This window comes from Chryseobacterium formosum, assembly GCF_026460885.1.
Taxonomy (GTDB): domain Bacteria; phylum Bacteroidota; class Bacteroidia; order Flavobacteriales; family Weeksellaceae; genus Chryseobacterium; species Chryseobacterium formosus.
This window is the reverse complement of sequence record NZ_JAOVZW010000009.1, coordinates 1-56,367: the sequence shown is the minus strand read 5'-3', so window position 1 is coordinate 56,367 and position 56,367 is coordinate 1. Positions and strand designations below refer to the sequence as shown.

Genomic DNA, 56,367 nt, shown 5'->3' with positions numbered 1-56,367 from the left:
GCCCAACCCCCCCCCCCCGAAACTTCAAAAAATAAAGAGGCACAGCAAAATACTGTACCTCTCAATCATATAATTTAGTTGAAATTTACCTTTCCACTAATTCTTTCACATTTTCACCATAGAAATCGGTGTGTGAAGTTTTCACTTGTAACAATTGATACCATTTTCTGAATGCTCCAGCGAAAACCACAAGCATTAAAACCATCGCTACAACAGCCAAAGTTGCCAGTAAATATTGCTGTTTTGGAATATAAATATCCATCACCTGAATATAACCTGCCCAAAAAGTAATGATGGCCATAAAAACTCCCGGAATTGCCGAGCAAAGTGCATACTTTCCACGATTTAATCGGATGAGCATTGTCGTACAGACAATCAATCCACAAGCTGCGAGTAACTGATTACTGATTCCGAAAAGTGGCCAAATGCTGCTCACATTTCCTGTGAAAACCAAATATCCCCAAGCAAATGTGAAGAGTAAACTGCTGATGATTATTCCCGGTGTCCAGTTTTTATCATTAAATTTTGGAATAACAGAACCCAACATTTCCTGTAAAAAGAATCTTCCAACTCTCGTTCCTGCATCGATTGCTGTCAAAATAAATACCGCTTCGAACATAATTGCAAAGTTGTACCAATAGGCCATCAACTGATCCATGTATGGGATTTTATTGAAAATGTGCGCCATTCCCACTGCAAGAGAAACTGCACCTCCCGTTCTTCCGTGTAAATCAATCCCTATTCTTTCTGAGAAATAATCAATATCAACACCATGTAAACCAGGATGTGTTGCCAAGAAAGCATCGTACGTATCTTTTGGAGTATTAATCGCAAAATAATCTCCGGGCATCAAAGTACAAGCTGCGATAAGTGCCATTAAAGCTACAAAACCTTCCACAAGCATCGCTCCGTAACCTACGAAAAGAATTTCTTTTTCTCTGTTCAGCATTTTTGGAGTAGTTCCGGTTGCAATTACTGCATGGAAACCTGAAATCGCCCCACAAGCAATTACAATAAAGATAAATGGTAAAACCGGACCTCCAATTACAGGACCACCACCATTGACAAATTCTGACAAAGCAGGCATTTGAATGGTTGGGTGAATCACAATCACCCCAATCGCTAACATAATAATCGTTCCAATTTTTAAATACGTTGAAAGATAATCTCTCGGAACCAAAAGTAACCAAACTGGCAATACAGAAGCCAAAAATCCATACAAAGGAATTGCGATTGATATAGTTGTGATATCCCAAGTGAACATATTATTCATCGTTTCGTTTTGCATCAAATTATGTCCACCGATAATTCCTGCAATTAAAAGAACTCCTCCCAAAATACTGGCAAACGTTACCGAATTTTTTCTGTAACGCATAATCAGTCCCATAATAATTGCAATCGGCATTGTGATTACAACTGTAAATAGTGACCAAGAAGCTTCATGCATTGCATTAATACACGCTAATGAAAGTCCGGCAAGTGTTAAAATTAAAATAAATAAAATAGCAAAACCAGCGACTGTCCCGGTAGTTTTTCCGATTTCTTTAGAAGCTATGGTTGCCAAGCTTTGTCCTTTGTGTCTCACGGATGCGAAAAGTACGACCATATCGTGAACTCCGCCTCCTAAAACGCAGCCAATCAAAATCCAGATTGCACCGGGAAGATAACCGAATTGTGCAGCAAGAACAGGTCCTACTAATGGTCCGGCTGCAGCAATTGCAGCAAAATGATGCCCGAAAAGTACATTTTTGTTGGTAGCAACATAATCTTTTCCGTCGGCAAATTCTACGGCGGGAGTCGTATTTTTGTCATTCAGGCGCAATACTTTATTCGCCAGGAAAATTCCGTAAAAACGGTAAGCAATCGCAAAAATCAGTAGTGAAGTGAATACTAGCGTTAATGCATTAATTCCATTTAGAAATTCCATATTGATTTTGTTTTATATGAATAAATAATTAAGGTTTTTGCTTGTTTTATTATTAATAATATAAGCATTCGGCCAAGGTACTTATTTTCTATAAAAAATTGTTCAATATGTATATCAATTTAGCAAATTTATGAAATTTGAGTAATAATTTTAAACTTAATTATCTGATTAATAATGTGATATTTATTGCTTCTTTTTGAATAAATTCTTAATAAATATATAACTGATGTGATAAACAATAAGATTTATTTTGTTTGAGAAATAATAAAATTTACCATTTCATTATTCAGTTCATTTTGGTAAGATTTATCTATAGTATAAAAACCATGATTCCCTTTTTTAACGATGATAAATTGAGGATTTGCATTTTGCTTTTTCAGCATTTTGTTTAATCTTTTAGAATGTCTTATTGGGGCAATTTTATCTTTATTTCCATGAAGAATTAAAGTAGGAACGGTATTTTGAGTGTAAGTTAGCGGTGAAATGGTTTTACAGAATTCTACGACTTCTTTTTTGTTTTCCTTGATATCTAACCCTGTAATTCCCTTAATCAGTTTTCCTCTTAAATCAATTATTTTTTTTGAAATTAATCCCACCGTCAACAAAAGTGGTTTTGGAGCTCTTGTATGCAGCAGTCTGTTCATATCAACCGGCCCGAAATTATCAACAACATAATTTACTTTAGCCGAATATTGCGAAAGTTGCGTGTCACCCACAAAATCTTTGTCTTCTGTATAGGCACTCAAAAGCGAAAGATGTGCTCCCGCAGAAACTCCCCACATTCCGATATTGTTTTCATCTAAATTGTATTGCTCTGCATTTTTACGAACCCATCGCACCGCATCTTTTGTATCTTGAATCGGAGCCGGAAAGTGAACAGTTTCGCTTACGAGACGGTAATTGATACTGATGACTGCATAGTTTTTTTCTAAAAGTTTTAAAATGGTACTTTCCACATAATTATCAGCAAAAATCACTTTATCACCTTCCACCCAAGCTCCGCCATGAACATACATCACAACGGGAAGTTTTTTGTCTTCTGAATTTTTCGGACGGTAAATATCCAGTTTGATTTCCTTTCCGCTTTCTTCGGTTTTGTAAACAATATTTTCTGAAACATTTGCATGCTCAAAAAGAATTGTGCTTTTCTGTTTTTGTGAAAATCCAAGTGTGGAAATTGTTAATAAGAATAAAAAAAATAGGTTCTTTAAAAACCTATCATTCGTTGTATTTGAGTTTAATAATCTCATAAAATATTGTTTGGTTTGCTACTTTACCAATTCTTCAAAAAGTTTACCAAAAGTCAGCTCCAGATTTTTAGATTTCCCCGGATGAGGTCTTGAAGTTTGTACAACAGCACTTCTCACCGCCGTCAACCAACGGAATCTGTCTGGGATTTCAAGTTGAGCAATCGGGCCACCTTCTTTTTTTCCTTCTGCGATATTTTTAAAACTTTCAAGATTTTTAATGACATCTTCGTAATCCAATTTGCTGTGCATCAGCTTAAATTTATCCGGACAAAGATAAAATTCAACTTTAATAAATTTTTCTCTTTTCGAAAACATCACCAAGCCGATATTGAAAAATTCTTCTCTCTCAACCTTTGGTACCAAGCGTATTACGGCATATTCGTATATTTTATCCTCTTGCATTTTTGGCTTCGTTTACAAAGATTTGAGAATTTTCTAATCGCGTTTTCAGGAAATTAAAATAAACTTCACGAATTTCATCCGGATTTTCTTCAGCATCGTTCCAATGCAACCAATCCTGTGGAATTAAATTCACAATTTCTCTGAAAAGATTTTCATTTAAAACCTCATGCGCAAACTGATCAGCTTCATCCAATTTTGTTGCTTGCGGAAGCAATACATGGTCTTTCACATACTTAAACGGAGTTTTTGCTGCTGTATCAAAATTCTGCCATGAATGATGGAAATAAAATGATGCTCCATTGTCAATCACCCACAATTCTTTATGCCACATTAAGAGATTGGTATTCTTGAAAGTACGGTCGATGTTAGTGATAAAAGCGTCCAACCAAACAATTTTTGATGCTAAAAGTGAATCAACTTTCACGCTGGAATCAAATGCAATTGATTCTGAAAGATAATGAAGTCCCAAATTTAAACCTTCAGAATTCTTCAGTAAATCCTGAATTTCTTCATCAGCTTCAGTTCTCCCAAAATCTACATCCAAATTTGCAAAAACCAGCTCTGGAATTGGTAAACCTAAAGCCTCTGTGATTTTTCCACCCAACAATTCGGAAATCAACATTTTTACACCGTGACCTGCACCGCGAAATTTCAAAACATATTTAAAATCGTCATCCGCCTCTGCCAAAGCCGGGAGAGAACCTCCTTCGCGAAGTGGCAAAATATAGCGCATGACCGTTACCGTTCGTAAATCCAACATAACGCAAAAATAAGGTTTTCCTTTGTTTTTAAATCTATTTGTGCTGTTTTAAATTATTAAATGTGCTGTTTTACAATTTTAGAAAAGTGAAATTTCCATACTTAAAAATCTTTTGCTAATTGGTCAGTATTTATATTTAAGTATCAAATGTTTAATTGTCAAAAAATATGAAATATTAATTTTACTATCTTTGCAACTCATAATACCCAAAATACCAGGATGTAGGATACAATTTCTTTCAGATTTAATAGCGATAACAGAAAATGTTATTGCATGTTTAATTTAACTAAAAGAAAGAAATTATGCTTTTTCTACAAAATATATCCTTTGGGTTTCCAGCGGGAAATCTGCTATTTAATTCTATCAACTTAACTATACAAACTCGTACAAACTCGGCTTTGGTCGGAAGTAACGGTATGGGGAAATCTACTTTGCTGAAAATTATTGCGAACGAAATTGAACCTTTAGAAGGAAACGTCAATATTCAGGGTGATATTTTCTATGTTCCGCAGATGTTCGGAAATTTTAATGATCTCACAATTGCACAATGTTTAAAAATTGACAAAAAATTAGAAGCTCTTCAGAAAATCACGAGTGGGGAAGTAGATGAAATGTATTTTGAAATTTTAAATGACGATTGGGACATCGAAGAACGCTGTCAAAATGCCTTGCAATATTGGAAACTTGAAGATTTAGATTTAAACCAAACTTTGGAAAGTTTGAGTGGCGGACAAAAAACAAAAGTTTTTCTTGCAGGAATTCAGATCAACCAGCCTGAAATTATTTTGTTGGACGAACCAACGAATCATCTTGATTTGGAAGGTAGAAATCTATTGTATGATTTTATTGAAAAGACGAATTCGACGGTTGTGATTGTCAGTCATGATCGTACTTTACTGAATTTGGTCGATACAATTTTTGAATTGAGCAATCAGGGAATTTCGACTTACGGTGGAAATTATGATTTTTATGTCGAACAAAAAGAAATTGAAAATGAAGCCCTGCAAAACGATATTCATTCCAAAGAAAGAGCACTGAAAAAGGCAAAAGAAAAGGAAAGAGAAACAATCGAACGAAAGCAAAAACTCGATGCACGAGGAAAAGGAAAGCAGGAAAAATCAGGTGTGGCGAGAATTATGATGAATACGCTGCGAAATAATGCCGAGAAAAATTCTTCGAAATTAAAGTCTGTTCATGCCGAGAAAATCAATGATATTTCGGGAGATTTGCGGGATTTGCGTTCGTCGGTGAGAAATACGGATCAGATGAAAGTGAATTTTAATGATTCGAATCTGCATTCAGGAAAAATTTTGATTTCGGCGGAGGAAATTAATTTTATATATGACGAAGAAAATCTTTGGAAAGAAAATCTCAATCTTGAAATCCGAAGTGGTGACAGAATTTCGATTAAAGGTTCGAACGGTTCAGGAAAAACGACTTTGATTAAGCTGTTGTTGGGAAATTTACAACCTTCTGTCGGAACAATTTCGAGGTCGGATTTTCAGACGATTTATATTGATCAGGAATATTCTTTGATTGATAAACAGGCGACAGTTTATGATTTTGCCCAACAGTTCAACGATAATGCAATGCAGGAATCTGAAGTGAAAACCTTATTGTCAAGATTTTTGTTCGGAAAGGAAAGTTGGGACAAAAAGTGCGATGTTCTGAGTGGAGGAGAACGTCTACGACTTCTTCTGTGCGGACTTTCCATCAGCAATAAAGCTCCCGATATGATTATTCTCGATGAACCGACCAATAATTTAGATCTTCAAAATGTGGAAATTCTGACAAATTCTATTAAGGATTATCATGGAACTTTGGTGATGATTTCGCATGATGGGGTGTTTTTGGAGGAGATTGGGGTGAGGAGTGAGGTTTTGCTCTGAAAATTTAAATAGTTTTAAGTTGTCATTCTGAACGAAATGGAATGGAGTGAAGAATCTCATCGTTTTTAGATTCTTCATTTCGCTTTGCTACATTCAGAATGAGTCTTTTAAGTTTAATTTAAAGTATTCTCCTCTCACTCTTTTTTCTTTATATTTTCTATGTAATTCAGTTTCCACAGAACGTTGTGCTTTCCAACAAGCAATTCTAAAAATTTCCGGTTCTTTGGATTGTAAAGTTTTTTCTCTAAAAATTGGCTGTTTGCTAAAGCCGATCTTTATTAAAGAGGTTTCTTTATTTACCATTAAATAAATGTATTCACTTTTGTGTTCTTCATTAAAAATATTATAATTGTTGTTGAAAATTGATCTTAAAAATTCAACTTTCGGAATCATTTCGATTACTTTAATTGATTTGTAAAATGTGTTTATGATGGTTCCCTCTTTTCCATCTTCCATCCACTCTTTCAATTCAAGATTTGTTATAGTGAAATGTTTGTCCTTTTCTAATACCGTTCTTAAATACTTTTGAAAGGTGTTAAAAGTGTCTATTTCTTTAATGAGTTTGTGTTTCATTTCTAAAATTGAACAGAATCTCAGTAAAATTAAAGCGTAAAATTTGCTATTGAGATTTATCCTAATAAGATCTCCTTCTGGTTTTTGGTTATAAGTTATATAAAATAATTCGATGATAATATCTTCTTCTTCAAATAATCTTACACCAAAACATTCCTGATTAATTCCAATAAGTACATTATTGATGCTTCCATTTAAATCGTCTTGGTTAAGTAAATGAATTAATTCTTCATTTAGTTCAAAATAGCCATTATTAAATTCATCATTAATTACATTTAATTCTTCCATATTTTTATTTTTTTAAATTTAAAAATAAATCAGATAAGTTATTAAATGTTGTTTTCAACCACATGATTTCCACCCACCCAAAAATAAAATCCCCCTCAAATTTGCCCACCCAATTTTTTAAAAGTAATTTTGCATGAATCTAAAATAAAAGTAAAATATGTCAACTTACGTAGTTGTAGGTCTTCAGTATGGAGATGAAGGTAAAGGAAAAATCACGGATGTTTTATCGGCAAAATCGGATTACGTTGTACGTTTCCAGGGAGGGGACAACGCTGGTCATACGGTTTATGTAGGCGATGAAAAATTCGTTTTGCACCTTCTTCCATCGGGAGTTCTTCAGTGCAAAGGGAAGTGTATCATTGCCAATGGTGTAGTGGTAAATCCTAAATCTTTCATTAAGGAGGTGAATCAGATCGAAAGCAAAAACATGAGAACTGATCACATTTTCATCAGCAGAAGAGCGCATGTTATCATGCCTTACCACATTCTTTTGGATACTTACCGTGAAGAAGAGCACGGAGGAACGCAGATCGGAACGACGAAAAAAGGGATCGGACCTTGCTATGAAGACAAAATTGCAAGAGTTGGTATCAGAATGATCGACCTTCTGAATCCTGAGATTTTAAGAGACAAAATCGAGAAAAACTTAAAAATTAAGAATTCTCTTTTCGAAAAATATTACGGAAAACCGACATTAGACGTTGAAGAAATTTACAACGAATATTTAGAAATCGGAAAACAGCTTCAAGACAGAATCGTTGATACGGAATTGGAATTAAACGAAGCTATCAGAGATGGTAAAAATGTTTTATTTGAAGGAGCACAAGCTTTAATGTTGGACATCGATTTCGGAACTTATCCATACGTAACTTCTTCTTCTCCATCTACAGGAGGAGTTTGTACAGGAGCAGGAGTTCCGCCAACATCCCTTCAAAACCTTATCGGTGTTGCAAAAGCATACTGTACAAGAGTTGGAAACGGACCTTTCCCTTCTGAATTAGACAATGAATTAGGAGAAAGCATCAGACAAATTGGTGGTGAATTCGGAGCTACGACAGGTAGACCAAGAAGAACAGGTTGGTTAGATCTAGTTTCTTTGAAACATGCTTGTATGATTAACGGTATCAATAACTTGGTAATTACAAAATTAGACGTTCTTACAGGAATTGAAAACCTGAAAATCGTTACCCATTACAAAACGGAGGACGGAAAAATCATCGATTATTTCACTTCTTCAACAGAAAAATTATACAACTACGAGCCAATCTACCAAGATTTACCGGGTTGGAAAGAAGATCTTACCAAAGTAAGAAGCTATGACGAACTTCCTGATACGGCTCAGAAATACATCGAGTTTATCGAAAAGTATTTAGGAATCAATGTTTATTTGGTTTCTGTAGGTCCTGAAAGAAGTCAGAACATTATCAGAAAAGAATTATTCTAAGGAATATTTTTTAAATAAATAGAAAGAGACCATCATAAATTGATGGTCTCTTTTTTCTTGTTGCATTCGGTTATTAAAAATACAAATAACCAAAAAATAGTGTTGCAATTATTGTAAGATATATTCGTAATTATATTTTACAAAACTAGCACCACTTGTAGTTTTTCCAATAACTTGAACAGGTAATTGAGCGCTGTTGTACTGAATTTCATAAATAACCTGTTGATTCTGTATCCAATTACCAGAGCTGTCTTTGTAGCTCATTTTTTCTGAAGCATAATTGTTCTTACTTAAAGCATACGCTCCGCCCATCATTATTCTGAAATATTTGTTGGTGTAGGTGTAAGGATTCAGCTGGTTGTCATATAAATATTCACTTTTATTGGAGAACGAAATAGTTCCACCCGTTACAGAAGTTTCTACCGTGATATTGTCACCATTGTAAGAATATGAAGATATACTTGGATTGCTGCAGTCTGCTGTTTGACAAAGAGTAGAGGTAACAACTTTACCATTATTGTATGTATAATTTATGTTCTGTTAAAATCAGAATTACTGTAGATTGCTTTAACGTTTTGAAGCTGTTCACCATTATAAGTATAAAGTGAATAATATTCTAAAGTTCCGTCAGTTTTATAATAATTCGTTTTTATAGGTTTTCCGGCTGTATCATATTCGTTGAATGAATTTCTTCCGGCAGTAGAGGTTTTTGTTAATTGTCCTTGGTTGTTATATTCTAGAGTTGATACGGTTGTTTGAGGACTTGCTGGATTGTCATAATAAACTGTAGTGACTTTGCTTAACAATATTCTTTGTTCTACAGGATCAGTTATCATTTCATTTTCATCTGTAGAGCTATTGCAGCTGTTAAAAATAACAACAGAACTCATTAAGCTTAGAAAAAAATACTTTTTCATTTTTAAATTTTAATTGTTCAAAAATAAGAATTCCTTATTGAGATTGAAAAGAATTAGCAATAAAAAATCCCACTATTTAGAATAATGGGATTTTGCTTTATATGAGATGCTTCGACAAGCTCAGCATGACAGTTTTTTAGTATCTGTAATATTCAGGCTTGTATGGTCCTTTCACATCTACACCGATATATTCAGCTTGTTTAGTAGAAAGTACTTCTAGCTCAACGCTTAATTTCTTAAGGTGTAAAGCCGCTACTTTTTCATCTAAATGCTTAGGCAACATATAAACTTCATTTCCATAAGCTTCAGAATTAGTCCAAAGTTCGATTTGAGCTAAAGTTTGGTTAGAGAAAGAGTTAGACATTACAAAAGATGGGTGACCAGTTGCACAACCAAGATTTACCAATCTACCTTCAGCAAGGATAATCACTTCTTTACCTTCTTCCAAAGTATAGATGTCAACTTGTGGCTTAACCTCAGATTTTGTATGACCATAGTTTTCGTTCAACCAAGCCATATCGATTTCGTTATCGAAGTGACCAATGTTACAAACGATCGCTTTATCTTTTAATTTTAAGAAATGCTCTTTTCTTACGATGTTGAAGTTACCAGTCGTAGTGATTACGATATCAGCATTATCAACAACAGTATCTAATCTTTTTACTTCAAAACCGTCCATTGCAGCTTGAAGCGCACAAATTGGATCGATTTCAGTTACAGTAACAATAGAACCAGCTCCTCTGAAAGAAGCAGCCGTACCTTTACCAACGTCACCGTATCCGCAAACTACAACTCTTTTTCCAGCCAACATGATGTCAGTTGCTCTTCTTACAGCATCTACTGCAGATTCTTTACAACCATATTTGTTGTCAAACTTAGATTTAGTAACTGAATCATTTACGTTGATTGCAGGCATTACCAAAGTTCCGTTTTTCATTCTTTCGTACAATCTGTGAACGCCTGTAGTAGTCTCTTCAGAAAGTCCTTTGATATCTTTTGTGAATTCAGGGTATCTGTCGAAAACCATGTTCGTCAAATCTCCACCATCATCCAAAATCATGTTTAATGGTTTTCTATCTTCACCGAAGAATAAAGTTTGCTCGATACACCAATCAAATTCTTCTTCGTTAAGACCTTTCCAAGCGTAAACAGGAATTCCTGCAGCGGCAATAGCAGCAGCAGCGTGATCCTGAGTAGAGAAAATATTACAAGAAGACCAAGTAACATCAGCTCCTAAAGCAACCAAAGTTTCGATCAAAACTGCAGTTTGGATGGTCATGTGAAGACATCCTGCAATTCTTGCTCCTTTCAATGGTTGAGACGGTCCGAATTCTTCACGGATTGACATCAACCCAGGCATTTCAGCTTCAGCCAAAGTAATTTCTTTTCTTCCCCATTCTGCTAGGGAAATGTCCTTAACTTTATAAGGAACGTATTGTGTTGTTGTACTCATATCTTAATGAATGATTTAAATTCAAATATTTAAAATGCAAAATTACAACATATAGTTTAGATAAAAAAACGCTTAAAAAATTTCAAATATGAGATTTTACAGTCTTAATTTTATTTGTTTTAAATCTAATTAACGTATTTTTGTGGTATAATAAATCTTAATTATGAATCATACACAAGAAGAAGCTCAAAGACAGGCAAAACCTCTTGCTCCAAAAGTAAAAGAATTAGTAGAAAGAACGAAAAGCATCATTTTAGCAACAGTAGATGCGGAAGGAACGCCAAACTCTAGTTATGCACCTTTTGTACAAGTAGAAAATACATTTTATATTTTGGTTTCTTTTATGGCAAAACATACAAAGAATCTTGCAGACGGAAGAAAAACTTCTATGATGTTCATCGAAGATGAATCTGCTACAAAACAGATTTATGCAAGAGAAAGATTGACTATTGAGGCTTCAACTTCTCAGGTTGAAAGAGATTCTGAAACTTGGAATACTGTTGTTGGTCAATTAAAAGAAACTCACGGTAAAGTAGTTGATGTAATTTCTGAAATGAAAGATTTTATCTTAATCGGACTTCATCCTGTGAAAGGTGCTTATGTAAACGGTTTCGGAAGCGCTTATTTCGTAGATGAGAATCTTGAAATTATGGAACATAGAAACGATCAGAATCACCAAGCTAAATAATAAAAAAGCTCAGTTTTATAGACTGAGCTTTTTTGTTGGATTGATTTTACAGGTAAAGATATTTCATTTCATTGACGAAATTTCCGTAGTATTCGATTGCTTCTTCATTTTTTCCTGATTCTATTAATGAAATCGATGGAAGTACTAAATGTGAATAAATATAATCTAATATTTCATTCTTATTTGAAGCCTTATTTATTTTTACAAGCATTTGCGGTGCAATAATATTATATTCTGAGATTAGTTTTTGATACTCAGAATGAGGTTTCATTACATTTTCTCGCAAGGCTCTCAAAGTTGTTAACTCATAACAATCATCCGGAAGATTTTTATGAAAAACACAAGCGGATGTTAAAAAACATTGTGACTCGCTAGTCTTTTCAAATCCCAGATTAATTTTCAGATCCATCTTTTCATTTCTGATAACGGCGTGGCATTTGTCGTGAATTTCGATTTCGACTTGTTTACCAAAAAGTTCTTTGGCAAAATTGTAATTTTCAGAAGTTGTCTTGTCATTTTGTAATCTGCATGATAAAAAATGCAGGTTTTTACCATCAACTGTTTTTTCTGTAAGTGCTAATATCTTATAGTAAGAAGGGATTGATGTCTCGTCAAAAGATTCAATGACTACTTCCTTATTTTCGTCACCAGATTCTTTAAATTGAATGAGAATATCGGGAATGATTATGATAGAAATAAGCCATTCTTTATCATTTTTTTTATATAATTCTCTTACAGTATATTGATCTTTTTTACTTAGAGAACTCTCTTTAAACGATAATAAAGGAAGCAATGCAGCCGCTAAAGCACCAGATGATGTTTTTCTTAAAAATTTTCTTCGATCCATGTCTATAGGTTTTATAGTTTTAATAAAGGTATTATCTTGATTTAACCTGTACAATCACCCTTTTGGGCTATTTTTTGTTTTTATTGTATTCTTGTGAAGCTTTAAAAAATTGCTATTTTTACCTAATAAATCAAACCAATGCCTCTTTACCGAGATTTTTCTGATGATAACGCAACTATTCTTGTCTGGAAATATGATGAGAATGATGAATTGAATATTGATGAGCTTTTAGAGCCTGAAAATGCCGAAAAAGTAAAAGATTATCATCCGAAAAAATTGTTGGAGGTTTTAATGGTCAGAAAGCTTTTGAAAAGTTTAAAACCACATTCTAAAATTCTTTATAAAGAAAGAGAACCTTATTTGTTTCCGAAGGATGCAGAAATTTCTATTACGCATTCTTATCCGTTTGCTGCGATTGCCATTTCAAAAAATAAAATCGGAATTGATATTGAAAAATTTAATCCTAAAATTTTAAGGGTTATTGATAAATTCACCTATGAAAATGAGCGTGGGTTTATTCCTTTTGATACGGAAGTTATCTTTTATACAATTATCTGGAGCGTGAAAGAAAGTATGTATAAAATTCATCATTCAAAGCATTGGTCGCTGAAAAAGCATTATGAAGTAAAACCTTTTGAGCTTAAACATCTTTTTGACATCAGTTGCAGAGTGCATGATGATCAAATTTCAGATGAGTTGAAAGCAAGAGTGAAATTTTTTGACGATTATTGTTTTACGATTGTGGAGGAATAGCTTCTTCGTTTCGGTACTTTTCGATTACTTTTCGCTGTTCTTTGGCGACATCATAAATCAGTTCCAAAACATCGTGAATATTTTTCAATTCAGTTAAATGCGAGATTTTATTAGGATCTCTTGTGTCGTAATGTTCATTTTCCAGAAGTTCGGTTTTTCTCTTATGAAGCATATCTTCAATTGACGAATCTTCTGGTTCGAGACGACTGTCCATTCTCAACGTTTCTGTGATTTTATCGCCATTCAGAATTGCTGAAACCTGATTCATTTCAGATTCAATTTTTTTACTCCAACTTTCAGAATCAATTTCAGGATATTCCTGATTGCTTTTCGCATACTGAGATAAGGAAGCAGTATAAGCGGTAATCAAATGTGAAGTTGCCACAAATTGATGCACAACTTCCAGTTTTTTCTGCTGATTTTTAGGATCAGAAATCATCCTCTGAAAATTATCCGAAAGATTGGCTAAAGAAATAATAGCATTTTTACGCTTCACTTTATAATCTTCAATGTTGAAATTTTCATTTAAAAATTTAGACATCACACTATGAAAATAAGTGAGATTAGACTCCGCCGATTTCTTCATTAAATCTAAATTCTGCGTATGTTCCCAAACCGGAAGTACAATATAAGAAACAAGAAACGCAATAACGCCGGCAATAATTGTATCTACAATTCTGTCTTTAAAAATAACATTGACGTTTCCTGGATTTAAAAAATTAAAACTCATGAAAACATACATTGTCATAAATAATACTGCCCAAAAATATCGCCCTTTAAGCAAACTGAAACACAAAATCATGCTCAGTAAAAGAATGGCGAAAAGAATTGCATTAATGTGAATAAAATGCAGCAAAGCATATGCAATAACTGCTCCTGCAACAGTTCCGTAAAAACGCAGCAGATTTCTTTGTTTGGTAATCGAGTAGGCTGGTTTTAAAATGGCAACAATGGTAATTAAAATCCAATAGGTATGACCAATTTCCACAAACGGAAGGAGAGAAACCAAATAACCTAACAAAAGCGCAACCGTAATTCTTATCGCATGACGAAAATGAGATGAGGTAAGTGAAATATTACTTTTTAAAACTTTAAAATTAATTTTTTCTTCATTAGGCATAAATTTTTTTAAATCTAAACCTGTAGAAAGACTTTTTGCCAATTTTACATTCTGAGAAAACACTTTATAGATCTCGTTAATCTCTTTTGTGATTTCGCTGATACGCATCATAATCTGACGCAAAATCATGAAATTTTCTAGATTTTCGGGAGTCATTTGTTTATTTCTCAATTCAAAATAATGAACATTTAATTCATGCTCATGAACATCCAAATTGGAAATAGGTCTTGCTCGAGTACTGCTTTGTAATGAAATTCCAATGTTGGCAATTTCTTCGGAGAGAATATTTAAATAATCATGAATTTGAACTAAAATTTCAGTGTCTTCAAAGCTTTCCTGGAGTTTTTTGTAATCACTTTCAGAAGTCATCAGTTTTTCATGAAGATCCATTGAATTTAAGAACATCAACATTAATAATCGGCTTATTGTGGTTGATTCATTAACGATAGTTCTGGTTTTAAAAACAGTTTCACGGGTTTCTTCCTGAAGGTTTTTAATTCCTACCTGTTTTCCGATTATCTGTAAACTTAATTTGTCGAAATCTGGGTTTTTCTGATAATAATTAGCTTTAATTCTAAGAAATTCTGCCAACTGAAGATAATTTTCCCCAATCATCTGACTCGCTAATTTGTAAGGCTGAATCGTTGTGACAATAAGGAAAATCAACAAAAACCAAATACATCCTGCTGCGAAAATGAGTAAACTTTTGAAAATATTTGCACCAGTTAAATGTCCGTCAATAAAGATGGCTAAAACAACCAATGCTAAAGAACCAACTGCCGCTAATCTTTGTCCGTAAACTCCGATTAGGGAGAAAAACATTCCGAAAGCAACAATTTCTAAAAGTACAAGCGGAATGATGCCTTTCACCAGACTTGCAATTAAAGCAACTACTACGAAGCAGAAAATCGCAAATGTAAGTGAATTTCGACGTCTGATAAATGGTCCGGGTTGATCTGTCAATGCGACAAAACTTGTTCCTAAAGGGAAAAGAAAATAATCTTTAAGCAAACCAAAGTAGGAGAGTACTAAACACGGAATCACCGTTGCCAATGTAATTCTTATGGAAGAATACACATATTGACTGGTTACGATTTTTTTAAGCTCCGATGAATAGTTCATTTTACAAAAATAAGGGTTATCTGTGAATTGTCTGTTTTACTTGGTAATTGAATTGTGAATTTTTATTTAAATATTATATTAAAAACGTTCATTAATATGTTTGAAAATTATTAAAACAAAAAAAGTCTCATAAAATGAGACTTTTCAAAACTTTTATAGTATGTTTTCTTAATAATCTACATTTGAAGTTTCTTCACCAATGTTCCAAGTAAGACCGAAACGAAGAGTGTTATCCAAAGCAGTATTAATTTTAGACATATTGATTAGGTAAGAAATATCCAACCCGAAAGAACGGTATTTTAAACCAATACCTGCAGTTGCAAACTGTCTCGCTCCTTGCTCTTCACTTTCGTGGAAATAACCACCTCTTACAGCAAATGCATTGTCATAAGAATATTCCAAAGCACCACTCATCATAATAGAATTAGGATTTTTGAAAGATTTACTGATTCCTTCCATTACACCAACATTCGGAACAGCATAAATAGGCTGTCTTGTGTTCGGATCATTACCAATAAATTCTGATCCCGGAACTAAAATTTTAGATCCTTCAAAAGAAATACCCACTTTATTCATATCATCAAGAAACATATCATAACCGATACCTAATCTTGCCATAGTTGGAAGATATGATCTTGAAGCTTCATCTCCTGTATAGTCTAATTTCGGACCAAGGTTTGAAATTACAGCTCCGGCATTTAATTTTCCGTCCATACCTCCAAAACTAGAGAATTTCGGTGAAGTATAATAAGCTGATACATCTACTGCAAAAGTATTTGCCGGCTTCAAAGTAGTATCTGTGTTGAATCCTCCGGCTAAGTCTGAACGGATAAATCTACCTGTTACAGCCATTGAATAAGAATCAGATAATTTCAAACCATAAGCAACGTCGATTGACATTTCGTTTGGCTTTGAAGTACCCATAGAAGTAACGTCATTTCCTACCAACTGCGTAAGATCTACTTCCCCCATATTGAAGTAATAGATACTTGCTGAAATTGTAGATCTCTCTTCCTGACCTAAGAATTTATGGAAAGCACCGTACAATAAAAATACATCATTGGTAAGTTTCCCCATATATGGAGTATAGTTCAAACCAACAGAAGAGCTGGTTCTGCTAAAAGGATATTTTGCCGCATTCCAGAATTGTGAAAAAGCATCCGGTGAAGTTACCACACCCTGATCTCCCATACCTCCTGATCTTGCATCTGGTGCGATTCTAAGGAATGGAGCTCCGGTTAAAACAGGTCTTACCTGACTCAAATCTTGTGCATAGCCTAAAAAACCAGCACTCAAACCAATCCCTAAAAGCAGTTTAGTAGTTAAATTCATATGTTGTCTTTTATATATTATCAGTTTTTTATTGATATTCTTAATTAATTATTTATTTACTTCAAAAGTACCATTTTTTCTACAGCTGTAGCACTTCCTTTGCATTTTTCTTGATTTTGACTTTTTGCAAATATCTTAAAAATATACGTACCTTTTGCTACTGTATCACCAAAATCGTCTTTTCCGTCCCATTCAATTGCTTGACGTGGCGTTCTAAAGCCCTGTAGGAACGGTTCTGCAACTACAACATTTGTTAAAGTTCTTACTAATTTTCCTGTAATTGTATAAATTTGAACGTTTACATCTAAAATATCATCACAATTATGTTCAAATTGAACGTAAGTTTTGTTGGTAAAAGGGTTTGGCCAGTTCAACGGTCTGTTTATTATCAAGTGTTGATCTGCTTCATCTTTAACTTCAAAGTTTAACGTTTCAGTTGTCGAATTATTGTTGATATCCCAAACTTTAAATGTTAACTGATGTTGTCCCAATGCTAAATTTCTAAAAGGATACGTTACATTTCCTTTTTGATAATCTGCTAACGAAGGATTAAGACATCCGTTTCCTTCACCTGAAGCAAAGAAATCATTTAAAACTACAGTATTAATAATTTGTCCGTCCAAATATACTGTAATATCGTGACCAATACCAGAACCTGTAGAATTTATTCCTGTATCATCTGTTAAACAAGCTAAAAGCATTGGGCTTTGATTGGTAATTCCTCCATTAGCAAAATTGGTGTTGTTCATGTATAATTTTACTTTTGGCGGTTCGTTATCATTAATTCCGTTAGGATTAAGATCGCCTACTTGTACAGTTTGATTATTGAATACGTCAAAAGATTTATTATCGGCATACCCCAGTAATCTTCCTTCTCCTACTGCATAATTAATATCTTTTGGAACATAAAATTCAATGGTAAATACTCCATTCACTGCAGTTCCAGAAGCTTTTACAATGGCACTTCCTTCTTCAGTATATTGTAATTGCGGAGTAAGATTTCCATCATTATTTAATGTTGTTTTATTTAATCTTTTATCAAAAATATTGATTACAACTCTACCGTTGAATGTTGTATTAACTGTTCCGTTTGTATTATTAATGTGTCCTTTCACTTTTACAAAATCCAAACCTCTTATCAATCCCGGAACCGGAGTTTCTATATCGTCAATTACTAATAATCTTTGAGGTCTGCTCAATTTCATTGCAGGATCACCTAAAACATTTACTTTTAAATGATTAGCGTTTCCTGAGTATTGTTTTTTTGCATTAAGATGGGCATTCCCAGTAGTCTGGAAATCATCACCAACCATTTTAAACATTTCTTTAGTAAAAAAATCAGTGAATTGCTCACCGTAATCTACATTAACTGCACGACTGGAAGTAATCATTGAAGCAGGACCTCCCTGTTTAAGCTTGATAAACTGTTCACCTGCAGAAAAAGTAGCTGGCTCATCCCAAAGTGTAAATTCACAGGTAATTGTTGATACGAAAGGAAATCTACTGTAAACAGAAGAAAAATTGTTTGAGTTTTGAATTTCATCTGTCGTTAAAACTCTTTCTTGAGCCCAACCATTAATACCTCCATGTCCGAAATAAAATAAATAAAGACTATTGCCAATATCGTTTGAAATTGCTTGATTCACTTGCGGATATCTTTGTCCTCCCGCTGTGCTTTGCGCTTGAAAAGCATCTAAATACAATTTTCTTACATTATATTCTTTTAGAGTATTTACTGAAGGTATTTCAAATGTACTTGCCAATGTATTATTCATTGTAGTATGGAAAGGTAGGGTGTTGTCATTATCATCATCTACTACAAAATCCAATTTCATTCTCCATTCTCCAAAAGGAGATGATTGCCCTGAAAGAGCATTATAATATGCCAAAGTTTTGTCGACCATATTAGCCGCTTCAGTTGGATTAGCTGCAGGAAGCCGCCCTATTGGTAAATCGGGAAGGTTGATTGATAGTGATGGTGAAGTCTGAGGTTTTGTCATTACAATATAATCATCAGTAACAAAAGAACCTTCGAAATCTCTTGAAGATTCACTTTGATAACTTGAAACTACATTTGAATTATTTGAAATTCTATTTTTATAATCATAAGAAGCGTCACCAAGTATAAAAACATATTTTAAACTTCCTAATGGCGTGTTTAATTTTGTTATAAAATCTCTTAATGCAGTAAGATCTCTACTACCACTTCCAAATTCATTGTAAATTTTATCTGCATCAACAATCTGAACATTAAAATTATTTCTTGTTTGATGATAGTTAGCAATTCGCTGAGCTTGTGCCATCATTTCAGGAGTTGTGATAATCAAATAATCTACATTTTGTAATGCTGAAAGATTTTGATTAGCAATTCTTCCAACAAATTGTGGGGAAAAAGCAGCATCCGCTCTAAAAGCAACAAATTCATTATTAAAATTAACATCCGAAGTTGTATAAGCAAAATTAAAATTTCCACTTCCGGTAGCTTTATTTACTCTTCTGTTGGCATTTGTTATATCTGTGACATCCCAAACCTGCTCCATATTTCCTGTATTGGAAATACTAAATCCATAATTGGTATTCGTACCTGTAGTTAAAGAAAAATCTCTGAAATTCATTTGAGAACCATTGAATCTCAAATCCTCTCTATATTGTACCTCAGCATAATCAAGATAAAAAGCCCCATTAGGATTAGTTGCAATATTGGGAGAATAATTGATTGTAATTTGGTTTCCGGAAATTGCAGTTGTTGTCCCCAAATAGGTTAACGGATAAAAATCATTTGAGTAATTTGGCGGGTTTTGAGGAACTGATTGAGGTGAAGGATTCTGGCTGTTAATATTGAAATTAATGCTGTTCTGCTGTGCTCTCCATCCAATAACTTGAGTTCTGTATTTTACAATATCACCTGCTTGAATCGGTGAATTTAAATTAAAAGTAACCGCTTTATCTGTTGTGAAACCTTGATCTTCAACCCAAACTCTTCCTACTTTTAATAAATTTCTTTGATCATTATTAACGACTTGATAATTATCAAACTTTGTTATTGGTGCAGAGGCGGGTAAATTTAAATCAACAGGGAGAACTCTTTTTCCTGCCCCTTTGTCAAAATTGATATAATAATAAGAAAAATCTTCGTAAATATTTTTTAAATTCTCACTGTCGTCATTTCTGAATTCTTTTCTTTTAATACCATTTCCATTAGCAGTATTATATAAATTATATCCATTAGGTCCTTGAGCATAAAAAAGAGCATAATCACCATCATTCCAAACTCCATCGTCTTCTCCAACTACTTGAATTGCATTTTCTTGCAATGCACTGTACTTTACATCTTGATTAAATTCAGGAAGCATGATTCCTCCGTTTCCGTAAATTCTGAAGTTTTTAGGATTAATATTGGCAGGATTCATCCCATTGTCTCTCAGAAATTGAGAAGTAATTTTGAAAACCCCAGATTTATCAACTTTAATTTTATAAAAACCTCCGCTTGATAAAGGATTCTGAGTAGTACCAACTTTACTTGCGTTCATTGGCATTGGTGCATTACTTTCTGAGACATTAAATGAAGATAATCTTTGTATCTTCCCTTTAATATTTTTAAATAATCCAACGCGTACAGTTGCATATCGTTGTCCATCAAGATAATAATAGTCAATATCTGAAATGTCACGATCTTGAATGAAATTAGGATCTAATTCATATAAATCTTTTGCAGAAATGCTTTCCCAAACAAGATTTGATACCTGAAGCTGTCTTTCTCCAGTTTTTTGCTTATTGACGATGAAAATGTTATCCTGATTATAAGAAAAACCTTCGTTTGTAAAATTTGGAAGATTTTTTTTAATATCACCATAATCTTGAATTTTAGCTCCTTCCCAATTTATGGATACTCTTTGAGCCCAAGCCGTTGATACAAAAGCAAATATAGATAATAGAGTGATTTTTAGTCTCATGTTTATGTTTGAAATTTCTAAATTACAAAATAAATGAAAATTTTATAATTAAATTGTCATACCATAAAATTAATTTGTTAAGAATTTTCAAAAAAATCAAATCTTTACTTGATTTATTGAATAATTTATTTTTTCTTTGTACTTTGAATAATATTTATATCGACTATGAAAAAACTAAAGTTGTTTTCATTAATAGCATTGAGTTCTACACTTGCATTAACCAGTTGTGGTGGTTCAGGGACTTCCGGAGGCGGCGGTACTAAAAAGTTTGTCAGCAAGACAGGTTGGAAACCAAACGAAAAACAGGGTTGGTTTTTTGCAGGAAAGCAGCAGAAACAAAAAGGTTGGCCGGGGATGGTATATGTTGAGGGAGGAACTTTTACAATGGGATTAGTGAAAGATGATGTAATGCACGATTGGAATAACTCGCCTCGCAGAATGCAGGTAAGTTCGTTCTTTATCGGTGAAACTGAGATTACTAACTACGAATACCGCGAATACCTTACATGGTTGAAGTATGTATTCCCACCAAGTGATCCTAGTTATAAAGAAATTTACAACGGTGCTTTGCCGGATACTTTATTATGGGATAATAAATTATCTAGAAATGATCTTAATGAAACGTATTTCAGAGATCAGAACTATGATTATTATCCGGTAGTAGGAGTTTCTTGGACTCAAGCAAACAGATATTGCGAATGGTTGACAGACAGAGCAAACGAAAAAGCTTTGATGCAAGCAGGTATTATTGCAAAAGATTTGTATATCAACGAATCTAATAACCAAGGTGGAACTGCATTTAATATGGATAAATTCAGATCGAATGATCCTGAAATGCAAGGTTACATCAACGAGCAAAGAATGATGCAGAAGAATGGTATGAAAACTACCAACCAAAGACTTCAGGCAGCAAACAGAGCTCCTAATGCAGCAATGGTTACGAAATTCAGACTTCCTTCAGAAGTTGAATGGGAATTTGCTGCTCTTGGAATGGAAAAAAACAGAGAGTACAACAGTTACTTAGAGAAAAAACCACAGGTAGATCTTCTTAGAGGTACTAAAGGTAAAAACAGAGGAATGATTCTTGAAAACTTCAAGCAAGGAAGAGGAGATTATTCTGGACCTGCAGGTTGGAAAAATGATGGTGCTGCTCAAACAGCAGACGTTAGACAATTCCCTTCTAATAACATTGGTATTTACGGTATGTTTGGAAACGTTGCAGAATGGACTGCAGATGTTTACAGACCTATCATCGATGAATCTGGAAGTGATTTTAATTACTACAGAGGAAATATGCCTCAAGCTATCGTAAGAAACGGTGACGGAACTTACAAAATGATAGAAGAAGGTAACATGAAATATGATACTTTAGCAGACGGAAGATTAGTTTACAAAAACTTACCAGGTCAGTTTGAGAGAGAAACTATTGCAGATTACAGAAATTATATGGATGGTGACAGACAATCTTCACTGAACTATAGAAATGCAAGTGATTCTGCAGCATCTTATGATATGTATAATTCTCCTACTACGAAATTTATCGTTAATTCAAATGGTAGAGTAGTATTGCAGAAGGATACTAAAGACAGAACTTCAGCTATTTCTAATGATATTAGAGTTGTGAAAGGTGGTTCTTGGCAAGATTCAGCATATTGGTTGGATCCGGGACAGAGAAGATACAAAAATCAGGCATCTGGTTATGGTTGGATCGGTTTCCGTGTAGCACAAGATGCTAGAGTGAACGACAAAGCTAGAACAAGAAGATAATATTTATCAAAATACTTATAAAAAACCTCTCGTATTTTCGGGAGGTTTTTTTATTTTTGAACTTAGAAATTTTATTTAAAATCTAAATTTACCAATGACTACAGAACAGTTTTATCAATTTTTTTTAAAAGCTAATAAAGTAACAATTGACAGCAGAAAAATTGAAAAGAATGATATTTTCTTTGCTTTTTCAGGGGATAATTTTGATGCTGCAACTTTAGCTGAAAAAGCTGTTGACCAAGGTACACTTGCTGTAATTGTTGAAAATAAAGAATTTGAAAATTCAGACAAGAATATTTTCTATGTTTCATCAACTTTAGAATTTTTACAGAAGTTGTCTATTCATCATAGAAACCTATTAAATATTCCTGTCATTGGTCTTACAGGAAGTAATGGGAAAACTACGACGAAAGAGCTTATTCATGCTGTACTTTCACAGAAATATAATGTTCAGTACACTTTTGGAAATTTGAATAATCACATCGGTGTTCCATTGACTTTGCTTTCAATAAAATCTGAACATGAAATGGCAGTAATCGAAATGGGAGCCAATCATCAAAAAGAAATTGAAATGCTTTGTAATATTGCTAAACCAAATTTCGGTTATATTACTAATTTCGGTAAAGCCCATTTAGAAGGTTTTGGTGGTTTTGAAGGTGTTATTAAAGGCAAATCTGAATTGTATGATTATCTTAAAAATGAAAATCAAACCGTTCTAGTGAATGAAAATGACCCTATTCAATTAGAAAAAATACAGGATTATCAATCAAAAATAACTTTTGGAAAAACAAATTCTGATTATTATTTCGAACCATTTTCTGAAGAACACTTTGTAGGTTTAAAATACAAAGATCAAAATGCTTTATCAAAACTTACAGGCGATTACAATTTTACGAATCTTTGTGCTGCAGCAAGTTTTGGACTTCATTTCGGGATAGATTTTAGCCAAATTAAATCTGCTCTAGAATCCTATACGCCAACAAATATGAGATCCCAGATTGTTAAAAAAGATAATAAAACTCTGGTTTTAGATACTTACAATGCCAATCCGAGCTCAATGTTTGCTTCGCTGCATAATTTTATCACGTTTGAAGGTTCAAAAACAATCATTATCGGCGATATGCTGGAATTAGGTGATGAGAGTGAGACAGAACACCAAAACATTCTTAATCTGGCTCAAAACTTGGGTTTTAATGAAATTATTACCGTTGGAAAACAATTTAAAAACGTTAATTCAGATTCTAAAGCTTTTGATAGCACAGAAGAATTGACTCAATATTTAAAAGAGAATAAAATTGAGTCAGAAAATATTCTCCTTAAAGCGTCGCGCGGAATTTCTCTCGAAAAAGCAATTGATTTTATTTAGATTTCGAATCCCAAAATTCATTGATAATCAACTTTATATTCTGGAAAGTACTTGGGAAAACTTCATTCTCAATCTGAGTGGTGTTTTTCCAGGCAACTTCTGTGATTCCTTCTTCCAATTGAGGTTTTGAAGTATCTTCACCATCAAAAAACATTTCAAACCAGTGTGTGTGTTTCAAAACACGGTCACCATTTCTTTCAATATAAATATGATAGGTGGTGTTGATGAAATCTCGAAGTTCTACATTCATTAAATTTGTTTCTTCCTCAATTTCTCTTACAGCAGACTCTTCGCGAGATTCACCTTTTTCCATTTTACCTTTAGGAAGATCCCATTTTCCTAATCTTTTGATGAAAAGTGTATCTCCATTTGGTCTCAATACAATTCCTCCCGCTGCTTCAATGATTCTGAATAGTTTTTTAAATTCTTCCCAAATGATTTCAATCTGTTCGCCATAAACGTTCAGTTCAGAAGTCGACGTATTCTGAAGAAGATCGAGAGCGATTTCTAAAGTTGTGAAACTTTCGTAATTTAAGGTTTTCTCTAAGTTTTCCGGCTTCTTAGATATCAATAATTTTTTTTCGTTCACAAAAACTTTATACATTTGTAGTAATTTAAATACAAAAATAAAAAATGAATTTAGAAGGACGAAAAATTATTGTCAATAAATCATCTAAAGATTTATCTGAGTTGCTGAAATCGCCTGAAAATTATAAAAATTTTATGCCGGATGGTCTTCAGAAGTTTGAAACCAGAGAAGATGGCTTCAAATTCGGACTTCAAGGAATGCCGGAAATTGCATTGAAAATTGATGAAGTTACAGAAGAGAAAGCAGTTTTAAAATCGGCTAGTTCAAGTTTAGATTTTGCCTTGACTGCAACTTTGAATCCGTTAAACGAAAATCAAACGGAAGTTCAGATGCTTTTTGAAGGAAAATTTAATCCTTTCATTAAAATGATGGTAGAAAAGCCACTTCAGAATTTCATCAACACTTTGACAGATAAGATCGAAGCTTACAAATAAAGAAAAACCTTCAGAAATGGAGGTTTTTTTATGCGATAATTCCAGAACTGTGATTATGTGAACTTCCAGTTGCAGAAGCGAGAACATTGATTTCGTTATTCCATCTTAAAACTCCCATAAAAGCAAAAATCAAGGCTTCTTTGAAATCAATAATTTCCTTTTCAGGAATGATGATTTCCGATTGGGTTTTACTTTTAATCTTTTCAATAAGAAACTGATTATAAGTTCCGCCTCCTGTAAAAAGGACTTTCTTTAAATTATTGTTATTAAAAACTTTTGAAATTTGTTCAGCAACGTGTTCTGTAAATGTTGCTAAAATATCTAAATCTTCAATATTTAAAAATAAAGAGAAAATATTTTCATTACACCATTCAATTCCTAAAGATTTTGGATGAGATTGATTGTAAAATTCCAAAGAATTTAGCTTTTGTAATAACTCTTGATTGATCTTTCCTTTTCTCGCTAAATTACCGTTTTCATCATAATTCTGATTGAAATTTAAAGCTAATTTATTCAGGACAATATTTACTGGAGCAATATCAAATGCAATTCTCTGATGATTGGTTTTAAATGAAATATTAGAAAATCCACCTAAATTTAAGCAAGCATCGTAATCGGAAAATAATAATTCGTCACCAATCGGAACCAAAGGAGCTCCGTTTCCACCTAATAAAACATCCTGAGAACGAAAATCGTAAACGACAGGAATTTGAGTTTCTGCTTTTATCGCTCTTCCGTCACCAATTTGAAGTGTAAATTTCCTTTGAGGTTGATGAAAAATAGTGTGACCGTGTGAAGCAATCAAATCAATTTCTGATAACTGGTTTTTTTGAATGAAATCTTGAGTAATCTGACCTAAATAAAAGCCATATTCGGAGTTTAAAGCTAATAAATCTTGTGATGATAAATGAATTGAATTTCTAAGTTGATCTTCTAAGGCTTTAGCATAAGAAACAGTTTCAGCCTGAACGATTTTAAATTTCCATTGAAAATTTTCTTTCCAAAACTGAGCAAAACAGATATCTAAACCGTCCAAACTGGTTCCGGACATCAATCCTATCGCTTTAAAAACCATGATCTATTGAGCTTTAGGTTGAGCTATTTTAGCTTTACTTACATCAAGATCTCCAGAATTGTTGAAAAATTTGTATTCTGAGAAATCGTCTTTTGCTGTCATTCCGTTTGCATGAACTAGAGTAGAACCGTCTTCCATCGTTGCATAAACAGTGTCTCTTGTATAAATTCTTTTCTTAGCCTGATCCCAAAAAACACTTTGAGTCGCAAATCTCTGTCCGTCACTTGTAAGAATTTTCACATCGCCTCTTGCTTCGTAAAATTTTTTGTAATCATAAATTTTAGCAAATTTAGCAGTGATATTTCCGGGATTTTTAGGTTTTTTCTTGTCGAAAAATTCTATTTTCATTCCCTTTTTGGCAACAGTATAAGGACTGTCAATCAATTCATACGTTTCAATAATCGGAGCTGTCGCTTTTAAAGTAATAAAACCTGAATCTCTCTGAACAATTTTAGCATCATAAATAATTCTCGAAGGAAAATTTTTGTTTTCATTACCGTTTAGCTTGGTAAGATCTTCTTCGCAAGATGTGAATATAAAAAATATAGCACAACTAAAAAGGTATGCTATATTTTTAAATTTATGTGAAATAAAATTCATTATTAATTGTAAAGCTGTTTTCTAAACCATCTGTCAGCAAAATTGAAACCAACTTTTACGTTGACAAAATTCTGGTTGATTAGATTGTCTTTCAGAGTTCCTCTTTTCCCAACTTCTACACCAATCTCAAGACCGCTCATTCTTCCTATACCGCTGTTTTTAAACGGTAACATAACTCCGGCAGAAACACCAAATTTATTGATGCTGTTACCATAAAGTTCGATATTTCCTTTTTCATAGAAAGCACCATAACGGTAAACTACTCTTGAAAAATAACTTCTAAAGTTGTTATAGTTTGGTAAATACCATCCTCCGGCAGAAACACGGTAAGAATCTTTGTAGTCGAACGTATTACCGAAATAACTTATCGATTCTCCCTTTTTATAATCAATCTGCCCTGAAACAAACCATTCATTTTCACTTCCGTATCCAACTCCGACAGAAGCCTGAAGTGGAATAAGGTTATTAGAATTGTTTTTTTTATTTTCAATAACTGTAGGAGTAGATTTTATGTCAACGTCTGTGTAATAATAAGTACTGTTTGTATATTCAGTAGTCATTTTACTTGTATTACCGAAAGTAGCAGTCGCTCCTATAGTAAGTTTTTTGTCGGTACTTGTATTGATCGATTGATAACTTGTACCTAAGGTAAAGTTAAAGTTTTTAATACTGTTTTTAGTCTCGTAACCGTTGATCAAATCTGCAGTAGAAGTTGTAAACTCATTTAGATCATAAAGATTTCCGAAGTAGTAATTTGCTTTTGCTCCGACAGAAAATTTAGGATTGATTTTGTATGATAATGCAACTTGTGCAGTATTTAAAGTTCCGCTACCTGTAAATTTATTTCCATAAACAGTTCCATCAGCTATCGTTTCGCTATGAAGAATTTCATAACTCTTTGAGCTGTATGGTTGATACAAAAATCCCATTTTTATTTTAGGCGAAACAGGAAAAGCTATTGAAATATTTGATAAATAGGTAGAATGCTTTGTAGATTTTGTACTATTATAATCAGTTTTGAAGTAATTGTTTTCGTTTGTTGCTTCAAGTTTGATACTTGTCAGCTCAAAATTGCCATTGTTAGCAGGGTTTCCGAAATTGAAATTACTACTGAAATCACTGATGTATGCAGTAGAAATGCCTCCCATTGAGCTGGTTTCAATCGTATTATCATATTTTACATCCCCAATTCCATAAGCAGCATAAGGTGAGTTGCTTAAACTCTGTGCATTTAGGAAATACCCCACCGAAATGAATGATAGTACAAAAATTTTTTTCATTCTAGATTTTTAAAATAATGCGCAAATATCTTAAATATTAATGAATTGTAAAAATTTACTGAGGTTAAAGTTTGTTAAGGGAGATATTAGGTGAATTGTCAATTGTGAATTAGCTATGCTGTCAATTTTTAAAAGGTGTGAAATTAACTATTGACTTGCGAAGCAAAATTGACACTTGACTCGTTATCACTTTCAAAAATTCTTATCTTTGAAGCATGAATTGGGAAAACATCGCCGGACAAGAAAACCTGAAAAAAGTTCTTAAAGACAGTATTGCCGAAAACAGAGTAAGCCACGCCCAGCTTTTCATCGGAAAAGAGGGTTATGGAACGATGCCGCTGGTTTTAGCATATGCAAAAGAAATTTTGAAAGGTGAAAATGAACACGCTGCTTCGAAAGTTGAACATCTTAATCATCTTGATTTGCATTTCAGTTTTCCGGTTTTTACAGACAATAAAAATTCTTTAAGTAAAAATAAGTTTGAACAGTTCAGAGAAATGATGATCAGTTCGCCATATTCAAGTTTTGATGATTGGACAGCTCATTTGGAATCTGAAAACAAGCAGTTTTTCATTTCGGCAGACGAAATTGATGACCAAAACCAAAAATTTGCCCTGAAAAGTTTCGAAGGCGGAACAAAAATTTTAATTGTTTGGAGAGCTGACAAAATGAATATTGCAGCATCAAACAAATTTTTGAAATTTCTCGAAGAACCACCTGCAAAAACAATTATTCTTCTTACTGCCGAAAGTACAGACGATATTTTACCTACAATTTTATCAAGAACTCAACTGATTGAAGTTCCAAGAATTAATGATGAAGATATTGAAACTTATCTCCAGTCTAAATTTCAAATATCGGTTGATAAAGTAAGAGAAATTGTTCATCAGGCTCAAGGAAATCTTAACGAAGCTATTAATTTTTTAAATTCAGAAACGAAAAATCCGGAGTTTGAAAAACTATTTGTGCAATGGGTTCGTGATGCATTTATGGTGAAAAAGAAACCAGAATTTTTGAAGAACATAATTTTGTGGGCAAGAGAAATTGCCGGTTGGAACAGGGAAAAACAAAAAAACTTTCTCAACTACGCTTCAGAGATTTTCCGATTGGCTTTGTTGCAGAATTATCAATCGCAAGATTTGGTATACAAAAAGATTGATGCAAATGGTTTCAATTGGGAAGGTTTTTCAAAATTCATTAGTGGGGCAAATATTATCAGTATTTTAGATGAAATTAATACTGCAGATTTACATTTAACAAGAAACGGAAATCCTAAAATTGTTTGGACAGATTTAGGAATAAAATTATCGAGATATATTCATAAAAATTCTTAGAACGATTTATTATAGCTAAATATAAGTGTTTTCATTGGTTTGGAAGCGCTTTTTTATTGATAGAAATTTAGCTTCATTTTTAAGGAAAATTAAAAATAAATTAAAAAATCAATCAAACGTTTGATTTCAACAAAAAAGCATTGTACATTTGCATCCGAAAATTATCATACATGATTTCAAAAGAAGAAAATATATTATTCGCTGCTGAAAAGCTTTTTGCTGAAAATGGCTTTCAAGGAACCTCAACAAGAGAAATTTCTAAAGCTGCAAACGTGAATATTTCAATGATTTCTTATTATTTCGGTTCTAAAGAAAAACTGTACGAGAAATTGGTGGAATATAGAATGAATGAAGGTCAGTTTTTTTCTAAAGATATTGTAGAAAGAACAGATATCAATGAATGGGAAAAAATTGAAAAAATAATTGATCAGTTTGCAGGAAGAGTAAGGCATCACAAATGTTTTTACAGAATTATGCAGAGAGAGCAACTTCACACAGAAAATCCTCAGATTGTCGAGTTTCTTAAGCAAACCAAATTGGGTTTTCTTACAATGTATTCGAAAATTCTTGAAAGTGGTTTAGAAAAAGGAATTTTTACTAAAAACCCTCCTATCTATTTACTGCATTCTACTGTGAGCGGAACTCTATTTTATGCTTCAAATGCAACAGGAATGTACAAAGAATTCCTTCAAAATAATGAAACTGAAGAAGCTTTTGAGGAAACTTATTTCAATGAATTAACACAACACGTAAAACATATTTTAAAAGACCTTTTAGGTTATGAAGAGAATAAATAACTCAGTTATTGCATTATCCCTTTTTGCAGGAATGGTGTACACTCATGCTCAGGAAAAAAAGCAGCTGACTCTTGATGAGGCGGTTCAGCTTGGAATCCAGAACAGTAAAAGTTTAAAAATAGATGCTGCCAAAATTGAAGAAGCAACTGCTGATCTTTTGGAAGCAAAAAACAGACAGCTTCCAGAATTGAAGGTTTCAGGAAGTTACATGTATCTTCCCATTAAACCGACTGTTGATTTAAAACTTCCCGGAGTATCTTCCGCAGGTGGACCAGAAGTTCATCAGGTTGCATTTGGTTCGGCAAATTTGAGCATTCCTTTATACAGCGGCGGAAAAATTAAATATGGAATTCAGTCTGCAAAATATTTGGTAGAAGCGTCAAAACTGAGTACTGAAAATGACAAAATTGCTATTGCTTATAACGTTGCTCAGGCTTATAATAATTTATTTAAAGCCAATCAATCCATTAAAGTTTTGGAAGAAAATTTGACGGCTTCTCAAAAAAGAGACGAAACCTTTCTTAAGCTTGAAAATAATGGTGTAATCGCAAGAAACGACCGTTTAAAGGCGAATCTTCAGACTTCAAACATTGAATTACAACTTTTAGAAGCAAAAAACAATTACAATATTGCCAATATCAATATGGATTTGCTTTTAGGTCTTCCCGATGCCACTGAAATCGAAGTTGATCAAAACTATATTGATGAATCTGATGATGTAAAAACTGTTGATTTTTATCTGAATGCAGCAAGAGAAAACCGTAAAGATCTACAGGCTTTAGACCAACAAAGAAAAGCAGCTCAATTGGGAACGAAATCTGCAAAGGCAGAAAATCTTCCGTCAATTGCTTTAACGGGAGGTTATGTTGCAGCAGATATTCCGAAATTCTTGACTGTCTATAATGCAGTGAATGTTGGGGTAGGAATTTCTTATAATCTTTCAAACCTTTGGAAAGAAAATTCAGCATTGAAACAGTCTCAGGCAAGAGAAATGCAGTTGTCAGCAACAAATGATTTGCTGAATGACAATATTAAACTTGATGTCAACAGAGAATATCAAAATTCAGATTATTCTAAAAAGAGAATCGCTGTTTTCGAAAAATCTGCAGAGCAAGCAAATGAAAACTACAGAATTACAAAAAACAAATACGATAATGGTCTTGCAACGATGACTGAATTACTTGATGCCGATGCAGCTCAAATTTCAGCAAACGTTGGTGTAATAAATGCCAAAGCCGATGCCGCATTAGCATACAGAAAACTTTTGCAGACTACAGGAACTCTAACTATTAAATAAAAAGACAATACCCAAAATGGAAAATAATAACACTCAGGAAATCGCTGAACCAAAAAAGAAAAAAAGTTTAGTTTTCCCAATTATATTAGCAGTAATCGTAATCGGAGGAGGAATCTTCGGTTACAGATCTTACACTTACGGCCAGTTTCATGAAGAAACAGATGATGCTCAAATCGCTTCCAACATGAATCCTGTTATTTCTAAAATCTCAGGTTATGTTGCTCAGGTGAAAGTAAAAGACAACCAGTTTGTAAAAAAAGGCGATACTTTGGTTATTTTAGATAATAAAGATCAAAAAATGGCTTTGGAACAAGCAACTGCAGCTTTATCTACAGCTAAAAGTAATATTTCTTCAGCTCAATCTTCTACGAATGCCACTTCAAAAAATATCAGCAGTTCTCAGGCTGCGGTTGCAACAGCAAATGCTCAAATTGAAGCTGCTAAAGTTAATGTTTGGAAGACAGCACAGGATTTAAAAAGATATGAAATTCTTGTAAAAGATCATTCAATCACTCAACAGCAATACGAACAGGCTTTGGCTGCAAAACAATCTGCAGATAAACAATTGCAGGTTTTGGTAGAAACAAGAAACCAAATTGCTCAGCAAACCGGAATCGCTTCTTCTCAAACTGAGGCAAGTTCTCAACAAATTTCTGTTGCTGGATCAGTTGCAAAACAAAGAGAAGTAGATGTAGAAAGTGCAAGATTAAATCTTTCTTATACTATTATCGTTGCTCCGGAAGATGGTTTTGTAGGAAAAGTTCCTATTCAGGCAGGTCAGTTTTTACAGGCGGGTTCTCAATTATTTAGCTTGGTTAAAAATGACCAGAAATGGGTAATTGCCAATTTCAAAGAAACTCAGGTTGCGAAAATGGTGGAAGGACAAAAAGTTGAAATTAAAATTGATGCTTTCCCTGATACAAAATTTGAAGGAGTGGTAAGTTCGTTTTCTCCGGCAACAGGTTCTACATTCTCTATTCTTCCACCAGATAATGCAAGTGGAAACTTCGTAAAAGTAGTTCAGAGACTTCCGATAAAAATCGATTTTGTAAAGCTTGATCCAAATATTGCAAAAAGATTAAGAACAGGAATGAATGTGAAAGCAGAAGTTGCTTTAAAATAATATTGAAATAAGTGAATTGTCAATTTTGCTGAAGCAAAGTCAATTATGAATGCTGACGAATTAAATGCAGAAAGATTGATGGGGATTTTGGAGAAGATTGATGATCGATTGGAAATGAAGTAGTAAAAATTGACAACGATGTTGATTGGTAATTGGCAATTCACTTTTTATAATTCTTAAAGATGAGGAATAATGATTTTGAGTTTTAGCGAAGCTTTTTCTCAACCTAAATCTTAACCTCAACCTTCTTTAAACACACAAATAAATTAATGCAAGATTCATTAGTAGAATATGGAGCCCGAAGAGTGATCATCACGATCACGGCTATTCTTTGTGCTTTGCTTGAAATTGTGGATTCCACGATTGTAAACGTTGCCCTCAACGAAATGAAAGGGAATCTCGGTTCTACACTTTCAGAAGTAGGATGGGTAATTACCGCGTATGCTATTGGTAACGTAATTATTGTACCGATGACGAGTTGGTTATCTCAGCAGTTTGGGCGTAGAAATTATTTTGCCGCTTCGATCGTAATATTTACCATATTTTCTTTTCTCTGCGGAAATGCAGATAACATTTGGGAATTGGTATTTTTCAGATTATGTCAGGGAATTGGTGGTGGAGCACTTTTAGTGACCTCACAAACCATTATTACCGAATCTTATCCTATTGAAAAGAGAAGTATGGCGCAGGCTATTTATGGTTTGGGAGTAATTATTGGTCCTACTTTAGGTCCGCCATTGGGAGGATATATTGTTGATAATTACAGTTGGCCGTATATTTTTTATATCAATATTCCGATTGGAATTGCGGCAACAATCATGACTTTACAGTTTGTGAAAAGCCCGAAATTCTCAGAAAAAAGGAAAGCTTTGGATGTCGACTGGCTCGGAATTATGCTTTTGGCATTAACCGTTGGATCTTTACAGTTTATTCTGGAAAGAGGTCATGAAGAAGACTGGTTTGAAAGCGGAATGATAGTAACTTTTACCACAACAGCTATTTTAGGATTTGTACTTTTCCTTTGGCGAGAGCTCACCTACAAATATCCGATTGTAGAACTGCGGGTTTTAAAGAACGGAAATTTGAGGATAGGAACCGTGATGTCCTTTGTTTTAGGATTTGGATTGTATGGTTCTACGTTTATCGTTCCTTTATATACACAAAGTATTTTGGGTTGGACGGCGCTTCAATCCGGAGCATTAATGATTCCGGCAGCTTTAACGACTGCTTTCATGATGCCGATTATCGGTCGATTACTTTCGAAAGGAGCTAAACAACAGATTTTGGTTTCCTTAGGATTATTAATCTTCTTTATTTACAGTTTTTGGGGTTACAAAATTCTTACTCCGGATACCAGTAAAGATGCCTTTTTCTGGATGCTGATTGTACGTGGAATGGGACTTGGTTTATTATTTATTCCAATCACTTCCTTATCATTAAGTACATTAAAAGGTCAGGAAATCGGACAAGGAGCTGCTTTTACCGGAATGATGAGACAGCTTGGTGGTTCTTTCGGAATTGCGGCAATTACTACGTTTATTGCCAATGCAAGTCAGAAATACAGGGTCAATTTAATTTCCCATTTAGATGGTGACAGTTTAGATGTTCAACAAAGATTAGCGAGTTTAAAAGCCAGTTTCATAGCTAAAGGAATGACGCCTGATAATGCAATGAACGCTGCTTATAAAGTTTTGGATATGACTGTAACCAAACAGGCGACGGTACTTTCTTATATGGATGTTTTCCTTTATTTGGGAGTTGCGTTTTTAATCTGTATTCCGTTTATTTTGTTCATCCGAGAACGGAAGAGCAAAGAAAAAATAGATTTGAGTGAAGCAATGCACTAAAAATATAAACCTCTGGAATTTTTCAGAGGTTTATATTTTCAACAGAGAGAAATTTATTCTTTATTAAAAATTTTAAATTCATTTCTAATTAGATTTAATAGTTCTTGAAAAGAGAGTAACTCATCTACATTAGGATATTTTTCTAAGTATGACTCAGGATTTGAATAATTAAATTGATTTTCCTTTTTTCCTCGTTTAATTTTAACATAAAAAGATCGACCGTCAAGTACAGAAAGACTTGATATAGAAGAATATATTTCACCATCTTCAATTTGATAATCTTTATTAACCTTTTTAAGTTTATATTCAAAAAATTCCCATTTTGGAAGATGAATAACATTAGTATCTAAAATTTGTAACCATACCATTTCAAAATTTTTCAGAGAATTTAATTTTGATTTCCTTGTTCTGATTTTAATTTCATTTTTATTATTTTGAGTGGCAATTGTTTCATAAAATTCTGCTTTCCAATTTTCTTTATCGTCTTGATAAAATCTGAAAAGCTCTAATCCTGTTGTCGTTGAATATTTTTTATATACACGAATTTCATTTTCATGAAATTTAAGATTTTCTATTTTTAAAATTTTATCATATTCAGTATTTTGTTGTGCTGATAAAAAACCGCACGGAATGAATAAAGTAAGAATCAAATATAAATGTCTCATTTAAATATTTTTTAAAATTTAAACATTTTCCTTATGCATAATTCCCCATTTTTCCAATTCCTCAATAACTGGTTTTAATTGGTAACCAATTTTTGTTAATTCATATTCAACTCGTGGTGGAACTTCTGCGTAAACAGTTCTTGTGATAATCTTGTCTTCTTCAAGTCTTCGAAGTTGAAGAGTGAGCATTCTTTCTGTAATATTTCCCAAACTTTTTCTTAATTCTCCAAATCTCAGTTTTCCGTTAATCAAATAACTGCAAATTGCGAGAGACCACTGTCCGCCAATTAATTTGGAAGCATACAATTCCGGGCATTCTTCTGTGAGTGCTTTTTTATTGGCAAAATTGGTTGATGTTTCCTTTATTTTAGTCATTACTTACATTTTTTATAGTACCATACAATTGGTTGCTAATATCGGAAATGTAAGTTACACCTACTATTTTTGTAAAAGAAATTTTAAAATATGAAAACATTAGTAATAGTAACTCATCCTAAAATGGAAGAATCTTTAATTAACAAAAGATGGGTGGAAGAGTTGAATAAATTTCCAGAAAAGTATGTTGTTCATGAATTGTACAAAGCTTATCCAGACGAAATATTAGATATAAAAAAAGAACAGGAATTAGTTGAAGCTTACGATAAAATTGTTTTTCAGTTTCCATTTTATTGGTTTAGCAGTCCGTCGTTGTTGAAAAAATGGTTTGATGAAGTTCTTTTACATGGTTGGGCATATGGAAGTAAGAGCGGATATAAAGTTGGCGGAAAAAAGATCGCTTTGGCAATATCCGCAGGCGTTGATGATGAAGATTTCAGAGCTCAGGGAAAATACAGACATACGATAATTGAATTCACAAGACCTTTTGAGCTCAGTTTTGAATATATAAAAGCAGATTATCAAAAACCATTTGTGTATTACGGAATGGAGTATAATACCTCTCCTGAGTGGATTGAGAAAAGTGTTCCTCAATATTTAGATTTTATTGATAATTTATAAAACATTCTTAAAACAACTGTCGATAATTATTTGTCGACAGTTTGTTTTATTATCTTTGCGCCACTTTAAAGCAATAAAAATACTAACCTCCAATTGAAGAATCTGAAATATTATCTTGCCGCCATTACTGCATTTTCGCTTTGGGGAACTTTTAGTTTAGTTCTAAAACCACTGCATTCTTATGCTTCTTTGGACATTTTGTTTTACAGAGTTTTCAGTTGTGCGATTATTATGACTGTTGTGACAGTACTTTTCAGAAGATTGAAGCTGAAAGATAATTTAAAATACTTCAAAACACTTCCTCAAAATAGCAAGAAAAAGATTGTTGGTTTAAATATTCTGAGCAGTATTTTACTCACGGGAAACTGGTTTTCATTTATTTATGTAATGAATCACATCAGTGTAAGAGCGACTTCGGTGGCGTATCTCGTTTGTCCGATTATCACAACAATTTTAGCTTTTTTTATTCTGCGTGAAAAGCTAACAAAATTGCAATGGTTATCTGTGTTTTTGAGTGGGGTAGGATGTATTTTGCTGTCGTATTCCAATCTTTTGGATATGGTTTACAGCAGTTTGATTGGTTCTACTTATGCTTGTTATCTGATTATTCAAAGTGTCAATTCAAAATTTGATAAATTTTTGGTTCTGAATTTCCACATGATTCTCGCAGCATTGATTTTGTTACCATTTTTTCCTACGTATTCAGGAGAAGTTCCTACAGAATTTACCTTTTATCTCTATATCGAAATTATTGCGGTAATGTATACCATTGTTCCGTTGCTTTTAAATCTGTACGCAATGTCGGGAATTGCTTCCTCAAAAGTCGGAATGATTCTCAATATCAATCCTATTATCGCATTTATTTTGGCAGGAGCGGTTTACAACGAAGCGCTTGGCGGTTTACAGATTGTATCATATTCCATTATATTTTTGGCAGTAATTGTCTTCAATGCAAAAGAAATTTTTAGTTTAAAAAAGATAGAAACTGCTTAGGTTTCAATTATATTCTGGTAATTTTAAATCTTTGTATTTTTTTCTTAAACTAAGTGCCTTTAGTCTACCTTAAATTCTAAAAATAACTTTGTCTGACTTTGCGTTAAAATCAACTTCTGTTACATAGAAATTACTTCTCCTGACAAACAGTTGTCAACAGTTTATATTATCTTTATCGGATAAAATAAAGAAAAATGGATCAAAATAATTTTGATGAAATCATAAAACGCTCACTCAATATTCGACAAAAATATCACGAAATAGAAATTCAGCAAAATGGAGGTGAATGGACTCTAGAACAGGATGCTTTAGCGTATCTTACCGATGCAGGATTAGTAGGAAGAAATATAATGTCTTACGAAAAAACTTGGTCTAAAAAAGATTCAAACGCAGAGCTTGAGCATAAATTAGGCGAAAATATTTGGTGGCTTATTGTTTTGGCAGACCGTGCTGGAATTGATATTAAGGAAGCTTTAGACAAATTTTTAACCAAAACAGAAAAATTATTCTAATGAGTTATTGTTCAGTTATCGAAAATATGCAGCCTGAAAGCCGAAAAGAGCTGCATAAAAATTACCATGACAATCACTACGGATTTCCAATTCATGATGATAACGAATTGTTTGGAAGACTCATCATGGAAATCAATCAGGCGGGTTTAAGCTGGGAAACGATTTTAAAGAAAGAAGAAGGCTTCAGAAAAGCGTATGATAATTTTAATATTAAAAAAGTTGCTGCCTACACTCAAGAAGACCGTGAAAGATTATTAGCTGATCCAGGAATTATCAGAAATAAATTAAAGGTAAACGCTGCCATAGAAAACGCAAAAACCATTATAGAATTACAAAAAGAATTTGGTTCATTTGAAAAATGGCTCGAACATCATCATCCAAAAACTCTGGCAGAATGGATGAAGTTGTTCAAAAAAACTTTCAAATTTACAGGCGGAGAAATAGTGAACGAATTTCTAATGAGTATTGGATTTCTTAGAGGTGCTCATTCCGAAGATTGTTCTATAAATCAAGAGATTTTAAAGTATAATCCAATGTGGAAGAATTTGGGATAAGGTTGAGAGTTCGGATTGAGTTTGATTTTGATTGCACTCTAATTTTTAAATTTCAAATTGTTTTATAATAATTCGTTTCGGCGGTGGCAAAGCCACCGCCGAAACGAATTATCTCAAACTTCTTACCGTAACATCGGGCTTTTGACCTTGTGGAACAATAAAAATCGCATTGTCATTAATGGTGTCTCCTGAATCAAAATAATAACTTCCAATTACCGGTAAAATATTTGTGATAAACTTTCCCGATTTATCATAAGCAGAATAGGTAGCATTTATCATCTGCGTTCTCATTTTCAGCTGAATCTTTTTTGATGTAAGTTTTGCTCCGGTTGCGTTGATACAATCCAATTCTACAATTCCGATATTGGTAACAATTTGTGGAGATGAGGTTAAACGGATATTATAAGATTTTTCAGAATTATTCTGTACAGTTGCAGAAACTTTATAACGATCAAAAGGTTTTCCGCCGACTTCAATACTTTCTTTATTGGTGATATTAAAAGTTACTTTCATCCCGTTGACATCAATACTTTCGCCGTCAGAAATTTTTTGAGCAAATACAAAATTGCTAAAGCTTAAGAATGCTAAAGCAAAAAATAAAAGAACTGAATTTTTCATGGTTTTGGTTTTTGTGGTTGGTAACGTAAAGATAATGAAAGTGTTTTGAGTTTTAATATTAATTCTTTGGAGTGATAAAAGGAGTAAGTCACTTTTTACCATTGTCATTCCGACGGAGGAGGAATCTGTTTAAAAATTCAGCTTTTTAAAAATTAAACCAATAATCACTAAAAGTATTCCCAAAATAAAAGTGGGCATCCAAAAAGCAAAGCACAATCCAGACAATTTAATTATAAACTGAGGGAAATCTCCAGTAGCTGAAAACATGGAGATACCGGTAATAAACATTAGTATGGATAGTGGAAACATACAGCTTCCCGCAATCATTAAATATTTGGAAATTTTTCCTGCTCTCATATTTTATCTTTTCAAAATTATTTCATTTTTCAATCGTTCAATCAGCATTGTAATAATTCTTTTATTAAAAACTTTGTTGTCAGAATTATAAATCTCCATTTCTTTCAGAGTAAACATCCCAATCGTCATTCCTATAAAAGTATTTTTTAAAACTAAATCTTTCTGCAGACTTTGTTCAATAAATATATTTTTTTTCGCTGAAGTTAAAGAATTGAAATCTGCATTTTGACGGATTGCATAATTTGTAAACAATGAAATATAAAGTTCATTCTGCAATTTTAAAACAGGACGCAAAGTTTGGTTTTGAAATTTTTCTTCCGAAGTTGAGGTTTCAGAAATAGTGATGTTTAAAGATTCTCTTAAATCGAGTTTGGTTGTCATATATGTTGTAATGATTTTACATTATATTTCAAATGTATAAATAAAACTTACTTTCACGAATCTAATTACATAAAAAACTAACTAATTCAATAAGCTTCATTTTCATATCAAAAAAAATCATTATTTTAGTTCAGACCTAAATAAACACAAAACGATTTTATACTAACATTTTAAATCATAAATGATGGGAATTACAAATTTAAACAACACGCATTTAGACAATGCAAAACTGGCATCAATTCTTGACGCTATTACCGTTCTTGAAACGGCTCTTGGAGATTTCAACTATAATCTTTCTCCACAAGACCGCAAACGTTATGGAAGTATCAATGAGCAAAACAAGCTTTTGGTAAACAAAGTTTACGATTACAACAAAAACCAGCCTAATCTCAGCGCACCTGATATGGATTGGCAGGAATTTGAAAATGATTACAACTCCCGTAAAAATCTTGAAGGAATGATTTCAAGGCTTAACAGTCTAATAACAAAAATGGTTGATGCCAAAACGCTTCACGATTACGACAATTATCAGGCAGCATTGGAAGACTACGGATTTACAAGCTATAAAGCAGGAGGTTCAGCCGCAGGTTTTCAAACCAAACATGCCGATTTGAAACAGTTTTTCGGAAGAAGCGGTACCGCTAAAAAGTCCGATACCGAGACACCGGAATTGTAAGTCATTGCGAACCGAAGGTGAAGCAATCTCAACAGTTTTTAATAAAACAAATCATCCTCAAGCCTATCGTTTGAGGATTTTTTTATGGATATATTGAAGTGGTTTAGAGAAATGATAAAGTTATTGATGATAACATTGAGATAAATCAGACCTCCGTTTCGGTTCTGTAATGGTCGGTTTCGGTTGTTTTGATCATCGTTTCGGTTTTCCATCTAATTGTTTCGGTCTTCAACTGGAATTTTTTTATTCTAAACCGAATCGTTTGGGTGTTGAACCCAATCATTAATGTTTATAACCGAAAGTTTATGGTTTGAAACCGAATCACCTCTCTAAACAACCTAATTGTTTGGGTCTTGAACATGAAATTTTGGACTTCGAAATCCAATCATTGAGGTTTGGAGGCTAACCAATAATAAGTTTAGTCCTGAGATTAGATATTTTTTTATCATAAGTATTGAGTTAGTTAACTCCGCAGGATTAATGCTAAAAATAAATTATCTATTATAGATTGTTTATTGTAATTAAAGATTCTAATTATTCTCTAAGTTAATATTTATAGCTTGTTGAACAAAATTTTTACAATTGATATTTTTATTCAATGCATCTAAATCATATGGAAGAAAATAAAGTTTGAATTTATCTTTAAATAATTTTGCTTTGTAAACTTTTGCTCCTTTTAAATATGCAATTGAGGAAATTAATGTCTCATTAACAAAATCACAATCAGCACCTAAATATATTGCTTTTAAGCAACCATTTTGAAATTTGTGTAAACCTATATTTTTGCTAATAAATCGAAATTCTTTTTCATAACTCCAGCACCTACTTTTATTTCCAAATATCAATTGGTAATCATTATTTAATATGTTAGTTCTAACATAATTATCAGAGTATAAAACTTTTTTTAATGAGATATCGTTTTTATTGTTTTTTATTTTATTAGCATACAAGAATTTTTCTTCTTCAAAATCATATTCAATACAATATCCTTTTTGATTATTGGTATAATGAGACCACATTAATAAATTTTGATTATCAGTCGTAAGTGATAGAATTCCGGAATTATCTTTTAGTAGTTGCAAGTAATTATCTTTTGCTCTTTCTATTTTATTAGTGTCTAAATCTTTTTTAAATCCTTTCATCATTTTACTTATTGAACGATCAAATTTAAAAACACCTTCAAAAGGATCATTTAAAGCTTTCAATGAAGAAAACCATATCTGATCAAATAATAAGCATTTTACATCTCGTAGAAAATTTTCAGAAAAAGTTTCATCGTTGTTAGGAAATTCTATAGACCTATATTTAAAAAGAATCATCAGGAAAATAAGTATAAAAGAAGTTAAAATAATTTATTTCAGGGTCGCCAATGGAAGTATTAATCTTATTAATTTGATTTTGTAATGTGCTAAAGTTATTTTTGTACAAAATTATTTGTGAGGGTTTAACATTTATCATTTTTTCATAAATAATAAGAAGTTCTTGTAATAATGCGTTATAAGACCCTTGAGGAAAAGAACCGTATTTAATTTGTTCTAAGTCAGTCTTTTTAACATATAAGTAATAAGAATCTACTTCCTTCTGTATCTCTCTAGAATAAGTATTTAAACTATATACATTATGCTTTTCATCAAATATTTCATCTGAAATTGTTAAAAAATATATAAAATCAAATGCTACTAAAATGAGAAGTATTACAGTTAAAATAAGCATAATAACCTTAATCACATTTATGGGAATGAAATATTGAAAAATAATTAAGGCAATTATTAATACTGATAAGACCATAAACTTATAGCCTTTTTTTTCATTATTAAGATAGAAGTGATGTGCACCAAGCCAACCAAAGAATAATGCTAATAATGATGTGGAAATTTTGTTCTTCATGTTTTTAATTTTGTTAAGCTTAAAATTATAATTAATATTTGTACTTCTTAATATATATAATTTCTTACCCCACCGTCGGCGTATCCTCCTCCTTCAAAATCTTTTTCTCTTTCATGGCAACCATCATTCTTTCGCATTTGTATTCTTCCCAATTGAATTGATTGAGGAAATCGAGGGCAGCAACAAACCCAGCATTGAAGAGTTGTTCTTTTTCTTCTCTTTTCATAAAAAAATTGAGCCAGTTGCTGGTTCCGCAGTTGACGGTTTTTATGCTGTAAAGATTATAGAATGAGTTCTTGGTGAGGAAAGATTTATCGTTGAAACCACGCAGAGTATCGATGATATTTCCGGCATAGGAGAGGGGCGTTTTCATAATCTGTTCGCTGGTTTTTCCTTTTTCCTTCAATATGTCAGACTCGCTGGTGAGCTGTACTCCGAATAGTGGAAGTCTTGGATAAAAAATATCGTTCATGTGAAAGACATCAATCGGAAAATTGGAAATACTTCCGCCATCGATAAAAATCCCGACAGGGTAAATGTTTTCTTTCGTGGTATTCATCCAGAATTTCCAAGCGTATTTTACCGAATCATCATCTTTGTTGATGAGTTTTTGCATCGGTTCAAAAAAGAAAGGAACAGACATTGAAGCACGCACAAATTCTGCAGGACTGATGTGTTTGAGCTCTTCCTCAGACCAATATAGATTTGCCATTGTAGGCAATGCTATTTTTATCTTTGCGTTGATGTCAGTAGTTACCACAACATATTCAGAAGTAAGCTGGTAAAACGGATTTTTTTTGTAATAATCATTATTTTCCATGCTTTCAAAATAAATTCTGTATCGGGTTTCATCGATGTGTTCCAGATTATTCATTTTGATTTCCTCAATCCCGTTGAGAGCGTTTGTGTAAAATTCCATTTCGTTGCCGTAGCGGTAATTGAGATTCAGCTGATGTTCTTTTTGAATAAATTTTTTATTAAGTTCAGCCACGGTTTTAATTCCGAAATCATTGAGTACATTTTTCATCGTTTCTTCGAAAACATTTCCGGGATTCAGTCCGCTGTTGCTTTTGGTGAAATTCAGATAAAGTTTTTTTAGAATTAATATTAAAATAATCAAAGGAACCAAAGGAATCAGGAAATAAAGTTTGGTTTCTCTTGTAGTTTCAGATGAAAGTATAAATGGTAAACTTACTAAACCGACTGTAAGAATGATGGCAATAATCAAATTGATTTTAAAGAAATTTTTGTTGTTGAGCATCGCATGAATGGTTGTTTTTACATAACTTTTTCCATCCATGAAATCTGCAAAATTCCAGTTGAACAATATCTCTTTAATGACTTCGCTTTTAGCTTCTTCTTTTGTTTTGCAGGCAGCAATTAACATGGTATTAATTGCTCCGGCGCTGGTTCCTGCAACTTTCAGAAAACGGATTCCGAAAATTTCCAGGCCATAAAGATAACCGACCAAAGCACTTCCCCAAACTCCGCCTCCTTCCTGTACAAATTCTATATACTGATTTCCTTCAGCATCCAGAAGATCAGAAAATTCTCTTTTCGAAATATTTTCATGCAATGCCTTCAGTTTTTCTTTGGAATCTTGAGAAAGGATATCTTCATCAAGTATTTTTTGTAGGATTTCGGGTTTCATGATTTGGTGGTGTGTTTTGTTGGTTGAGCGCAAAGGCGCAAAATTTTTGATAAAATTATTTTGTTTTAAGGCGCAAGAAATCAAAGAATTTCAAAATATTCTCAATCAATTTTATCTTGATAAAATTTTTGCGCCTTAAAAGTTTGAAGATTAAAAAAAAATCTCCTACGCCTTTTCATTTAAAACAATTTCTTGTCATGTAGAGATTGCTTCACCTTCGGTTCGCAATGACGATTACCATTGCTTTCTTCTTGCATAAATAAATGTACAAATTACAATAACTCCCATTACGCCTAATGTGTAAAAATACCCTTGTTTTGTGTGTAATTCAGGCATATTGTCGAAGTTCATTCCATATAAACCGGCAATAAATGTAATCGGTAAAAAGTAAACTGAATAAATTGCCAAAACTTTCATCACCTGATTGGCTTTCTGATCAGATAACGCCAAGAACATCGAAATTAAGTTGGTAATTTGGATGTTGAGGTGGTCAAAATCGGCAACAACATCTTTGTGTTTATCTTTTAAATCTACAAATTCAGAATCGGGAAGGTTTAGCAATTTAAATTTATCAATAGCATCAGTAGAAATCGTTAAAACTCTTGAATTCAAACCTGATTTTCTTTTTAGTTTATACAGTCTGCGAATCTGATTGGTGTGGTTGGTATTTTTAAGGAAAATTTCGTTTTCGATATTATCCATCGTTTCAAATAAACTCAGAGATTCATCATCAAAACTTTTCATAATGACCAAAGCGATTTTTAAAGCAATCTTTTCGGGAGAACAAACTTCTTGATGTAGCGAAAGTTCTTTTTTTGTTTCAGAAATACTTTTCGCTTTCATTCTGTGAACCGTGATAATTGTATTATCTAAAAGGAAAATTCCGATTTTAGTACTGATATCACTTATCGTGTTGAGGTTTTTTCTTTCAAGCTCGGTGCTTTCACGCAAAAGGAAAAATTTTACATTTCCATCGGCTTCATATTTGGGTAAGTGATTGGGATCTAAAGTATCTTCAAGTAAGAGATTGTTGATTTCATATCGCTCATGAAGGTATTTCATATCTTCTTCTGTAGGCGCTTCCACGTCTATCCATTCGCATCCCGAATCTCTGTAAATTGTATCTATAGGCATAAAGTAAATTTACTGTAAAAATTGAAATTGTATGTATTAAATAAATTTTATCTTTACCAAAATTAGAAAAATCGATATGATTAAAAGTACTATAAAAGGCATCGGATTTCATGTTCCGGATCATGTTGTTACGAATGATGACCTATCTAAACTGATGACTACCAATGACGAATGGATTACTGAACGAACGGGAATTAAAGAAAGAAGACACCGTATCAACCGAAATGATGCACAGGAAACTACTGCTTATTTAGGTTTTAAAGCTTCTGAAAAAGCAATTCAACAAGCTGGTTTAACAGCAAAAGATATTGATTATATTGTTTTCGCAACCCTTTCACCAGATTATTATTTTCCTGGATGTGGAGTTTTGTTGCAGGATATGTTGGGTTGTGATACTATTGGAGCTTTGGATGTAAGAAATCAATGTTCAGGTTTCGTCTATGCAATGAGCGTTGCCAATGCTTTTATAAAATCTGGAACGTATAAAAATATTTTAGTAGTCGGAGCTGAAGTGCATTCTTTCGGACTTGATTTTTCTGATGAAGGAAGAGGAGTTTCTGTGATTTTCGGAGATGGAGCAGGAGCAATTGTGCTTTCTGCAACGGAAGATGAGAATGCGGGAGATATTTTAGCTATGAATATGCATTCTGAAGGAAAATATGCCGATGAATTATGCACGCAATTTCCAGGTTCAAAATATGGATGGAGTGACAGAATGAGAAAAGAGCCTGAAAATGTGACCAACAAAGAAGTTTATCCAATTATGAACGGAAACTTCGTTTTCAAACACGCTGTGACAAGATTCCCTGAAACGATGCAGGAAGCTTTAGATAAAGCTGGAAAAACGATTGAAGATTTAGATATGTTTATTCCGCATCAGGCGAATTTGAGAATTGCTCAGTTTGTACAGCAGAAATTTGGTTTGCCAGACGAAAAAATCCACAACAATATTCAGAAATACGGAAATACAACAGCAGCTTCTATTCCTATTGCTTTAAATGAAGCCATTGAATTGGGCAAAATCAAAAGAGGTGACTTAGTTCTTCTTTCAGCTTTCGGAAGTGGCTTTACTTGGGGAAGTATTTTGTTTGAGTATTAAATTGTCAAAGGCTTTCGTCGTCACTTCGAGTAAGTTTTTGAAGAAAACCGTATCGAGAAGTTTTAATATAAAAGCTGTTCTCGATACGCTTCGCTACTCGAACTGACGAAACTTAATAGTCAATGATAATAAATAAAAGTCCGCTGAAATCAATTTCCAGCGGACTTTTCTATGTTTTAAATTAAAGACTATAAAGTCTTCAATAATTTTTCTGTGTCTGCAGTATCTTCACCTGCTGCTTTTCCCAGTTCAAGAGATTTTTGTGCCCAAGTTCTAGCATTTTCCTTGTCACCTATTTTATTATAAAGATTTGCTAATGTATCTGTGTTAGCAAAGTTTTCGTTTTTCTTTACAGATTCTTGTGCCCATTTTACAGCGGTTTGTAAAGATGATTTCGTTGTAACATTTTCAAAGAAATTCCAAGCTAAAGAATTTAATTCTTCAGAAGATGCAGCCGAATAATCTTTATATAACTCCAAATTGATTTTCTCATATGTTGCAAAATCTTTGTCTTTTAAGGCTCTGCTTGATTTTACTTTTTTCAAAAGTTTCTCAGAATCCTCTTTAGTCATGAATTTTTGAGTTTGTTCAAGGAAGTAAGCCTCATCAAGCTTTTTAGTTGTAGCGTCATAAGCTTTCGCCATTACCGTATTTACTTTTACATTTTTATCGATTGAAGCATATTTCTGCTCAGGAACGATTTTCATAATGTCAGCTTTTCTCTCAGTGAAAATTCTGTAAGGAGCGTCGTCTGTATTTTTCATTGCCTGAAAAAGAAGCCCTAAGTTTTCTTGATTAAATTCAGGTTTTGCAGCAAAATACTGCTCGATAACTTTGTTGGAGAAAACTGCATCATTATACATTGTAAGACCTGCAAGATTTAATAAAAATGCCGGATCCTTTTCTCCTTTTTCAAATTTTTGCTTTAATGTTGCCAATCTTTTATTAGGATCTCCTGCATCCATCGCAAACTGAATGAAATCTTTTTCTTCAACATATCCAATTGTTCTGTGAACTTCTTCACCATCACCGTTGATGAAAAGATAAGTCGGAAATACTTTTACATTGAATTTTTTTGCCAATTCAATTCCTTCCCCTTTTTCCATGTCGATTTTTGCGTTTACAAAATGCTCATTGTAGTAATCACCGACAGGTTTCAGAGGGAAAATGTTTTTTACCATTAGTTTACAAGGTCCACACCAAACTGCATAAGCATCGATAAAAACAAGTTTGTTTTCTTTTTTTGCTTTCGCTAAAATAGTTTTGAAGTTGCTGCCTTCTTCAAATTTGATTCCTTGTGCAAATGCAAGCGCTGCAAAGAAAAGGAATGATAATATTGCTGTTTTTTTCATATAATAAATACGTATTGTTTTTTATTTGTTATACTAAATCGCACGATAGATTATGTTTACAAGATCAGGGCGATTACATGATTTTTTTTATTGGATACAAATGTAATAATTATGTTAAATAATTTTTCTCTTTTTAATGAAAATAAGATTGAAGCTTTGAAAAATTTTCAAAAATAAAATCCGTAGTTAATTTCTACGGATTGGTTTATTATCTCGAACCTCCAACTTTCGTATTGGGTTTGTTTTCTTTACTGCCATAATCTGTTGGCGATGCAGCGGTGTCTTTCAATGCTTTTGGAGTATCTTTTTCTGCTGTAGTAGGTTCAGAATTTGCTGCTGCAGAATCTCCGAGATGGTTTCTTAAAGAATCTTTGTTGTGTTCTGCTTTAAATTCTTCTCTGTTTTCTTTTTTGTCGGCACAGCTTCCTAAAGTTATTAAGGCTAAAACTGCTCCTATTCCTAATCTTTTCATAGTTAAAATATATTTATTGGTTAATCAAATATAAAAAATCTGCCGAAATTTTCAGCAGATTTAATTTTGAGTTAAATTTCCTGTTTTTATCTTACAGGAGTATTAACTGTATCAACGGGCATTTTCATTGTGTCCGGATTTTGCACTGGTGCTGAATTTCTCATTGAAGTAGTATCAACTGCTACATTCATAGAATCTTTCTCAGATGACATTTGCGGTTCTTTTGATCCACAACTTGCCGTGACTAAGCCTATCAAAAAGGCTGATAACATTAATTTTTTCATAATATTTTATTTTTATGGTGTTTAAATTAGTAGCCAATTATCATTCCAAAAAGTGTGAACTTTATATTAAATTTCAGTAAAGTTTGTTAAAAAACGATTGATATTGCTAAAAGTCGTAGAACTACGACATGAAATCGTAGAATTACTACAAATTTTGAAATAATTGTGTTGATTTGAAAAAAGAAGGCTTCTTGGTTTTATCTTTGAAGTATAAAAATCACAAAATACCAACGAATTAAATTTACAAATCATGGCAGCAAATTCAAGAGGAATCTTAAAATTTAATGGCAGCGAAGGACAAAAATTGTTAAAGCTAAATTACAGTGTTTCAAGGTCTACCGATGTTTCGGGTAGAGTAGCATCTGATCCTTCTAATGCATTGATTAAATTAACAATCGAGGCAACGGAAAAATCTGACATCCTTGAAACTTTGTTAAACGGAAAATACAAGCCGACTTCAGGAGAAATTACTTTCAACAAATCACATGAAGAAGGAACTTTGATTACATTGAATTGGGAAAACGGTTACGTTATTCAGCACGAAGTAGACTTTGATGCAGTTGATGAAAATTCAATGTTGATTAGCTTTGTCATAAGTGCAGAAAAAATCAATTATGGTAATGCAGCATACGAAGGACTTTGGCCATATAGCTAAGATCTTTCGGTTCAGAAGGGTTTATTAGGATTCACGAGACTGTCTTTATAAGGCGGTCTTTTTGCCTTGAACGTATATTAAAATAATATTTAAAGCATATTATATTTTTATAGAGAAAAAGTTCTCAACTGAATAAAATTTAATAACTTTAAGCCACCACACAATCACAAAATTATGAATACCTCAACTAAAAATGGAGGTTCCGTTTTCCGTCCATCCCAAAATGCGGCAGGAATCTCAGAGAATCATCATACGGGAATCAACCGTTTGGTTAAATTATCTTTAGTCATAGAAGGTAAAGTAATCAAGTATTACAAGCATTTTAAGCTGACTCAAAGTGCACAAAAACACCACGAATTTACACTCACATTAGCTCACGATACTTTAGGCGACCGCCAAACCCATACTTTAGAAGAAGCTAATAAATTTTTAGGCAAAAGATTAACGGCAGTTATCTCTTATAAAGATATTGAAAGCAGCCCTGAAAGAACATTTGTAGGTGTAATTACGGGAGTTGGTTTTAGTCAGGAGAAAATGAGTTTGGGAAATATCGTGCTTTCAGGGTACAGTCCGACCATTTTGTTGGATGGTGCTCCTCATATTCAAAGTTTTGGCGGAAATCAGGCGGTGAATATGGGAATTATTGCTGAAGAAGTTATTAAACAAGGTTTAGATAAAAGCCGATTCGATATCAGAATTGATACAAATGATTATTCTCAAATCATTTATAGCAGCCAATATGATGAAACGCATTATAATTATCTGGCTCGAATGGCAGAAGCTTATGGTGAACAGTTTTATTACGATGGTGAAGTTCTGCATTTCGGAAAACTTCCGCCACAGAATACTCCGATCAAACTGATTTATGGAAGCAGCGCCAATGATATTAAGGTTGAATTAAAAGCAGTTCATACAAAACCTCAATATTACGGTTATAACAGCAGTAAGAATGAAGTTTTAAAATCAGGAAATACACCGATTCAGCATGTTGGAGATTTAGCAAAAACTGCTTACGAACACAACGATAAAATTTATAAAACACCTTCATTAAGAGTTGCTCCGATTAAAGCGACGACTCATTTAGATGTTGAATATTCTCAAAAAAGCACCGCAGGAAGTGAAGCGGTTAATGTTTTTAATCTTTCTGGAACTACAACGGTTCCGTTTTTACATCCGGGATGTTCTGTAGACATTGAAATGCGAAAAGTTGACACCAATGAAACTTCGTATTTCACAAGAATCATGGTGACAGAAACGACGCATGAAATCGATACAATCGGTCATTACACCGGAAGTTTTAACGGAATAGCTTCCGATACAGGCTTTTTACCAAAACCGGAATTCACAACGCCAAAAGCTGAACCTCAAATTGCAACGGTGATCTCCAATGCAGATCCTGAAGGACAGGGCAGGGTTCAGGTAAAGTTTGACTGGCAAACGAATGACACAACACATTTTATAAGAATGATGAGTCCTGATGCAGGAGGAACAGATCAGATTACCCAGAACAGAGGTTATGTTGCGATTCCTGAAGTTGGAGATCAGGTGATGGTAAATTTCGTACACAATCATCCGGATAGGCCTTTTGTAATGGGAGGAATGTTTCATGGAGGAATTGGTTTGGGTGGCGGAATGGACAACCGTGTGAAATCTATTCAGACAAGAAGTGGTCACAGAGTAGTTTTTACAGAAGATGAAAGTATTATTATTACGGATAAAAGTGGAAATGAAATTCATTTAGATACCACAGGAAGTAATATTACCATCACAGCTCCGGAAACGATGACACTGAACTGTAGAAATATGAATATCAATGTAACAGAAAATATGACAACTTCTGTAGGTGTCAATAAATCTGATACTATCGGAATGAACAATACACAGAGTGTTGGAGCAATGAAAATGACTTCCGTAATGGGAGATACAAGTATGTTTATTACCGGAAAGCTTACAGAAATGATTGAAGGCGACGTAACAAGTGAAGTAAAGCAAGGCAAAACCATGATTAATTCTGATCAGGGAATTGAAACAAGCTCAAACGGATCTATCAGTAAACATGCACAGAATGAAGTTCAAAACAACAGTGGTGAACGAAGCAAAAACCATTAATACCTTTAAAACATGAGTAGGACAAGGATTGTAAAAGGTAAAATAATAGAAGTTATTGAAAAAGATTTCAATATATATTCTCAAAGTAATATCATTGATAATGCTGCTGAAGTGGTATCTGAAAAAGGTCACGACAACGGTGTAAGTTATGGCAATGCTTCTCAACCTCCTGCAGGAGAAATTCAGGCAAAATGTTTGGTACAGTTCCGTCCTCACGCAAAATGGAGCGGAGAATTTGGTTTTGATTGGTTAAGACTCGGAGATACAGGTACAAAAGCTGATACTTGGTATAAAAATATTACAGGACAGTATGACGCCAATTATAATTTTGTAAAAAAAAGCAGTGTTTATCAAAAGCTTTTAAACAAATTCAATACGATGTCTATTCCCTGGAAGCCTAAAATTAATGGGAATCCTTTTTTGTATCTCATTCCGTACATGACGATTTATCAAGGAAAATCTCATAAACTATCTTTAAAAGTTGAAATTGAGGAGCTTCCTAAGAAATTAACTGTCCAACACAAAAAATCAGCGAACGATAAAAACACTTATTTTAAATTTAATACGAGTGAAATTACCATCAAAAAAGGTAAATATACTTTAGACAATTATCTTGAAATTACTTGTTTGAAAGAATTTAGAACAGATCAAATAATTGAAGTTTTAGCAGATGATATAGTTTGCGGAAAATTGAAGATTATGGCAAACAGTGCGGCTCATCAAAAGCAAGGAAAAGTTTTATTTATTACCGTTATTTCACAAACAGGAAGAGGAAGTACTACGGATGAAATTTCCAGACTGAATAAATATATGAAGCAGGCCTACATTAATGTGGATGTAAAAAGTATCAATATCAATCTCTCCAATGATCGTAATTTTATTCCGAAATTAAGGAGCGGCACAGGAATTCATCAATATTTGGATGCTAAACTTCGATCGGCAAAATTCCCCGATGGAAGTGTGGTTGGAAATAGATATGACAGTTTTTATAAAGTTTATTTTATCTCGGAAGTTATCCAGCAAAGCGACGGGAGTTATCTTTTAGGGGAAGCGGAAAATATTCCTTCTAGAACGGTATTTGTTTTAAATTTAAAAGATACGGCAACCGCTGCAGGAGTAGGATTTGAAAATGTAAAAACTACAGCAACGCACGAGCTTTTACATGCAATTGGCTTATTTCATACATTTGATAACAGCAGTCCGATAACTTTTGAAGAGTTTAAAACAGATAACATTATGGATTATTATTCTCAAACAACCGATATTATTGCAAAACAAACCTATAAATGGCAATGGGATATATTAAAAAAAATGATTCACTGATGAAAATAATTTCAATAATGTTTTTTACAATTTTGTTTAATAATTGTGAAAAAAGTAAGTCAGAACCGTTTCAGCAAAGTACATCAATTAGCAATAAAAATATGCAGGCAACAAAATTTGATATTGAAAAATATGAATCAAACCTTAAAAAAAATCCTTTGTACGAAGGATTTCAAAAAGATGAAAATGTTTTTGTAAAGCAGTATCATATTATTAAAGATGGATATGTAGAAGATGGATATTCCCGAAATATTGTTGAAAATTACGTTGAAGAACTTGTTGGCAAAGACAGATATAAAACTAAATTTACCTTCGATAAAAACGGAAATTTAGAATCTAAAAAGTTTTATTTCGGAAATAATCTTGAGATAGGGAAGTGGGAATATTTTAAAAATGGAACTTTAACTAAAACAGAAAATAAAGACGAAAATTATCCTTTTAGTCTTGATGAGGTTTTAAAATTTGGTAAAAAAAACAATATTGATTTTCATAAAACAGGAGAAATTTCAAAAAAATTATCCTCAGAATACAATAAATATGTTTGGGAGTTAACCTGGAACACTGGAAAGCTCAAAGCTGATGGTAAAACATATATTTTCAGAAAGGTTATTTTAGACGGAAAAACTGGCGAAAAATTATATGATAAAGAATATGAACTTAACCCATTGAAAAGATAATCAAAACTTCGTTTTAGTGCATATCTCCACTTATTAATTTTTCTAAATGTTTTTAAATATTTCTTAAATTTAATCCAAATGGAGTGAAAATATTTTAAAATAATATTTAAAAACCCTTTTAAATAAAGGGTTTTGTTATTTAAAATACCAAAGTCGTAGTATTACTACATCAAATCGTAGTATTACTACAAAAACTGAGATTTATCTTTTTTATTCTATCTAAAGAGTTTAATGGCTCTATCTTTGAATCAACCAAATCACAAAATATTAATTTTAAAAAGTTTACCATTATGGCAGCAAACTCAAGAGGAATCTTAAAATTCAACGGAAGCGAAGGTCAAAAATTACTAAAGCTTAACTACAGCGTATCGAGATCTACAGATGTTTCAGGACGTGTGGCTTCAGACCCTTCCAACGCAATCATCAAATTAACTATTGAAGCAACAGAGAAATCTGAAATTTTAGAAAGTTTGCTTAATGGGAAATACAAACCAACTTCGGGTGAAGTTACTTTCAACAAATCTCACGAAGAAGGTACTTTGATTACCTTAAACTGGGAAAACGGTTACGTTATTCAGCATGAAGTAGACTTCGATGCAGTTGACGAAAATTCAATGCTTATAAGCTTTATCATCAGTGCAGAAAAAATCAATTATGGTAACTCTGCTTACGAAGGTATTTGGCCGGGAGTATAATTTTGGCTATTACAATTTTTAAATAAAATTGAAACAGGACACTGTCTTTCCAAAGTATAGTGTTCTGTTTTTTATTTATAATATGTTTAATTAATTTAAAAATAGAATGTTTTCAACTTCTTTTTTACTTTTATCATGATGGTAGATTTCTTTAAACTTACTATACCAAACTGATTTTTCAAATTTTGAAGTGTTAATTGATGCTGAAACAGAGTTTGAATAATATACCTTTTTATTAATCACTACTTTAAACCTAGTTTTAGTTTTAAAATTACCTTCATATTTTTTTGAAGTTAAACCGATGATTTCTCCAGATTTGAAATTGATTTCTCTGAGATAAGACATTCCACAATTAGAATTAACCCAAAACTCAATCGGTTTCCATTTTTATCTGAAGTTAAAGCTTCCTGAATAAGTTTTAGTTTATTATCTTGAGGGATGATTTGAATATTTGATTGTTTATTATTTTTCACATATATAGAAAATAGTGAGTCATTTTTAATTTCGGCAATTATCAAAATTGAATCTTTATTATTCTTTATAAATAACTTTTCTATCCTTGAATCTGATTTAAAATCACTATCAATTTGATTTTCATTTAAAAAAAGTTCTGTTTGTAAATTTTGAGCAGAAAAGCAAGTACTCGTTACGATGAAAAGTAATATTAATAAATTATGTAAACAATTTTTGGCTTTCATCAATGTGATTTTCTATTTACAATATTCCTCCATTTCAACATTCGGCTTTTCTCCCAATTTTTTCAACATTTTATAATCAGAGCAAGCTCCTTGTTTGTCTTGTAAATTTAGCCTAGCCGCCATTCTGTTAAAAAAAGCTTGTGCATTATCTGGGTTTTTATTGATTACTATTGTAAAATCTTCAATTGCTCCTTTATAATCTTTAAGCATTCCTTTTGCCTGTGCTCTTATATTATAGCCGCGAATATCATCAGGATTGTATAAAATAGATTTTTCAGCATCTTCTAGTGCTTCTTTATTTTTTCCAATCATAATATGGGCTATTGCTCTGTTGATGTAACCGCTTCCACTTTTGGGGTTCAGCATAAGACCTTTGTCTAAATCTTTAATTGCTTCAGAATATTTTTGAATTTCACCATAAGAATACCCTCGATATAAATAAGAATCTGCAAAATCTGATTTTAGAGAAATACTTTTATCAAAATCTCTTATTGCACTTTCGATATCTTTTAAATAATATTTTGAAACACCTCTATTGTAAAATACTTCAAAATTTGTATCATCAAGCTTTATTGACGTATTATAATCTAAAATAGCTCCCGATTCATCCTTAAGATTTGCTTTTGCCATACCTCGATGATAAAAAACCAATGCACTTTTGGGATTAATAGCAATTGCTTTGTCAAAACTTTCTATAGCTTCTTGATATTTCTCACCCATTGCAAGAGTTCTGCCTTTTTCGGCATAAGAAGTTGCCAATTCATTCTGTGAATATGCCATTGTAGAAAGCATTATTATGAATCCAAGAAGTGTTTTTTTCATTGAAGTATATTTATTTTGAATTAAAAATTAAAATCCAAACCCTTTTTCTTTAAGTTTTGTGATATTGAAATAAACTCCGGGTAATTTATATTTTCTTTTTTCTAAACTTAAATAATCACAATTGCCATCTAAACTTTGAGACACGGTTTCCAACTGTAAAACATTCATGACTATATATTCATGACTAACTGTAATTACATGAAATCCAGAACTACAGTCTTTTCCATCTCCAGATCTGAAAATTGCACCAAATAAACCGTAAAAGTTATGCGAAATCTTCTTTGACATTGCTTCATTATTGTCTAAATGATAAATATAAGCCAGAAAGTTCATCACACGTAGATTAAGTGGGAATTCTTTTAAAGCCGCATTAGATATTTTAATAATTTCAGTATAATCTGACTTTTTTAATTCCTGACTTTGAAAATATTTAGTTAATTTTTTCTCTTCTTCGGAGATTTGATACGGATGATATTCTTTTTGAAAAGTATAACCAAAATACAAATGTTTATATTGGTCATCCGTAATGAGCGTATCGCTTATTTTCAATTGATTCATTAGTTTCGGATAATAAAATTCCGAATCTTTATTTTCAATATTTTTTCGAATAATTTTATAATCCGGAGCTTCATATTGCTTCGTTTGAGAATAAACAAAGCCTGAAATAAGAATTAGCGATAAAAAAAGTATTTGTTTAAACATTTTGGTGTTTTATAGCGCTAACTTACGGAAAAACATAAAGATTTTGAAATTCATTTCTGTGAAAATATTTAAATAGTAATTTTTTTTGAAGAGTTAATGGATTTTATAATAATTAGATTACTTTTTTCTACAATTTTTTATTGCAATATGGAATCGTATATTTCCTTTAGTTAGATGCTTTTTTTAATCTAGCTCATAAAAATCTTAAAATTTCGAGTATTTCAGCATAGCTTATAATTATTTGATTTTCAAAAATTTATATTTATAATTGTTTTGATTTGAAAATTTAACTGAAAATTATTTTAATTTTAATTTTTAAATATCAAAAAATAGTATATCTTTGCACCCACAAAAAACAAGGTAGTATTGTTTTTTAAGATGGCCTAATCGGGGCGTAGCGTAGTCCGGTCATCGCGCCTGGTTTGGGACCAGGAGGTCGCAGGTTCGAATCCTGCCGCCCCGACTTTTTTAGTATTTTTTTAAAATCAATGAATGCGTAAGTCAACTGGATAGAGTATTCCAATTCTTGGAACGGTCAATGTTGAAATAATTCCGCTCAAAAAAGTTAGTAATTTCTCAAAATTACAAATGGGTGCGTAGCTCAGCTGGATAGAGCATCTGCCTTCTAAGCAGACGGTCTCAGGTTCGAATCCTGACGCGCTCACTTAAAACTCACAACAGAAGTTGTGAGTTTTTTTGTTTTTATATGTTGGTGTTTTTATTTGGTGTGAATTTTCTTGAAAAACGGTTAGATGGAAAAGTTTGCTCTATATTATATGCATATTTACCTCAGAAATTTCTGGGGTATTTTTTTGGAGCTTAATCCCG

The 56,367-nt window shown here is 32.8% G+C and carries 55 protein-coding genes and 2 tRNA genes; 25 read left to right on the top strand and 32 right to left on the bottom strand.

What is annotated here, in order from left to right; genetic code table 11:
* Window positions 1-85: 85 nt before the first annotated feature.
* From OF897_RS08700 to OF897_RS08685, 4 genes are all read right to left on the bottom strand, one after another.
* Window positions 86-1,927, bottom strand: coding sequence for a carbon starvation CstA family protein (locus OF897_RS08700; RefSeq protein WP_267265309.1), 1,842 nt, complete (start codon window positions 1,925-1,927; stop codon window positions 86-88).
* 245 nt (window positions 1,928-2,172) lie between these two features.
* On the bottom strand, window positions 2,173-3,177 hold the full coding sequence (locus tag OF897_RS08695) for an alpha/beta hydrolase (RefSeq protein ID WP_267265308.1): 1,005 nt from the start codon (window positions 3,175-3,177) through the stop codon (window positions 2,173-2,175).
* 18 nt (window positions 3,178-3,195) lie between these two features.
* A complete protein-coding gene (locus tag OF897_RS08690; RefSeq protein ID WP_267265307.1) occupies window positions 3,196-3,579 on the bottom strand; it encodes a DUF3037 domain-containing protein in 384 nt (127 codons plus the stop codon).
* Complete coding sequence (locus OF897_RS08685; RefSeq protein ID WP_267265306.1) at window positions 3,566-4,339, bottom strand: HipA family kinase; 774 nt, start codon at window positions 4,337-4,339, stop codon at window positions 3,566-3,568. Before OF897_RS08685 ends, OF897_RS08690 begins: the two co-directional genes overlap by 14 nt.
* A gap of 302 nt (window positions 4,340-4,641) precedes the next feature.
* On the opposite strand from OF897_RS08685, the gene OF897_RS08680 reads away from it, so the two are divergent.
* Window positions 4,642-6,228 carry an ABC-F family ATP-binding cassette domain-containing protein gene (locus tag OF897_RS08680; protein WP_267265305.1) on the top strand — a complete coding sequence of 529 codons (1,587 nt, stop codon included), beginning with the start codon at window positions 4,642-4,644 and terminating at the stop codon, window positions 6,226-6,228.
* 93 nt (window positions 6,229-6,321) lie between these two features.
* Here OF897_RS08680 and OF897_RS08675 read toward each other — a convergent pair whose 3' ends face one another.
* On the bottom strand, window positions 6,322-7,089 hold the full coding sequence (locus OF897_RS08675) for a GIY-YIG nuclease family protein (RefSeq protein WP_267265304.1): 768 nt from the start codon (window positions 7,087-7,089) through the stop codon (window positions 6,322-6,324).
* Between the two features lie 157 nt (window positions 7,090-7,246).
* Between OF897_RS08675 and OF897_RS08670 the strand changes: the two genes are divergently transcribed.
* On the top strand, window positions 7,247-8,533 hold the full coding sequence (locus OF897_RS08670; RefSeq protein WP_267265303.1) for an adenylosuccinate synthase: 1,287 nt from the start codon (window positions 7,247-7,249) through the stop codon (window positions 8,531-8,533).
* Window positions 8,534-8,641: 108 nt separating this feature from the next.
* Here the strand turns inward: OF897_RS08670 and OF897_RS08665 are convergent, their stop codons facing one another.
* From OF897_RS08665 to ahcY, 3 genes are all read right to left on the bottom strand, one after another.
* Entirely contained in the window at window positions 8,642-8,848 is a 207-nt protein-coding gene (locus OF897_RS08665) for a hypothetical protein (protein ID WP_267265302.1), read from the bottom strand.
* A gap of 215 nt (window positions 8,849-9,063) precedes the next feature.
* Complete coding sequence (locus OF897_RS08660; protein ID WP_267265301.1) at window positions 9,064-9,450, bottom strand: hypothetical protein; 387 nt, start codon at window positions 9,448-9,450, stop codon at window positions 9,064-9,066.
* A gap of 136 nt (window positions 9,451-9,586) precedes the next feature.
* On the bottom strand, window positions 9,587-10,903 hold the full coding sequence (gene ahcY / locus OF897_RS08655) for an adenosylhomocysteinase (protein ID WP_267265300.1): 1,317 nt from the start codon (window positions 10,901-10,903) through the stop codon (window positions 9,587-9,589).
* Between the two features lie 163 nt (window positions 10,904-11,066).
* Here ahcY and OF897_RS08650 point away from each other — a divergent pair, with 163 nt between their 5' ends.
* Window positions 11,067-11,591: a HugZ family pyridoxamine 5'-phosphate oxidase gene (locus OF897_RS08650; RefSeq protein ID WP_267265299.1), complete on the top strand. Its 525-nt coding sequence runs from the start codon at window positions 11,067-11,069 to the stop codon at window positions 11,589-11,591.
* Between the two features lie 46 nt (window positions 11,592-11,637).
* On the opposite strand, the gene OF897_RS08645 is transcribed toward OF897_RS08650, so the two are convergent.
* Window positions 11,638-12,438: a hypothetical protein gene (locus OF897_RS08645; protein WP_267265298.1), complete on the bottom strand. Its 801-nt coding sequence runs from the start codon at window positions 12,436-12,438 to the stop codon at window positions 11,638-11,640.
* Between the two features lie 138 nt (window positions 12,439-12,576).
* Between OF897_RS08645 and OF897_RS08640 the strand changes: the two genes are divergently transcribed.
* Window positions 12,577-13,191 (top strand): 4'-phosphopantetheinyl transferase family protein, encoded by a 615-nt coding sequence (locus OF897_RS08640; RefSeq protein WP_267265297.1) that lies wholly within the window; start codon window positions 12,577-12,579, stop codon window positions 13,189-13,191.
* On the opposite strand, the gene OF897_RS08635 is transcribed toward OF897_RS08640, so the two are convergent.
* From OF897_RS08635 to porU, 3 genes are all read right to left on the bottom strand, one after another.
* Window positions 13,172-15,433, bottom strand: coding sequence for an FUSC family protein (locus OF897_RS08635; RefSeq protein ID WP_267265296.1), 2,262 nt, complete (start codon window positions 15,431-15,433; stop codon window positions 13,172-13,174). The genes OF897_RS08640 and OF897_RS08635 overlap by 20 nt on opposite strands.
* Window positions 15,434-15,601: 168 nt before the next feature.
* Window positions 15,602-16,765 carry a type IX secretion system outer membrane channel protein PorV gene (porV, locus tag OF897_RS08630; RefSeq protein WP_267265295.1) on the bottom strand — a complete coding sequence of 388 codons (1,164 nt, stop codon included), beginning with the start codon at window positions 16,763-16,765 and terminating at the stop codon, window positions 15,602-15,604.
* 56 nt (window positions 16,766-16,821) lie between these two features.
* Complete coding sequence (gene porU / locus OF897_RS08625) at window positions 16,822-20,718, bottom strand: type IX secretion system sortase PorU (RefSeq protein WP_267265294.1); 3,897 nt, start codon at window positions 20,716-20,718, stop codon at window positions 16,822-16,824.
* A 165-nt stretch (window positions 20,719-20,883) separates the two neighbouring features.
* Between porU and gldJ the strand changes: the two genes are divergently transcribed.
* Window positions 20,884-22,485, top strand: a complete 1,602-nt coding sequence (gene gldJ / locus OF897_RS08620) for a gliding motility lipoprotein GldJ (protein ID WP_267265293.1) — start codon at window positions 20,884-20,886, stop codon at window positions 22,483-22,485.
* A 94-nt stretch (window positions 22,486-22,579) separates the two neighbouring features.
* Window positions 22,580-23,851 (top strand): UDP-N-acetylmuramoyl-tripeptide--D-alanyl-D-alanine ligase, encoded by a 1,272-nt coding sequence (locus OF897_RS08615; RefSeq protein ID WP_267265292.1) that lies wholly within the window; start codon window positions 22,580-22,582, stop codon window positions 23,849-23,851.
* On the opposite strand, the gene OF897_RS08610 is transcribed toward OF897_RS08615, so the two are convergent.
* Entirely contained in the window at window positions 23,844-24,455 is a 612-nt protein-coding gene (locus OF897_RS08610; protein WP_267265291.1) for an NUDIX hydrolase, read from the bottom strand. The genes OF897_RS08615 and OF897_RS08610 overlap by 8 nt on opposite strands.
* A gap of 29 nt (window positions 24,456-24,484) precedes the next feature.
* Between OF897_RS08610 and OF897_RS08605 the strand changes: the two genes are divergently transcribed.
* Window positions 24,485-24,874: an SRPBCC family protein gene (locus tag OF897_RS08605; protein WP_267265290.1), complete on the top strand. Its 390-nt coding sequence runs from the start codon at window positions 24,485-24,487 to the stop codon at window positions 24,872-24,874.
* A gap of 28 nt (window positions 24,875-24,902) precedes the next feature.
* Here OF897_RS08605 and OF897_RS08600 read toward each other — a convergent pair whose 3' ends face one another.
* The 3 genes from OF897_RS08600 to OF897_RS08590 are packed head-to-tail and all read right to left on the bottom strand — an operon-like array spanning window position 24,903 to window position 27,829.
* Complete coding sequence (locus OF897_RS08600) at window positions 24,903-25,949, bottom strand: anhydro-N-acetylmuramic acid kinase (protein ID WP_267265289.1); 1,047 nt, start codon at window positions 25,947-25,949, stop codon at window positions 24,903-24,905.
* Window positions 25,950-25,952: 3 nt separating this feature from the next.
* Complete coding sequence (gene lptC / locus OF897_RS08595) at window positions 25,953-26,549, bottom strand: LPS export ABC transporter periplasmic protein LptC (protein WP_267265288.1); 597 nt, start codon at window positions 26,547-26,549, stop codon at window positions 25,953-25,955.
* 2 nt (window positions 26,550-26,551) lie between these two features.
* Complete coding sequence (locus OF897_RS08590; protein WP_267265287.1) at window positions 26,552-27,829, bottom strand: hypothetical protein; 1,278 nt, start codon at window positions 27,827-27,829, stop codon at window positions 26,552-26,554.
* Between the two features lie 215 nt (window positions 27,830-28,044).
* Between OF897_RS08590 and OF897_RS08585 the strand changes: the two genes are divergently transcribed.
* The 5 genes from OF897_RS08585 to OF897_RS08565 all read left to right on the top strand — a co-directional run bounded on the left by OF897_RS08585 (window position 28,045) and on the right by OF897_RS08565 (window position 34,227).
* On the top strand, window positions 28,045-29,163 hold the full coding sequence (locus tag OF897_RS08585) for a DNA polymerase III subunit (protein WP_267265286.1): 1,119 nt from the start codon (window positions 28,045-28,047) through the stop codon (window positions 29,161-29,163).
* Window positions 29,164-29,333: 170 nt separating this feature from the next.
* Window positions 29,334-29,960: a TetR/AcrR family transcriptional regulator gene (locus OF897_RS08580; RefSeq protein WP_267265285.1), complete on the top strand. Its 627-nt coding sequence runs from the start codon at window positions 29,334-29,336 to the stop codon at window positions 29,958-29,960.
* The gene (locus tag OF897_RS08575; RefSeq protein ID WP_267265284.1) at window positions 29,944-31,257 is read left to right on the top strand and encodes a TolC family protein; all 1,314 of its coding nucleotides are present in this window, start codon (window positions 29,944-29,946) and stop codon (window positions 31,255-31,257) included. The genes OF897_RS08580 and OF897_RS08575 overlap by 17 nt, the downstream gene beginning before the upstream one ends.
* Window positions 31,258-31,273: 16 nt before the next feature.
* Window positions 31,274-32,380 carry an HlyD family secretion protein gene (locus OF897_RS08570; RefSeq protein WP_267265283.1) on the top strand — a complete coding sequence of 369 codons (1,107 nt, stop codon included), beginning with the start codon at window positions 31,274-31,276 and terminating at the stop codon, window positions 32,378-32,380.
* Window positions 32,381-32,649: 269 nt separating this feature from the next.
* Window positions 32,650-34,227 carry a DHA2 family efflux MFS transporter permease subunit gene (locus OF897_RS08565; RefSeq protein ID WP_267265282.1) on the top strand — a complete coding sequence of 526 codons (1,578 nt, stop codon included), beginning with the start codon at window positions 32,650-32,652 and terminating at the stop codon, window positions 34,225-34,227.
* A 53-nt stretch (window positions 34,228-34,280) separates the two neighbouring features.
* Here the strand turns inward: OF897_RS08565 and OF897_RS08560 are convergent, their stop codons facing one another.
* Both OF897_RS08560 and OF897_RS08555 read right to left on the bottom strand, forming a co-directional pair.
* Complete coding sequence (locus OF897_RS08560) at window positions 34,281-34,892, bottom strand: hypothetical protein (protein ID WP_267265281.1); 612 nt, start codon at window positions 34,890-34,892, stop codon at window positions 34,281-34,283.
* 18 nt (window positions 34,893-34,910) lie between these two features.
* Window positions 34,911-35,267, bottom strand: coding sequence for a winged helix-turn-helix transcriptional regulator (locus tag OF897_RS08555; protein ID WP_267265280.1), 357 nt, complete (start codon window positions 35,265-35,267; stop codon window positions 34,911-34,913).
* 90 nt (window positions 35,268-35,357) lie between these two features.
* Between OF897_RS08555 and OF897_RS08550 the strand changes: the two genes are divergently transcribed.
* From OF897_RS08550 to OF897_RS08535, 4 genes are all read left to right on the top strand, one after another.
* The gene (locus OF897_RS08550) at window positions 35,358-35,888 is read left to right on the top strand and encodes an NAD(P)H-dependent oxidoreductase (protein WP_267265279.1); all 531 of its coding nucleotides are present in this window, start codon (window positions 35,358-35,360) and stop codon (window positions 35,886-35,888) included.
* Between the two features lie 93 nt (window positions 35,889-35,981).
* On the top strand, window positions 35,982-36,881 hold the full coding sequence (locus tag OF897_RS08545) for an EamA family transporter (protein WP_267265278.1): 900 nt from the start codon (window positions 35,982-35,984) through the stop codon (window positions 36,879-36,881).
* Window positions 36,882-37,075: 194 nt separating this feature from the next.
* Complete coding sequence (locus OF897_RS08540) at window positions 37,076-37,393, top strand: nucleoside triphosphate pyrophosphohydrolase family protein (protein WP_267265277.1); 318 nt, start codon at window positions 37,076-37,078, stop codon at window positions 37,391-37,393.
* Window positions 37,393-37,947, top strand: a complete 555-nt coding sequence (locus OF897_RS08535; RefSeq protein WP_267265276.1) for a DNA-3-methyladenine glycosylase I — start codon at window positions 37,393-37,395, stop codon at window positions 37,945-37,947. The genes OF897_RS08540 and OF897_RS08535 overlap by 1 nt, the downstream gene beginning before the upstream one ends.
* A gap of 108 nt (window positions 37,948-38,055) precedes the next feature.
* On the opposite strand, the gene OF897_RS08530 is transcribed toward OF897_RS08535, so the two are convergent.
* The 3 genes from OF897_RS08530 to OF897_RS08520 all read right to left on the bottom strand — a co-directional run bounded on the left by OF897_RS08530 (window position 38,056) and on the right by OF897_RS08520 (window position 39,303).
* Complete coding sequence (locus OF897_RS08530) at window positions 38,056-38,565, bottom strand: hypothetical protein (RefSeq protein WP_267265275.1); 510 nt, start codon at window positions 38,563-38,565, stop codon at window positions 38,056-38,058.
* A gap of 129 nt (window positions 38,566-38,694) precedes the next feature.
* A complete protein-coding gene (locus OF897_RS08525; protein WP_267265274.1) occupies window positions 38,695-38,922 on the bottom strand; it encodes a hypothetical protein in 228 nt (75 codons plus the stop codon).
* A gap of 3 nt (window positions 38,923-38,925) precedes the next feature.
* Window positions 38,926-39,303 carry a glyoxalase gene (locus OF897_RS08520; RefSeq protein ID WP_267265273.1) on the bottom strand — a complete coding sequence of 126 codons (378 nt, stop codon included), beginning with the start codon at window positions 39,301-39,303 and terminating at the stop codon, window positions 38,926-38,928.
* A gap of 181 nt (window positions 39,304-39,484) precedes the next feature.
* Here OF897_RS08520 and OF897_RS08515 point away from each other — a divergent pair, with 181 nt between their 5' ends.
* Window positions 39,485-39,979, top strand: a complete 495-nt coding sequence (locus OF897_RS08515) for a hypothetical protein (RefSeq protein WP_323809036.1) — start codon at window positions 39,485-39,487, stop codon at window positions 39,977-39,979.
* A gap of 38 nt (window positions 39,980-40,017) precedes the next feature.
* Here OF897_RS08515 and OF897_RS08510 read toward each other — a convergent pair whose 3' ends face one another.
* The 5 genes from OF897_RS08510 to OF897_RS08490 form a co-directional block, all read right to left on the bottom strand.
* A complete protein-coding gene (locus OF897_RS08510) occupies window positions 40,018-40,191 on the bottom strand; it encodes a hypothetical protein (RefSeq protein ID WP_267265272.1) in 174 nt (57 codons plus the stop codon).
* A gap of 318 nt (window positions 40,192-40,509) precedes the next feature.
* Window positions 40,510-41,298 (bottom strand): DUF2971 domain-containing protein, encoded by a 789-nt coding sequence (locus tag OF897_RS08505; protein ID WP_267265271.1) that lies wholly within the window; start codon window positions 41,296-41,298, stop codon window positions 40,510-40,512.
* Window positions 41,285-41,866: a TM2 domain-containing protein gene (locus OF897_RS08500; RefSeq protein WP_267265270.1), complete on the bottom strand. Its 582-nt coding sequence runs from the start codon at window positions 41,864-41,866 to the stop codon at window positions 41,285-41,287. Before OF897_RS08500 ends, OF897_RS08505 begins: the two co-directional genes overlap by 14 nt.
* 64 nt (window positions 41,867-41,930) lie before the next feature.
* The gene (locus OF897_RS08495) at window positions 41,931-43,517 is read right to left on the bottom strand and encodes a patatin-like phospholipase family protein (protein WP_267265269.1); all 1,587 of its coding nucleotides are present in this window, start codon (window positions 43,515-43,517) and stop codon (window positions 41,931-41,933) included.
* A 234-nt stretch (window positions 43,518-43,751) separates the two neighbouring features.
* A complete protein-coding gene (locus OF897_RS08490; RefSeq protein ID WP_267265268.1) occupies window positions 43,752-44,651 on the bottom strand; it encodes a magnesium transporter CorA family protein in 900 nt (299 codons plus the stop codon).
* A gap of 76 nt (window positions 44,652-44,727) precedes the next feature.
* Here OF897_RS08490 and OF897_RS08485 point away from each other — a divergent pair, with 76 nt between their 5' ends.
* Window positions 44,728-45,750 carry a 3-oxoacyl-ACP synthase III family protein gene (locus OF897_RS08485; RefSeq protein ID WP_267265267.1) on the top strand — a complete coding sequence of 341 codons (1,023 nt, stop codon included), beginning with the start codon at window positions 44,728-44,730 and terminating at the stop codon, window positions 45,748-45,750.
* A gap of 188 nt (window positions 45,751-45,938) precedes the next feature.
* Here the strand turns inward: OF897_RS08485 and OF897_RS08480 are convergent, their stop codons facing one another.
* The 3 genes from OF897_RS08480 to OF897_RS08470 all read right to left on the bottom strand — a co-directional run bounded on the left by OF897_RS08480 (window position 45,939) and on the right by OF897_RS08470 (window position 47,846).
* A complete protein-coding gene (locus tag OF897_RS08480) occupies window positions 45,939-47,102 on the bottom strand; it encodes a thioredoxin fold domain-containing protein (protein ID WP_267265266.1) in 1,164 nt (387 codons plus the stop codon).
* A 208-nt stretch (window positions 47,103-47,310) separates the two neighbouring features.
* Complete coding sequence (locus OF897_RS08475; RefSeq protein WP_267265265.1) at window positions 47,311-47,574, bottom strand: hypothetical protein; 264 nt, start codon at window positions 47,572-47,574, stop codon at window positions 47,311-47,313.
* Window positions 47,575-47,660: 86 nt separating this feature from the next.
* Complete coding sequence (locus tag OF897_RS08470) at window positions 47,661-47,846, bottom strand: cytochrome C551 (RefSeq protein ID WP_267265264.1); 186 nt, start codon at window positions 47,844-47,846, stop codon at window positions 47,661-47,663.
* Between the two features lie 262 nt (window positions 47,847-48,108).
* On the opposite strand from OF897_RS08470, the gene tssD (OF897_RS08465) reads away from it, so the two are divergent.
* From tssD (OF897_RS08465) to tssD (OF897_RS08445), 5 genes are all read left to right on the top strand, one after another.
* The gene (gene tssD / locus OF897_RS08465; RefSeq protein WP_267265263.1) at window positions 48,109-48,513 is read left to right on the top strand and encodes a type VI secretion system tube protein TssD; all 405 of its coding nucleotides are present in this window, start codon (window positions 48,109-48,111) and stop codon (window positions 48,511-48,513) included.
* Window positions 48,514-48,687: 174 nt separating this feature from the next.
* On the top strand, window positions 48,688-50,622 hold the full coding sequence (locus OF897_RS08460; protein ID WP_267265262.1) for a type VI secretion system Vgr family protein: 1,935 nt from the start codon (window positions 48,688-48,690) through the stop codon (window positions 50,620-50,622).
* 12 nt (window positions 50,623-50,634) lie between these two features.
* Window positions 50,635-51,945 carry a zinc metalloprotease gene (locus tag OF897_RS08455; protein ID WP_267265261.1) on the top strand — a complete coding sequence of 437 codons (1,311 nt, stop codon included), beginning with the start codon at window positions 50,635-50,637 and terminating at the stop codon, window positions 51,943-51,945.
* 101 nt (window positions 51,946-52,046) lie between these two features.
* Window positions 52,047-52,622 (top strand): hypothetical protein, encoded by a 576-nt coding sequence (locus OF897_RS08450; protein ID WP_267265260.1) that lies wholly within the window; start codon window positions 52,047-52,049, stop codon window positions 52,620-52,622.
* 290 nt (window positions 52,623-52,912) lie between these two features.
* Window positions 52,913-53,317 (top strand): type VI secretion system tube protein TssD, encoded by a 405-nt coding sequence (gene tssD / locus OF897_RS08445; protein ID WP_267265259.1) that lies wholly within the window; start codon window positions 52,913-52,915, stop codon window positions 53,315-53,317.
* 293 nt (window positions 53,318-53,610) lie between these two features.
* Here the strand turns inward: tssD (OF897_RS08445) and OF897_RS08440 are convergent, their stop codons facing one another.
* The 3 genes from OF897_RS08440 to OF897_RS08430 are packed head-to-tail and all read right to left on the bottom strand — an operon-like array spanning window position 53,611 to window position 55,539.
* Entirely contained in the window at window positions 53,611-54,015 is a 405-nt protein-coding gene (locus tag OF897_RS08440; protein WP_267265258.1) for a hypothetical protein, read from the bottom strand.
* A 12-nt stretch (window positions 54,016-54,027) separates the two neighbouring features.
* Complete coding sequence (locus tag OF897_RS08435; RefSeq protein ID WP_267265257.1) at window positions 54,028-54,837, bottom strand: tetratricopeptide repeat protein; 810 nt, start codon at window positions 54,835-54,837, stop codon at window positions 54,028-54,030.
* Between the two features lie 27 nt (window positions 54,838-54,864).
* Window positions 54,865-55,539: a DUF4919 domain-containing protein gene (locus OF897_RS08430; RefSeq protein WP_267265256.1), complete on the bottom strand. Its 675-nt coding sequence runs from the start codon at window positions 55,537-55,539 to the stop codon at window positions 54,865-54,867.
* Window positions 55,540-55,927: 388 nt separating this feature from the next.
* Between OF897_RS08430 and OF897_RS08425 the strand changes: the two genes are divergently transcribed.
* Together OF897_RS08425 and OF897_RS08420 are read left to right on the top strand one after the other, a co-directional pair.
* Window positions 55,928-56,002: transfer RNA gene (locus OF897_RS08425), tRNA-Pro, on the top strand.
* A 127-nt stretch (window positions 56,003-56,129) separates the two neighbouring features.
* A tRNA-Arg gene (locus tag OF897_RS08420) sits at window positions 56,130-56,203 on the top strand.
* The last annotated feature ends 164 nt before the right edge of the window (window positions 56,204-56,367 follow it).

Bases quoted from the DNA above. Each gene is read 5' to 3' on its own strand.
- OF897_RS08700 (WP_267265309.1), bottom strand. From the start codon at position 1,927: ATGGAATTTCTAAATGGAATTAATGCATTAACGCTAGTATTCACTTCA.
- OF897_RS08695 (WP_267265308.1), bottom strand. From the start codon at position 3,177: ATGAGATTATTAAACTCAAATACAACGAATGATAGGTTTTTAAAGAAC.
- OF897_RS08690 (WP_267265307.1), bottom strand. From the start codon at position 3,579: ATGCAAGAGGATAAAATATACGAATATGCCGTAATACGCTTGGTACCA.
- OF897_RS08685 (WP_267265306.1), bottom strand. From the start codon at position 4,339: ATGTTGGATTTACGAACGGTAACGGTCATGCGCTATATTTTGCCACTT.
- OF897_RS08680 (WP_267265305.1), top strand. From the start codon at position 4,642: ATGCTTTTTCTACAAAATATATCCTTTGGGTTTCCAGCGGGAAATCTG.
- OF897_RS08675 (WP_267265304.1), bottom strand. From the start codon at position 7,089: ATGGAAGAATTAAATGTAATTAATGATGAATTTAATAATGGCTATTTT.
- OF897_RS08670 (WP_267265303.1), top strand. From the start codon at position 7,247: ATGTCAACTTACGTAGTTGTAGGTCTTCAGTATGGAGATGAAGGTAAA.
- OF897_RS08665 (WP_267265302.1), bottom strand. From the start codon at position 8,848: ATGATGGGCGGAGCGTATGCTTTAAGTAAGAACAATTATGCTTCAGAA.
- OF897_RS08660 (WP_267265301.1), bottom strand. From the start codon at position 9,450: ATGAAAAAGTATTTTTTTCTAAGCTTAATGAGTTCTGTTGTTATTTTT.
- ahcY (WP_267265300.1), bottom strand. From the start codon at position 10,903: ATGAGTACAACAACACAATACGTTCCTTATAAAGTTAAGGACATTTCC.
- OF897_RS08650 (WP_267265299.1), top strand. From the start codon at position 11,067: ATGAATCATACACAAGAAGAAGCTCAAAGACAGGCAAAACCTCTTGCT.
- OF897_RS08645 (WP_267265298.1), bottom strand. From the start codon at position 12,438: ATGGATCGAAGAAAATTTTTAAGAAAAACATCATCTGGTGCTTTAGCG.
- OF897_RS08640 (WP_267265297.1), top strand. From the start codon at position 12,577: ATGCCTCTTTACCGAGATTTTTCTGATGATAACGCAACTATTCTTGTC.
- OF897_RS08635 (WP_267265296.1), bottom strand. From the start codon at position 15,433: ATGAACTATTCATCGGAGCTTAAAAAAATCGTAACCAGTCAATATGTG.
- porV (WP_267265295.1), bottom strand. From the start codon at position 16,765: ATGAATTTAACTACTAAACTGCTTTTAGGGATTGGTTTGAGTGCTGGT.
- porU (WP_267265294.1), bottom strand. From the start codon at position 20,718: ATGAGACTAAAAATCACTCTATTATCTATATTTGCTTTTGTATCAACG.
- gldJ (WP_267265293.1), top strand. From the start codon at position 20,884: ATGAAAAAACTAAAGTTGTTTTCATTAATAGCATTGAGTTCTACACTT.
- OF897_RS08615 (WP_267265292.1), top strand. From the start codon at position 22,580: ATGACTACAGAACAGTTTTATCAATTTTTTTTAAAAGCTAATAAAGTA.
- OF897_RS08610 (WP_267265291.1), bottom strand. From the start codon at position 24,455: ATGTATAAAGTTTTTGTGAACGAAAAAAAATTATTGATATCTAAGAAG.
- OF897_RS08605 (WP_267265290.1), top strand. From the start codon at position 24,485: ATGAATTTAGAAGGACGAAAAATTATTGTCAATAAATCATCTAAAGAT.
- OF897_RS08600 (WP_267265289.1), bottom strand. From the start codon at position 25,949: ATGGTTTTTAAAGCGATAGGATTGATGTCCGGAACCAGTTTGGACGGT.
- lptC (WP_267265288.1), bottom strand. From the start codon at position 26,549: ATGAATTTTATTTCACATAAATTTAAAAATATAGCATACCTTTTTAGT.
- OF897_RS08590 (WP_267265287.1), bottom strand. From the start codon at position 27,829: ATGAAAAAAATTTTTGTACTATCATTCATTTCGGTGGGGTATTTCCTA.
- OF897_RS08585 (WP_267265286.1), top strand. From the start codon at position 28,045: ATGAATTGGGAAAACATCGCCGGACAAGAAAACCTGAAAAAAGTTCTT.
- OF897_RS08580 (WP_267265285.1), top strand. From the start codon at position 29,334: ATGATTTCAAAAGAAGAAAATATATTATTCGCTGCTGAAAAGCTTTTT.
- OF897_RS08575 (WP_267265284.1), top strand. From the start codon at position 29,944: ATGAAGAGAATAAATAACTCAGTTATTGCATTATCCCTTTTTGCAGGA.
- OF897_RS08570 (WP_267265283.1), top strand. From the start codon at position 31,274: ATGGAAAATAATAACACTCAGGAAATCGCTGAACCAAAAAAGAAAAAA.
- OF897_RS08565 (WP_267265282.1), top strand. From the start codon at position 32,650: ATGCAAGATTCATTAGTAGAATATGGAGCCCGAAGAGTGATCATCACG.
- OF897_RS08560 (WP_267265281.1), bottom strand. From the start codon at position 34,892: ATGAGACATTTATATTTGATTCTTACTTTATTCATTCCGTGCGGTTTT.
- OF897_RS08555 (WP_267265280.1), bottom strand. From the start codon at position 35,267: ATGACTAAAATAAAGGAAACATCAACCAATTTTGCCAATAAAAAAGCA.
- OF897_RS08550 (WP_267265279.1), top strand. From the start codon at position 35,358: ATGAAAACATTAGTAATAGTAACTCATCCTAAAATGGAAGAATCTTTA.
- OF897_RS08540 (WP_267265277.1), top strand. From the start codon at position 37,076: ATGGATCAAAATAATTTTGATGAAATCATAAAACGCTCACTCAATATT.
- OF897_RS08535 (WP_267265276.1), top strand. From the start codon at position 37,393: ATGAGTTATTGTTCAGTTATCGAAAATATGCAGCCTGAAAGCCGAAAA.
- OF897_RS08530 (WP_267265275.1), bottom strand. From the start codon at position 38,565: ATGAAAAATTCAGTTCTTTTATTTTTTGCTTTAGCATTCTTAAGCTTT.
- OF897_RS08525 (WP_267265274.1), bottom strand. From the start codon at position 38,922: ATGAGAGCAGGAAAAATTTCCAAATATTTAATGATTGCGGGAAGCTGT.
- OF897_RS08520 (WP_267265273.1), bottom strand. From the start codon at position 39,303: ATGACAACCAAACTCGATTTAAGAGAATCTTTAAACATCACTATTTCT.
- OF897_RS08515 (WP_323809036.1), top strand. From the start codon at position 39,485: ATGATGGGAATTACAAATTTAAACAACACGCATTTAGACAATGCAAAA.
- OF897_RS08510 (WP_267265272.1), bottom strand. From the start codon at position 40,191: ATGGAAAACCGAAACGATGATCAAAACAACCGAAACCGACCATTACAG.
- OF897_RS08505 (WP_267265271.1), bottom strand. From the start codon at position 41,298: ATGATTCTTTTTAAATATAGGTCTATAGAATTTCCTAACAACGATGAA.
- OF897_RS08500 (WP_267265270.1), bottom strand. From the start codon at position 41,866: ATGAAGAACAAAATTTCCACATCATTATTAGCATTATTCTTTGGTTGG.
- OF897_RS08495 (WP_267265269.1), bottom strand. From the start codon at position 43,517: ATGAAACCCGAAATCCTACAAAAAATACTTGATGAAGATATCCTTTCT.
- OF897_RS08490 (WP_267265268.1), bottom strand. From the start codon at position 44,651: ATGCCTATAGATACAATTTACAGAGATTCGGGATGCGAATGGATAGAC.
- OF897_RS08485 (WP_267265267.1), top strand. From the start codon at position 44,728: ATGATTAAAAGTACTATAAAAGGCATCGGATTTCATGTTCCGGATCAT.
- OF897_RS08480 (WP_267265266.1), bottom strand. From the start codon at position 47,102: ATGAAAAAAACAGCAATATTATCATTCCTTTTCTTTGCAGCGCTTGCA.
- OF897_RS08475 (WP_267265265.1), bottom strand. From the start codon at position 47,574: ATGAAAAGATTAGGAATAGGAGCAGTTTTAGCCTTAATAACTTTAGGA.
- OF897_RS08470 (WP_267265264.1), bottom strand. From the start codon at position 47,846: ATGTTATCAGCCTTTTTGATAGGCTTAGTCACGGCAAGTTGTGGATCA.
- tssD (WP_267265263.1), top strand. From the start codon at position 48,109: ATGGCAGCAAATTCAAGAGGAATCTTAAAATTTAATGGCAGCGAAGGA.
- OF897_RS08460 (WP_267265262.1), top strand. From the start codon at position 48,688: ATGAATACCTCAACTAAAAATGGAGGTTCCGTTTTCCGTCCATCCCAA.
- OF897_RS08455 (WP_267265261.1), top strand. From the start codon at position 50,635: ATGAGTAGGACAAGGATTGTAAAAGGTAAAATAATAGAAGTTATTGAA.
- OF897_RS08450 (WP_267265260.1), top strand. From the start codon at position 52,047: ATGCAGGCAACAAAATTTGATATTGAAAAATATGAATCAAACCTTAAA.
- tssD (WP_267265259.1), top strand. From the start codon at position 52,913: ATGGCAGCAAACTCAAGAGGAATCTTAAAATTCAACGGAAGCGAAGGT.
- OF897_RS08440 (WP_267265258.1), bottom strand. From the start codon at position 54,015: ATGAAAGCCAAAAATTGTTTACATAATTTATTAATATTACTTTTCATC.
- OF897_RS08435 (WP_267265257.1), bottom strand. From the start codon at position 54,837: ATGAAAAAAACACTTCTTGGATTCATAATAATGCTTTCTACAATGGCA.
- OF897_RS08430 (WP_267265256.1), bottom strand. From the start codon at position 55,539: ATGTTTAAACAAATACTTTTTTTATCGCTAATTCTTATTTCAGGCTTT.